The sequence below is a fragment of the Microbacterium sp. NPDC089695 genome, from assembly GCF_044749085.1.
In the GTDB taxonomy this organism is placed as follows: Bacteria; Actinomycetota; Actinomycetes; order Actinomycetales; family Microbacteriaceae; genus Microbacterium.
The window spans coordinates 1,904,874-1,961,056 of record NZ_JBIVHG010000001.1; the positions used below are offsets into that span (position 1 = coordinate 1,904,874).

Sequence of the window (56,183 nt, forward strand, 5' to 3'; positions counted from 1 at the left end):
GGGCGGGGAGCTCGAGCATGCTCGCGACGGCCGCCAGGCTCGCGGCATCCATCAGCTCCATGATCGCGGGCTGCGTGCCCGATGCGGTCACGGCGGCCGAGGCCGCGGCGGCGGTGCGCACGTCGGGGAACGTCGCCGTGATGGTGCAGGTCTCGCCCTCGACGAGGCGGCGGAGCTTGAGCGTGGCGCCGACGACGACGCCGAGCGTGCCCTCGGACCCGATCACGAGCGAGGTGAGGTCGAGTCCTGTGACGCCCTTGACGCTGCGGTGACCGAGGTGCAGGAGCCGGCCGTCGGACAGCACGAGATCCACGCCGAGCACCGCATCGCGCACGACGCCGTACTTGGCGCACAGCAGGCCCCCGGCGCCGGTGGCGATGTTGCCGCCCACCGTCGAGATCGCCCGGCTCGCGGGGTCGGGTGCCCACCAGAGTCCGTGTTCGGCCAGCGCGTCGTTGAGGTCAGCGTTCAGGATGCCGGGTTCGACGACCGCGAGGAGGTCGTCGGCACGGATCTCGTGGATCGCCGTCATGCGGCCGGTCGAGAGCACGATCTCGCCCTCTCCGCCGTTCGCGGCCCCCGCGAGGCCGGTGCCGGCCCCTCGCACGACGACCGGCGTGCGCGTCTCGGTCGCGATGCGCATGACCGTCTGCACGTGCGCGACGGTCTCGGCGTGCACGACCGCGATCGGTCGCCCTGGAGCGGCGTGACCCGACTTGTCGGCGCGCGCGAGTTCGAGCGTCTCGGGGCGGGTGTCGACGAGGTCGCCGAGATCGGTCGTCAGCCTGTCGAGGACGGTCATGCGATGCGCCGTCGACCGCTCACGACGCCCGTGCCGACCGCGACGATCGCGAACGCGACGCCGATGACCGGCTGGTCCATGAGCCACCACGTGATCGTGACGCTCACGTAGATCAGCAGTTCGACGACCGCGCGGAGGAAGGGATGCAGACGGAGCACGGGACGGGGCGACAGGAAGAGGGCCCACAGGAGGATCACGATCAGCGGCGCACCGACGCCCAGGACGATGTTCCAGGGCAACGGCCAGGTCGCGAAGCCCCACAGCGCCAGGGTGCCGACAGCGGTCACCAGGACGATCGAGCGGACGATGTCGAGGGCGGTGATGGTCGGGCGCTGCACGCCGGGTACGGGGGAGGGATCCTCGGGCATGGGATCCAGTCTATTCGCCGGAGCGCCCGGCTCCGCCCCGCAGGAGCGCGCCGACGCGGGGGGTCAGGGAACCGGAACGGCGGCCGGTTCGGCGGGCTCGGCGGTGTCGGCGGTGTCGGTCTCGGGGGCGGGCGGTACCACGGCCTCGGTGGCGGGCGCAGCCTCTTCCTCTGGGGCAGGCTCGGGCTCGGGTGCGGTCTCGGCGACCGGCGCGGCCTCCAGCACCGGATCGACCTCCGAGACGGGCTCGGGCGCAGGCTCCACCACCGGCTCGGTCGCGGGGTTCTCGGTCGCGGGAGCGTCGTCGCCGGCGAGGATGCAGAGAGGGCCGGGGTTGAAGTCGTGCAGGCCGCGAAGGGTCGTCGACGACGGGGCGCCGACCTGCTCTCCGGTGATGTAGAAGAACTCCACGGTCGCGTTGGCGCAGAGCTGCTGCAGGGTCGGCCGCAGCACGACCTCGCCGTAGCCGATCGGCGAGTCGAAACCGGGTGTCGAGAGCACGGTCGAGTCCGCGATACCGTTTCGGCCCGCGATGCGGGCGCCGACGGTCGACGCCGCGGCTCCGGACACGCGAACCGTGTACTCCGTCGAGATCAGGTCGCCGTTGCCGCCGATCACGAATCTCGCGGTCGTTGCTCCTGCTGCGGGAGTGCCCTCCGGGAGAACGGGCCCGGGGTCCGTGCCCGGGTCCGTGCCGGGATCTGTACCGGGATCGGTTCCGGGCTCGGTACCGGGATCCGTCGGACCGACCGGCGGAACGGGTGCGGCGGGAAGCGTGGTCGCGGGAACCGTCGTCGCGGGGGCCGTGTCTTCGGCGGGCTCCGGCGCGTCCGGCTCGTCGACGGGAGGAGTCACCGGGTCGGGCGCAGGCGTCAGGGTCGTGACGGGCTTGTCGGCCGCCATCGACTCGTCCGGCCCGACGTCCGAGCTGATCGACGACGAATCGCGGTCGCCCGCGCTGGGGAGCGAGGCCGCGGCGCCGGCTCCGGCCAGCCCGGGGATGACGCTCGCCGCGACGATCACACCGGCGACCACGATCGCGGCGGATCCGGCACCCACGAGTGCGCCGACGCCGCTGAACACGCCGCCGCTCGTCGCACCGGCCCCGGCGCCGCCTCCGGCCCCGCCGCCCGTCGCGGCGGATCCGGATGTCGCTGCCGACGCGCCGCCGACGACCACGGCGCCCTGCGTGATGCTCGACGGCATCGCAGCGAGGGCTGCGACGGGCGCACCGCCGCCCTGGAGGGCTGCGAGATAGCCGGTGGAGCCGGCGACGCCGAGCACGAGAGGGAGCAGCACGAGGGCGAGACGTCGCGAGACGTCCTTCGCCTCCGCGGCCACGATCATGCAGCGCGCGCACTCCCCGATGTGCGCTTCGAGTCGCGTGTTGTCGCGGGTGCTGAGATTGCCGCGGGAGTAGGCGCCGAAATGCTCGATGGCCCACTGGCAGTCGGAGCCCGGTTCGGCGCTGCGCAGGTGCGCCTGGATCCACGCCTCGCGCAGGCCTTCGCGCGCCCGGAACGCGAGCTGCGACACGGCGCCGGCCTTCATGCCGAGCAGGGCGCCCGTCTCGGCGGGCTTCATCTGCTCGATCTCGGTGTACCAGAGCACTTCCTGCCAGCGGGACGGCAGGCTGCGGAACGCCTGTGCCGTGAGGCTGCGATCGAGAGCCTCGTTCGCAGCCTGCTCGCTGCTGTCGGGGTCGGCGACAGTGTCGAGCTCGTCGATCGCGGTCTCGCGACGCGAACGCCCCCAGGCCGCCGCGGTGTTGCGGATGCTCGTGAACAGATAGGCGCGGAACGAGCCGTTCGGGCCGCCGCCCTTGATGATCGCCTGATAGATGCGCGTGTACGACTCCTGCACGAGGTCGTCGGGGTCGATCGACGAGGTGATGGACCGAGCGACCGACATCCCGGAGGGATAGTGCCGTCGCCAGAGCTCTCCGAAGGCCGTGGCATCGCCGGAGCGGGTCCGCAGAACGAGATCGGCGTCTGCGATCGCTTCGTCGTTCGAGGTGCTGTCGTGTCTCATGTCATCCATCTGTCATGGGAAGGCGGATGCGTCCCCACATGAAGAGACGCGTGAGACCGTCCCTCATCACGCGCCTCGACCATTCTCTCTCCGATCTCTCAGGGGCGCCACCCCGATCCGCAACTCCACCGAATCGAAATATCAGCGAGAAATCCCTGATCACAGGGATTCTTGCTCGCGTAGGTCGAGAATCTCGAAGATTTTCTGAGAACTCGCGTAATGGATCGGGCATGACGTCGTCTCATCCCATAGAGAAAGCCATGGGAGTCCACCGGGGGGCGGACGACCAGGCGCTGGTGCCGAGGGGCATGAGCACCGGTGAATGGCGGGTCGGGCACCTCGGGGGAGGAGTTCCCGGCCCGCCGGCTCTGAGCGGGGGGCATCGTGCGGGGGTCGCCATTCTGGGGAAAGGCGGCCCCCCACCCGACTGCGACGGACCGGAGAGGGCAGGGTCGAGCGCCGCGTGGGGTCAGCGGCGCTCGCCCTCCCACACCCGCGCGACGCGCAGGTCAGCATCCAGCAGCACGGCATCCGCGGCGAATCCGGGCGCCAGGCGTCCGAGACGGTCTCCTGCGCCGACCGCGACGGCCGGCGTCTCGGTGAGTGCTCGCACCGCCTCCGCCAGCGGCACGCCCGCCGCGACGGCCCGCTGCAGGGCGACGTCCTGCGTGAGGGTGGATCCGGCGATCGAGCCCGTGTCGTCGGCACGCGCGACGCCGTCGCGCACCGTGACGCTCACGGCGCCCAGGTCGTAGTGCCCGTCGGCGCTGCCCGCGGCGGCCATCGCGTCGGTGATCAGCGCCACGCGTCCCGGTGCGGAGTCGAACAGCATCTTCACGACGTGCGGATGCAGGTGCACGTCGTCGGCGATGCCCTCCAGCACCACGCGTCTGTCGGCCGCTGCGGCGAGAACCGGTCCGGGCGCGCGGTGGTGGATGCCGGGCATCGCGTTGAACGCATGCGTGAGGATCGACGCTCCCGCGTCGAAGGCGGCGACGGCCATCGCGGCGTCCGCATCGGTGTGCCCGACCGCCGCGGCGGCGCCGGCGTCGACGATCAGACGCACGGCCTCGAGGCCGTGGGCGAGCTCGGGGGCGATCGTGACCTGGCGCACGGTTCCGTCGCCCGCCTCGAGGAGGCGCGCGACGTCGGCCGGCTCGGGAGCGCGCAACAGGCTCGGCTCGTGCGCGCCGTGATGTCCGGGGTCGAGGAACGGCCCCTCGAGGTGCGAGCCGAGGATGTCGGCGTCCGATCGCATCAGTTCGGCGATCTCGGCGACGCGGCGTGCGAGATCGTCGAGGGGTGCGGTGACGAGCGACACCACGGCCCTGGTCGTGCCGTGCGCGCGGTGCAGAGCACGTGCTGCTCTGATGGCGTCGACCCCGTCGTCGAACGACGCTCCGGCCCCGCCGTGTCCGTGGATGTCGATGAAGCCCGGAGTCAGCAGCGCCCCCGGGCCGGCGCTTTCTACCGCGTCGACCACGAGGTCGGCGCGCTCCCAGGTGCGGCCGGTGCCGGTCGCGACGACCACGCCGTCCTGGGTGCGCATCCAGGCGTCGTCGGTCACGTGCCCGTCGTCGACCAGCCGTGCCGAGTGGATGACGAGCGAGCCGGATGCCGCGGAGTCGACGCTCACCGCGCAGCCCACGGGATCTCGGGAGCGGGGTGGAAGTTCACGCCGCGGGCGCGCCATCCGGGCGCCAGTGCGGCGAGGCGTTCGCGGAAGGACTCCCAGGAGCGACCCGGCGCGTCCTTCGGCGACCAGGCCACCTCGGCGAGGGCGCCGGCGCGGGGGAACACCAGGTTCTCGACATCCGCATAGGTGCGGGTGGTCTCGCTCCACAGGGGCGCCTCGACGCCGAGGATCGCCGCGGCGGGCACGTCGAGCACGGCGGTCGGCTCCCACGAGTACGCCCGCTGCACGTCGATCACCGCGGCCCACGTGAGGCCGAGCGGGAAGTCCGGCGTGTACTTCATGTCGAGGTAGGCGGCGTCGGCGGCCGACATGATGAGGGCTCCACCCCGCGCCACGAAGTGCTCCGCCTCCTCGGCGTGGGTGCCCTCCGGCGTCGTCTTGCCCCAGTACTGCCCGACCGTGCCCTCGGCGATGCCCGACGCTGATCCCATCTCGTGCCAGGCCACGGGGATCTTGCCGGCCTCGACCACGATCGCCGTCGCCTTCTCGGCGAACAGGTCGAAGTCGGCCTGCGGCGTGCCGAGCGATTCGTCGCCGCCGATGTGGATGTACGGGCCGGGGGTGATCTCCGCGAGCTCGCGGACCACGTCGCGCACGAAGTCGTAGGTGCGCTCCTCGTGGATGCGGACGCTCGAGTGACCGACCCCCCAGCCGAGGTACGGCTCGCCCTTGATCGGGAGCGGCTGGCCGAGCTCCTCCGCCTGGTGCACGAGACCGTCGTTCAGCACGGGCTCCTCCACGAGCTCGGGGTACGCGACGCCGATCGCGTGCGTGTGACCTGGGAGGTCGATCTCGGGGATCACGATCATGTGGTGCGCGGCCGCGTACGCGACGATCTCGCGGTAGTCGTCCTTCGTGTAGAAGCCGCCGCGGTCGCCGTCGGCGGCCGACGCCGAGGAGAGCTCGGTGAGCTTCGGCCACGCGTCGATGTGGATGCGCCAGCCCTGGTCGTCGCTCAGGTGCAGATGCAGGTGGTTGAACTTGAGAGCGCTGGTCTCGTCGATGAAGCGCTTCACCTCGGCGACGTCGAAGAAGTGGCGTGTGACGTCGAGCATGACCCCACGGCGCGGGAACCGCGGGGCGTCGGCGATCTCCACGTGCGGCAGGCTCCAGACGCCGTTCTCCTCGTGCAGGAGCTGCACGAGCGTCTGCACGCCGTAGAAGAGCCCGGCCTCGTCGCCGCCGATGATCTCGACGTGCTCGCCGACCGTGAGGCGGTATCCCTCGGCGGGAGCCGCGCCGGATTCCATGCGCAGGGCGATCGCGCCCGGTCCGGAGGCATCGGCGGTGGTCAGTCGGATGCCGGTGCGCTGCGCCACGGCATCCATCAGCTGCGCCGTCGCGGGGGAGTCGCCGACGACCCTCGTGCTCTCGGTGATCGGCAGCCGTCCCTCGCCGACGCTGGCGGAGGAGGGCAGGGGGACCAGGGGGAGGGAATGGGTAAAGACCATGAACAAAACCTATCCCGAGAGCCGGTCGGCACACCAGGGAAATCCCGCTATGCTCGAACCGTCGCGACTGGCGTCTGGGTGGACTACCACCGGGGAGCGACTGACCACGGAACTCGACCGCGCGCCTGGGCCGATAGAACACCCTTCTCATCCGTCGTCAGAGGAGCACGTCATGACCGATCGTTACTTCAACGCCCCGCTCGCCGAGGTCGATCCCGAGATCGCCCAGGTCCTCGACCGCGAGCTGGCCCGCCAGCAGACGTTCCTCGAGATGATCGCATCCGAGAACTTCGTGCCGGTCTCCGTCCTGCAGTCGCAGGGATCGGTGCTGACCAACAAGTACGCCGAGGGATACCCCGGCCGTCGCTACTACGGCGGCTGCGAAGAGGTCGACGTCGCCGAGGAGCTCGCGATCCAGCGGGCGAAGGACCTCTTCGGCGCCGAGTTCGCGAACGTCCAGCCGCATTCCGGCGCCTCCGCGAACGCCGCGGTGCTGCATGCGATCGCGCGCCCCGGCGACACGCTGCTCGGCCTCTCGCTCGACCAGGGCGGCCACCTGACGCACGGCATGAAGATCAACTTCTCCGGCCGTCTCTACGACATCGTCGCCTACGGCGTGAACCCCGAGACCTCGGTGATCGACATGGACGAGGTGCGTCGCCTCGCGATCGAGCACAAGCCCAAGGTCATCATCGCCGGCTGGTCGGCGTACCCCCGCACGCTCGACTTCGAGGCGTTCCGCGCGATCGCCGACGAGGTCGGCGCGCTGCTCTGGGTCGACATGGCGCACTTCGCCGGACTCGTCGCCGCGGGTCTGCACCCGAACCCCGTGCCGCACGCGCACGTCGTGTCGTCGACTGTGCACAAGACCATCGGCGGCCCCCGTTCGGGCTTCATCCTCACGAACGACGCCGACATCGCCAAGAAGATCAACACCGCGGTGTTCCCGGGACAGCAGGGCGGTCCGCTCATGCACGTGATCGCCGCCAAGGCGACCGCGTTCAAGCTCGCCGGCACGCCCGAGTTCGCCGAGCGCCAGGAGCGCGTGCTGCGGGGTGCGTCGATCCTCGCCGAGCGCCTCTCGCAGCAGGACGTGGAGGATGCCGGCATCGGCGTGCGCTCCGGTGGCACCGACGTGCACCTCGTGCTCGTCGACCTGCGCGACGCCGAGATCGACGGCAAGCAGGCCGAAGACCTCCTGCACGACATCCACATCACCGTGAACCGCAACGCGGTGCCGAACGACCCGCGCCCGCCGATGGTCACCTCGGGGCTGCGCATCGGCACCCCGGCGCTCGCGACCCGCGGCTTCGGCGACGCCGAGTTCACCGAGGTCGCCGATGTGATCGCGCTCGCTCTGATCCCCGGCGCCGACGTCGAGGCTCTGCGTGCCCGCGTGGACGCGCTCGCCGCCGCCTTCCCGCTCTACCCGGACCTGCAGCAGTGACCGCGGTCGTCCTCGACGGCAAGGCGGCCTCGGCCGAGATCAAGGCCGAGCTCACCGAGCGCGTCGCCGCACTGAAGGCGAAGGGCATCGTGCCCGGCATCGCCACGGTGCTGGTCGGCGCCGACCCGGCATCCCAGCTGTACGTGGGGATGAAGCACCGCCAGTCCGAGGCGATCGGGATGAACTCGATCCAGCGCGAGCTGCCGGCGGATGCCACGCAGGCCGACGTCGAGGCCCTGATCGACGAGCTCAACGCCGATGACGGCTGCCACGGCTACATCGTGCAGCTGCCGCTGCCGGCGCACATCGACACCGACGCGATCCTCGAGCGGATCGACCCCGCGAAGGATGCCGACGGCCTGCACCCGACCAACCTCGGCCGGCTCGTGCTCAACGTCAACGCGCCGATCCACACCCCGCTGCCGTGCACGCCGCGCGGTGTGATCGAGCTGCTGCTGCGCAATGACTACGACCTGAAGGGCAAGCACGTGGTCGTCGTCGGCCGCGGCGTGACGATCGGCCGTTCGATCGGGCTGCTGCTCACACGCCGCGACATCAACGCGACGGTCACGCTCACGCACACCGGCACGGTCGACATGCCCCGCTACCTGCGCGAAGCCGACGTGATCGTGGCCGCAGCGGGCGTCGCGCACCTCATCCGCGCCGAGGACGTCAAGCCCGGTGCGGCCGTGCTCGACGTGGGGGTGACGCGCGAGACCGATCCCGAGACGGGTAAGAACCGTGTCTTCGGCGATGTGCATCCCGATGTGGCCGAGGTCGCGGGCTGGGTGTCACCCAACCCCGGCGGCGTCGGACCCATGACGGTCGCGCTGCTCATGACGAACGTGGTCGAAGCGGCGGAGCGCCTGGCCTGACGGCGCGACGCGCGCGTCAGCCGAGCTCGTCGAACATGCGGCGCTGTTCGGGCGTCAGTCCGTCCTTCAACTCGTCCCGTGCCTCGGCGGTCGACCTCGTGTCGGTCGCCGGGGGCACAGGCGCGGCATCCGTGCGCATGCCCGACATGCGTCCCTGGGCGGTGTCGTAGATCTCACCGGCCTTCGCGCGGAGTCGGTCGTCGACCCGGTCGTAGATCACCCAGCCGAGCAGCAGGAACAGCGGCGGGAGCACGTAGCTCCAGAAGCCGGAGGCGCGCACCCCGCTGAGCCAGACCACGACGACCCAGATGATGAGCTCGACGAGGTAGACGAGCACGTACTGCACGACCTTCTCGCCGAGCTTCGTGCGGGAACCCGCGGACTTCGCGGCGGCCTTGCGGAACGCCCCGGTGAGCAGCGGCTTGAGGAACAGCGCGCCGAGGGTGAGGATGACCGAGGCCCACAGGGCGTTGAACCCGACCGAGACCCCGGGCGACAGCCAGCCGATCAGCAGCAGGACGACGACGTTGAACACGTAGAGCGCGGCGAACCGGACGATTCCGTTCTTCATGGCCCCAGACTCCCACACCCGCACCCGAGCCACGACCCCGATAGGGTCGGCTCATGCGGATCGTCGTCTCGGGCACCCATGCGAGCGGCAAGAGCACACTCATCTCGGACTTCGCGACGCGGCATCCCGAGTTCGCGGTGCTCTCGGATCCGTTCGAGCTCCTGGACGAATCGACGGATGCCGCGAGTGCGGCGTCTTTCGGCGCCCAGCTCGGGCTGTCCGCCGAGCGGCTTCGTGATCCGGGGCCGCCGAACATCGTCGCCGAGCGCGGTCCGGTGGACTTCCTCGCCTATCTTCTGGCGCTCGACGACCTCGGTCGCATCACGCTCGACGACGACGTCATCGAGCTCGCGTGCGCGCGCAGCAGGGAGGCGCTCGCCCGAGTGGACCTCCTCGTGGTGCTGCCCCTCACCGCGGCGATCTCGGTCGAGGACGACGAGGATCCGCGACTGCGGGCGGCGATGGACGCGCGCCTGCTCGAACTGATCGACGATCCGGATGCGGTCGGCGACCGCGTCGTGATCGCGGAGATCACGGGTGATCGATCATCCCGCCTCGCGACGCTCGAGACCCTCGTCTCCGCGCAGATCGCCTGACAGACGGGGCGCTCGGGCTAGCCCTGGGGCTGGCCCTGCAGGCTGCTCTCGATGTTCACGATGCGCGCCTGGTCGTCGAAGCGGAACGTGGCGGTGCCGCTCGCGTCGGCGACCGTCGCGCCCGAGAACGACTCGTCCGTCCAGGTGAGGTTCCATCCGGCGAGACGTGCGGCGTCCCACACCGACGTGCGGGCATCGGGGAGTGCGACCGTCGACAGCACGCGCGGGAGCACGATCGCGGCGTCGGCGACCGTGAGCGGCGGCAGCGGAAGATCGAGCAGGAAGACCGCGGACGTGCCGCCCCCGACCGGAGCCACGTAGTACGGTGCTCGTCCGGTGAGCTCGACCGCCACGGCGCCGACCGTGTGCGCGGCGGCAGCGATCCAGGCGTCGTCTCCCGCGGCATCCTCGGGGAACGGCAGCTCGGGCTCGCTCAGCTCGCGCACGCCGTGCTCGGCGCCGTAGTCGCGGAGCTGGCCGGCGATGCCGGCGGGGTCGCCCTGCGGGTGCGCCCAGGCCCACAGCAGCGAGCGGGGCCCCGGAGCGATCGTCGCGACGAGGTGCGTGCGCGCCTCGAGCCGACGGGCGGGATCAGCGTTCGACGTGAACACGAGCGTTCCCGCGGCCATGTCGGCGTCCCAGCGGTTGTCGCCGAGCGTCTCCAGCTCCCGCGCGAGGGAGTCCTGGCGCAGGGCGGTGAACAGTGCGGCACGGTCGGAGAGGGGCTGGAGCGCGGCGAAGGTCATGGTCACAGTCTCGCCCCGATTGCTATGAATCCGCCAACTCTCCGTGCCGTCGACCCAGCGCTTCGGCGGGGCGTCCCATGCGCCACACGCTCGGCACGAGCAGGGTGATCAGCGCGACGGCGGCGTACACGATGCCGGATGTCGTCAGCACGATCACGACATCGGCGTGCGTGACCAGCCATCCGAACACGAGCGTGCCGATGGGCAGCGCCACGTAGCTGCCGAGCATGTCGTAGCTGTAGACGCGGGAGAGCTTCTCGCCGGGGACGTTCTCCATCATCGCGACGTTCCATCCCGTGCTGAAGACCTCGGCGCCGGCGCCCGCGAGGAAGGCGCCGATCGCCAGCAGCACCACTGCGGGGTGCGTGCCGAGCACGGTCAGCGGGATGGCGAAGAGCGCCATGCCGAGCATCCCGTAGCGGAGGGGACGTGTCAGCGGCACCCACATCAGCACGAGCGTCATGAGCAGGATGCCGACGCCTTCGGCGCTGACCACCCAGCCCCACCCGGCGACGCCGAGGCGATCGTCGTTCTTCGCGATGTACGGTCCCACGACGCCCCACGCGCCGATGTGGATGGCGTTCATGATCATGAACGCCACGACGATGGTCCACAGCCACGTGCGGCTCGCGAACTCCCGCCAGCCGATCCGCAGGTCGTGGAACGGCGTGGTGCCGCCGCCGTGCGGCGGGGGAGGAAGGCGGACCATGGCGAGCACGGGGATCGCGACCGCGCAGGCAACGGCCTGCGCGACCATGACCCAGGCCGGACCCGCGGTCGCGACCACGATGCCGGCGATGATCGGCCCGCCGATCGTCGTGGCCGATCGCACGAACGACAGCATCGCGTTGGCCTGCTGCAGGTGCTCCGCGGTCGTGAGCTGGGGGATGATGCCCTGCATCGCGGGGAGGACGAAAGCGGTCGATGCGCCGTTGAGCACCGACAACAGGGCGAGCAGCGGGACCGTGGCGGTGCCGGTGAACAGCAGCGCGGCCATGGCGCCGATGCTGAGGATGTCGATCACGTAGCACGACTGGATGATGAGCGCGCGCGGCAGTCGGTCGGCGACGACGCCGCCGAACAGCAGGAACACGATGTTGCTGACCGTGAACGCGGCCAGCACGAACGAGAGCGACTGCGGGTCGTTGTCGATCTCGAGCACCGCGAACGCCAGTGCGATCGACGACATCGACCCCGTGATCATGGTGATCGCACGGGCGAGGAAGAACCAGCGGAACCCGCGGTCCTGCATCGCGGCGAGGGCGCGGATCATCGTGCGGCGTCACTCGTGTGCATCAGGCCATCCTGCCACCGCTCGGCGACACACCCTGTTCCGCTCAGTAGCTCGCGCGGGCTCCACCCTCGGATGCCGGGATGAAGCGCGCTGCGAGGGCCTCGGACGCCCGGGCGAGCAGCGCCACGTCGGCGCCGACCGCGACGAAGTCCGCGCCGCCGGCGATGTAGGCGTCCGCGGCGGCCGGGTCGAAGGCGTTCACGCCGACGGGCTTCCCTGCGGCGGTGACCGCCCGGAAGACCGTGTCGACCGCTGCCAGGACGTCGGGGTGCGTCTGCTGACCGAGCAGACCCATCGAGGCCGACAGGTCGGACGGGCCGACGAACACGGCATCCACACCGTCGACCGTCGCGATCTCGGCGGCAGCGGCGACGCCGGCTGCGGTCTCGATCTGCACCGTGAGGGAGGTGTGCGCGGCGGCGTCTCCGAGGTACCCGTCCACCCGGTTCCACCGGGCGCTCCGCGCGAGCGCGCTGCCCACCCCGCGTACGCCCTCGGGCGGATAGCGGGTGGCTGCGACGGCCGCGCGGGCCTCATCGGCCGACGACACCATCGGGACGATGATGTTCTGGGCGCCGAGGTCGAGCACCTGCTTGATCGCCACCGCGTCGTTCGCCGGAACTCGCACGACCGGGGTGATCGGGTACGCGGCGACGACCTGCAGCTGCACGAGCGTCGAGTCGAGCGTGTTCGCCGAGTGCTCCATGTCGATCAACAGCCAGTCGAGGCCGGAGCCGGCGGCGACCTCGGTGACGAGCGGGCTGCCCGAGCACGCCCATATGCCGATGAGCGCGCGATCGGCGCCCGCGAGCTGCTCGCGGAAGGACGGGGCTAGACGAAGCGGCATGTGACGGTTCCCATCGGTCCGTAGTCGCACAGCACCTCGTCGCCGCGCGACACCCACATCGGGCGTGTGAACGATCCTGCCAGGATGATCTCCCCGGCCTCCAGGCGCGCGCCGTGCTGGTGGAACTTGTTCGCGAGCCATGCGACGCCGGTCGCCGGGTGCCCGAGCACGCCCGCGGCGACCCCGGTCTCCTCGATCTCGCCGTTGCGCGACAGTACGCCGGGCACCCAGCGCAGGTCGATCTCGTCGGGTCGTCGCCGCTCGGCGCCGAGGATCATCGCACCGTAGGCCGCATTGTCGCTGATGGTGTCGACGATCGTGCGTCCCTCCAGCTCGATGTGCGAGTTCAGCACCTCGAGCGCGGGGACCGCGTAGTCGATCGCCGCGAGGGCGTCGTCGAGCGTGCAGTCGGGACCCTCGAGCGGCCGCGCGAGCACGAACGCGAGCTCGACCTCGATGCGCACGTTCGAGAAGTGGTCGTGCGGGATCTCGGACCCCGACTCGTACACGGTGTCGTCGAACATCACGCCGTAGTCGGGCTCGCTGATGCCGGTCGCCTGCTGCATCGCCTTCGACGTCAGTCCGATCTTCCGGCCGATCAGGTGACGCCCGGCGGCGATCTGCGCGTCGCGCCAGACGCCCTGGATCGCGTACGAGTCCTCGACCGTGGCATCCGGGTACCGCGCCGTGATGCGCGGGATCACGCCGTGCGTGCGGTCGGCCTCGGCCAGTTCGGCGGCGATGGCCGTGATGTCGTTCTGCGACAGCATCCGTGTTCTCCTTACAGCTGGTTGCCGAGCTTCTTCTCGCCGTCCTCGGCGCGCGTGTACGAGAACCCGTCGGCGCCGATCGTGACGGCCATCTCCGAGCTGTCGGTGCGGGCGACGACGGGCTGCGGGTTGCCGTCGAGGTCGAGCACGAGGGAGGCGTCGGTGTACCAGGAGGGGACGACGGGGTTGCCCCACCAGTCACGGCGCTGGTTGTCGTGCACGTCCCACGTGATGACGGGGTTGTCGGGGTCGCCGGTGTAGTAGTCCTGCGTGTAGACCTCGACGCGGTGCCCGTCGGGGTCGCGCAGGTAGAGGTAGAACGCGTTGCTCACGCCGTGTCGACCAGGCCCTCGCTCGATCGCGTCGGACCGGCGCAGGGCGCCGAGCTTGTCGCAGATCGCGAGGATGTTGTGCTTCTCGTGCGTCGCGAAGCACACGTGGTGCATGCGCGGACCGTCGCCGCCGGTCATGGCCGTGTCGTGCACGGTGGGCTTACGGCGCATCCAGGCGGCGTACACCGTGCCCTCGTCGTCCTGGATGTCCTCCGTGACGCGGAAGCCGAGGTCCTGCATGAACTTCACGGCTCGCGGCACGTCGGGCGTGACCTGGTTGAAGTGGTCGAGTCGCACGAGCTCGCCCGGGATGTGCAGGTCGTAGCGCCAGGACATCCGCTCGACGTGGTCGGCCTGGTGGAAGAACTCGATCGGGAACCCGAGCGGGTCGACCACGCGCACCGAGTCGCCCACGCCCTTCACGAAGCCGTTCGGCTCGCGGCGCACATCGCAGCCGAGCTCGGTGTAGAACTCCACGGCACGATCGAGGTCGGCGGGCTCGCGCACCCGGTACGAGAAGGCGGCGACGGCTGCGACCGGCCCCTTGCGGAGCACGAGGTTGTGGTGGATGAACTCCTCGGTGGAGCGGAGGTAGATCGCCTCGTCGTCCTCTTCGGTCACGTAGAGCCCCAGCACGTCGACGTAGAACACGCGCGAGGCGGCGAGGTCGGTGACGACGAGCTCCATGTAGGCGCAGCGCAGCACGTCGGGCGGGGTGCCCTGTGGCGTCGCGATGGGGTTCTCGGTGCGGATCGGCGCCTCCTGGCTCACGTAATAGCCTGCGGAGGTCAGCGTCATCTCATGGCGGTCGGTCATGTCAGCGTCCTTGCTGTGGTTCTCTGGTCAGTTCTTGCCGAAGGTCGGGTTGTGCGCGCCGCCGAGCGTGATGTGCACGCTCTGCTGGTCGGTGTAGAAGTCGATCGAGCGGTACCCGCCCTCGTGGCCCAGACCCGAGGCCTTGACGCCGCCGAACGGCGTGCGCAGGTCGCGCACGTTGTTGCTGTTGAGCCACACCATGCCCGCCTCGACCGCCTGAGCGAAGTTGTGCGCGCGCTTCAGGTCGTTGGTCCAGATGTACGCCGCGAGACCGTACTTCGTGTTGTTCGCGAGGGCCAGCGCCTCCTCGTCGGAGTCGAACGGCGTGATCGCGACGACCGGGCCGAAGATCTCCTCCTGGAAGATGCGCGCATCGGGGGAGACGTCGGCGAACACGGTGGGTGCGACGAAGTTGCCCTCGTCGAAGCCCTCCGGACGCCCGCCGCCCGCGACGAGGCGGCCCTCGGTCTTGCCGATCTCGACGTAGGACATGACCTTGTCGTAGTGCTCGGGGTGCACGAGGGCGCCCACCTCGGTCGCGGGGTCGTGCGGGTAGCCGACCTTGACGCGCCGCGCCTGCGCCGCGTAGCGCTCGACGAACTCCTCGTAGATCGACCGCTCGACGATGATGCGCGACCCTGCGGTGCAGCGCTCGCCGTTGAGGGAGAACACCCCGAAGATCGTCGCGTCGACCGCAGCCTCGAGATCGGCGTCGGCGAAGACCACGGCCGGGGACTTGCCGCCCAGCTCCATCGACAGTCCCTTGAGGAACGGTGCGGCGTTCCCGAAGATGATCTGCCCCGTGCGGCTCTCGCCGGTGAACGAGATGAGCGGGACGTCGGGATGCTTCACGAGCGCGTCACCCGCGTCCTCGCCGAGTCCGTTGACGAGGTTGAACACGCCCTGCGGGAGGCCTGCCTCCTCGAAGATGCCCGCCCAGAGGGATGCCGAGAGGGGCGTGAACTCCGCCGGCTTCAGCACGACCGTGTTGCCGGTTGCGAGCGCGGGGCCCAGCTTCCACGACTCGAGCATGAATGGGGTGTTCCACGGGGTGATGAGCCCCGCGACGCCGATCGGCTTGCGGTTGACGTAGTTCATCTGCTTGCCGGGCACCTTGAAGGCGTCGTCGGACTGCGCCACGATCAGGTCGGCGAAGAAGCGGAAGTTCTCCGCGGCGCGCCGGGCCTGTCCGAGCGCCTGTGTGATCGGCAGACCGGAGTCGTAGGACTCCAGCTCGGCGAGGCGGGCGTCGCGCGACTCGACGATGTCGGCGATGCGGTGCAGCACGCGCGAGCGCTCGCGCGGCAGCATGCGCGGCCACGGCCCCTCGTCGAACGCGCGCTTCGCTGCGGCGACCGCGAGCTCGATGTCGGCCTTCTTGCCGGCCGAGGCCGTCGTGTACGTCTTGTTCGTGACGGGGTCGAGCACGTCGAACGTGTCGCCGTCGACCGAGTCGACGAACGCGCCGTCGATGTAGTGCTGGATGTGGTCGGGCAGGTCTGCGGGGATGCGGGAATCGGTCATGAGAGCCCTCCGGTCGTGTGGGTACGGGTGTGCAGGGCGTCGAGGAAGGCATCCCTCGTGCGCCAGCGGTGATTGCGGGCGGCCAGCTCGATCTCGAGCGGGTCGGCCCCGATGCGGATGAGGTCGATGATCTGCGAGTGCTCCTCGACGGAGTGCTGCGCGCGCCCCGGCACCGACGCGAAGGTCGAGTCGCGGATGCCGGACAGACGCGACCAGCCACGATGGACGAGGTCGAGCAAGTGCGGGTTGGGGCACGGTTCGAACAGCACGGAGTGGAACTGCCGGTTGAGCTCGGTGAACGCATGCGCGTCGAGGTGGTCGAGCATCCGCGCCATGCGGTCGTTGATGCGCGTGGCTTCGTCGAGCGCGGCGTCGTCGAGCAGGGGAGCGGAGAGTGCGGTCGCGGAGCCCTCGACGATGCCGAGCGTCTGCATGGTGTGGGCGTACTCGCTCTCGTCGACGAGCGTCACGCGCGCGCCGACATTGCGCTCGAAGGTGACGAGGCCTTCGGCCTCGAGCCGGCGGATCGCCTCGCGCACCGGCACGACGCTCATCTGCAGGTCGTCGGCGATCGAGCCGAGCACGAGGCGGTAGCCGGGGCTGAAGATGTGACCCGTGATACGGGAGCGGATCCACTCGTAGGCCACCTCGGACTTGCTGGTGGCGGGGGCGCTCATGATCGGGCCTCGTAGCGGGCGCGCCATTCGGCGTTCATGGGGAAGAGGCCGTCGACGGGATGACCGGCGGCGACCTGCTCGGCCACCCAGGCGTCCTCGTCCTCCTGGGCGAGCGCTGCGTCGACGACTTCTTCCGCGAGGGCGGGCGGGATCACGATCACGCCGTCGCCGTCGCCCACCACGATGTCGCCGGGCTGCACCGTGGCGCCTCCGCATGCGATCGTGACGTCGACCTCCCAGGGCACGTGGCGGCGGCCGAGCACCGAGGGGTGGGCGCCCTGTGAGAACACAGGGAGGCCGATCGCGGCGACGGCGTCGAAGTCGCGCACGCCGCCGTCGGTCACGACGCCCGCGGCGCCGCGCACCTGGGCGCGCAGCGCCATGACGTCGCCGAGGGTGCCGCTGGTCGCGTCGCCCCTGGCCTCGATCACGATGACCTCGCCCTCCTCGACCGCGTCGAAGGCGCGCTTCTGGGCGTTGTAGCCGCCGCCGTGCGCGGCGAAGAGGTCTTCGCGGAACGGCACGAACCGCAGGGTCGTGGCCGTGCCGACGAGCTTGGCGCCGGGGACGTTCGCGGTGACGCCGTCGACGAAGCATCCGTGGTGTCCGCGCTTGCGCAGCTGCGCCGAGAGACCGGCGGTGGGCGCGGCGAGCAGCTTGGCGCGGAGCTCGGGGGAGAGGCCGGGGCGTTTCGTCTCGTCGATGGGCTCTTCGCTCGTCGAGCTGCCGGGATCCAGCCCTGCCTCCTCGCGCGAACCCCAGGCCTCGGTGCGCTGCAGGTCGTCGACGGCGGGGAGCGATCCGACTTCGGCGTCGAAGGCGACGTCGCCCTGCGTCACGGTGGTCACGAGGCGACCCGAGCTCGGCGCACCCGGGGCGTCCGGAGCGTCGACCTCGACCTCGACGACGTCGCCCGGCACGATGACCGACGACCCCGCTGGCGTGCCGGTGAGGATCACGTCGCCGGTCTCGAGCGTGAAGTGCTGCGAGAGGTCGGCGACGAGCTGCGCGAGCGGGAAGATGAGTCCGGCGGTCGTGTCGTCCTGACGCAGCGCGCCGTTGACCCAGGTGCGCACGCGGAGGGCCGCGGGGTCGATCGTGCGGGCGTCGATCAGCTCGGGGCCGAGCGGCGTGTACCCGTCGCCGCCCTTCGACCGCACGTTGGAGCCTTTGTCGTTCGCGCGAAGGTCGTAGAGGCCGAGGTCGTTGGATGCCGTGACGGCAGCGACGTGGTCCCAGGCCTGACTCAGCGCGACGCGCCGCGCGGGCGTGCCGATGATCAGCGCGATCTCGCCCTCGAAGGCGAGCAGCTCGGTGCCGGCGGGTCGCTCGACGGTTCCACCCGAGACGCCGACGGAACTCGCCGGCTTGAAGAAGTACGAGGGCGCCGCGGGTCGCCGTCCGCGCTGATCGGCACGTGAGGCGTAGCTCAGATGGATCGCGATGATCTTGCCGGGGCGGGTGATGGGTGCCGTCACGGGGCGCCTCCTCGCGCTCGTCTCGACGCCGTGTTGCGTCGTATCCGAAATCGTATATCATTGCGATCACCCCGGCAACCATGCCCCCTCCGCTTCTCCGGATCGCGCGCGGATGCCGTGACAACGCCGTCACCATCAAAGGAGATTCCCATGAGCGGGCAGCCACAGGCGGGGTTCACCCCCACCGGCACCATCGCCTCAGCGACCGACCGCCGTCGCGTCGTCTTCGCCACCGTCGTCGGCACCACGGTCGAGTGGTACGACTTCTTCATCTACGCCACGGCCGTGGGTCTCGTCTTCGGCCAGCTGTTCTTCGAACCGCTCGGCGCGAACAGCGCACTGATCGCGTTCGCCACGGTCGGGGTGAGCTTCCTGTTCCGCCCGCTCGGCGCCTTCCTCGCCGGCCACTACGGCGACAAGCTCGGCCGAAAGACCGTGCTGATGTGGACGCTGATCCTCATGGGCGCGGCGACTGCTCTCATCGGCATCCTTCCCACGTACCAGACCATCGGCCTCACGGCGCCCGTGCTGCTCGTGCTGCTCCGGATCATCCAGGGCATCTCGGCCGGCGGCGAATGGGGCGGTGCGGTGCTCATGGCCGTCGAGCACGCCCCGCGCACCAAGCGCGGCATCTTCGGCGCCTCGCCGCAGATCGGCGTGCCGCTCGGGCTGCTGCTCGCTTCCGGCGTCATGGCCCTCATGACGGCGATCGCTCCGGGCGACCAGTTCCTCGCGTGGGGATGGCGCGTCCCGTTCCTGCTCAGCGTCGTGCTGATCCTGGTCGGCTACTACGTGCGTCGTCGCGTCGAGGAGAGCCCCGTCTTCGCCGAGCTCGCCGAGCGCAAGGAGCGCGCACGGATGCCGATCGTGCAGCTGTTCAAGAAGCACCTGCTGCTCGTGATCATCGCGGCGTTCGTGTTCGCCGGCAACAACGCCGTCGGCTACATGACGACGGGCGGCTACATCCAGGGCTACGCGACGAACCCGGAGGGGCCGATCGGCCTCGAGCGCGGGCCCGTGCTCTGGGCGGTCGCCGGCTCCGCCGTCACCTGGCTGCTCACGACGCTGCTCGCCGGCTGGATCTCCGACCGCATCGGACGCCGCACGACGTACATCATCGGCTGGGTCATGCAGCTCGTCGGCGTGTTCACGCTCTTCCCGCTGGTCAACACGGGCGAGATCGGGCTGCTGTTCGCCGGCCTCGCGATCCTCACGATCGGCCTCGGCTTCACATACGGGCCGCAGGCGGCGCTCTACACGGAGCTCTTCCCCGCCAGCATCCGCTTCTCGGGCGTCTCGATCTCGTACGCGATCGGCGCGATCGCGGGCGGTGCGTTCGCCCCGACGATCGCGACCGCGATCGTGCAGGCGACCGGCTCGACCCAGGCCGTCACGTGGTACCTCGCCGGGATGACGGTGCTCGGCCTCGTCGCGACGTTGCTGTTGAAGGACCGCTCCGGCATCCCGCTCGGGCCCGACCACGAAGAGGAGCAGTCCGTGAGTCCGATCCACGGCCTCGCCCGCGCCTGAGCCCTCGCTGTGGGCAGGAGCAGTCCGTGAGTCCGATCCACGGCCTCGCCCGCGCCTGAGCCCGCACCGCCCTCGCCGTCTCCGATCGCGCGAGAATAGTCACATCCGGAAGGGATCGACGACGATGCAGTTCCACCACCACGGCTACGTGTCGGGAGACCCGCGGGTGCTCCCCGCGCAGGTCGCCGAACGCGAGGCCGACCTCCCCGGCCAGGTCGACGTGCTGATCGTGGGCTCGGGGCCCGCCGGCATGCTGCTGGCCGCCCAGATGTCGCAGTATCCGGGTGTGACGACGCGCATCATCGAAAAGCGCGACGGACGTCTCGTGCTCGGTCAGGCCGACGGCATCCAGCCGCGCAGCGTCGAGACCTTCCAGGCGTTCGGGTTCGCGGAGCGCATCATCGCCGAGGCGTACAACATCGGCTGGATGAACTTCTGGGGCCCGAACCCCGAGAAGCCCGACGAGATCATCCGCACGTCGCGCACGGCGGACTACGCGTACGACATCTGCGAGTTCCCGCATCTGATCGTGAACCAGGCGCGCGTGCTCGACTACTTCGCCGAGGCCGCGGCACACGGCCCTGCGAGGATCGAGCCCGACTACGGCGTCGAGTTCACCGGGTTGACCGTGCACGACGAGGGCGAATACCCGGTCGAGGTGGGCGTGCGGTACACGGCGGGGGAGCGCGCGGGCGAGGAGCGCACGATCCGCGCGAAGTACGTGGCCGGATGCGACGGCGCGCGCAGCGGTGTGCGGCAGGCGATCGGCCGCACCCACGTCGGGGCGAGTGCGGCGCACGCCTGGGGCGTCATGGACGTGCTCGTGAACACCGACTTCCCGGACTGGCGCACCAAGTGCGCGATCAACTCGGAGGCCGGGAACATCCTGCACATCCCGCGCGAGGGCGGATACCTCAGCCGCATGTACATCGACCTCGGCGAGGTCGCTGCCGACGACGACCACCGCGTGCGGCAGACGCCGATCGAGGAGGTCATCCGCAAGGCCAACGCGATCCTGCATCCGTACTCGATCGACGTGAAAGAGGTCGCGTGGCACAGCGTCTACGAGGTGGGGCACCGGGTCACCGACGGCTTCGACGACGTGGCCGACGACTCCGGCCGGATGCCGCGGGTGTTCCTCACCGGTGACGCGTGCCACACGCACAGCGCCAAGGCCGGACAGGGCATGAACGTCTCGATGCAGGACGGCTTCAACCTCGGTTGGAAGCTCGGGTCGGTGCTCACCGGCCGTGCGCCCGAGGCGCTGCTAGCGACCTACGGGGCCGAGCGGCGACCGGTCGCCCAGCAGCTCATCGACTTCGACCGCGAGTGGTCGACTCTCATGGCGCGCAAACCCTCCGAGATCACCGACCCGGGCGAGCTCGCGACCTACTACCTCGCGACCGCGGAGTTCCCCTCGGGGTTCATGACCCAGTACACGCCGTCGATGATCACGGGCACGGCCGAGCACCAGGGCCTCGCGGACGGGTTCCCGATCGGCAAGCGATTCAAGTCGGCCGAGGTCGTGCGGGTCGGCGACGGCAACGTCGTGCACCTGGGGCATCATGCGAAGGCCGACGGCCGGTGGCGTGTCTACGCGTTCGGAGATCGCGACGGGTCGGCGCTCGCCGCCTGGGCATCCGCGGCCGGGCCGGTGCTCGCGCGGTTCACGCCCATGGATGCCGACGAGGATGCCGTGTTCGACGTGAAGGCCGTGTATCAGCAGCCGTACGAGGAGCTCGAGGTCACCGCGGCCCCGGCGCTGTTCCAGCCGAAGACGGGTCCGCTGGGGCTCACCGACTGGGAGAAGGTGTACGCGGCAGGGCCCTCGAAGTGGACCGACGTCGACATCTTCGCGGCGCGGGAACTGTCGCGCGACGGGGTGGTCGTCGTCGTGCGGCCCGATCAGTACGTCGCGGCCGTGCTGCCGCTGGATGCCGTCGACGAGCTCGCGGAGTTCCTGAGCGGGGCGCTGCTGCCGGCATCCTGAATCCGGTGTCCTGAATCCAGCATCCTGATATACCGCGAACGGGTTCCCGCGATCCCTGGTGGGATGTCGGTGGCCCGGCGTACCGTGAGTCGCGTGCGGGCGCCGACGTCCGCCAGGAGGGTGTCACCATGTCCTGGAAGATCGAGCTCATCTTCGTGCCGGTGAGCGATGTCGACCGTTCGAAGGAGTTCTACACCAAGATCGGTTTCAGCCCCGATCACGATCAGACGCCGACCGAGGGGCTGCGGTTCGTGCAGATGACGCCTCCCGGCTCCGCGTGCTCGATCGCGTTCGGCACCGGACTCGACATCCCGCTCGAACCCGGTCAGCAGAAGACGATCCAGGTCGTGGTGCCGAACGCCGAAGAGGCGAAGGCGCAGCTGACCGCCCAGGGGGTGGAAGCCAGGGGAGTGGAAGACCTCGGCTGGGGTCGCTTCGTGTGGTTCGACGACCCCGACGGCAACACCTGGACGCTGCAGGAGCTCCCGGACTACAGCGCGCAGGCCTGAAGACCGGGCGCGACGTCCTGATCCGGTCAGGCGCTGCTCGTCACCGCTCCGCGAGGGCGAGCAGCGCCTCGGGCGCGCCGTTCGGGAAAAGGATCCGAGCGCCGGAGCGGATCTCGTCGATCGGCACCCAGCGGACGGGGCTTCCCTGATCGAGGATCTCGAGGACGGCGTCGAGCGGGACGGCGTCGAGAGCAGCGCACGTCACCGTGTAGACGTGGGCGATCTCGTGCCCCGGCTCGCCCTTGTACGTGAAGATGTTCTCGAAGACGCCGAGTGGCTCGGCGCTGTCGAGCTGAACCCCGAGCTCCTCCGTGTACTCGCGGTGCAGCGCCTCGACGGCGGTCTCTCCGAACTCGATGCCGCCGCCGATAGCGCGGAGGAAGTGGAGGTCGCGGGCCGGATCGTATCCCTCGAGAGCGAGCACGTGGCCCTGCTTCACGGGGAGGCCGACGGCGATGTTGCGGATGGCGGGCATTCCGGCAGACTACGCGATCGCCGGTGTCTACTCGATCCTGAATGCCCCGCCGGAGACCTCGATGCCGCCGGACTCGGGGATGGTGACGGTGAGGAGGCTCGGGCGGCGGACGTGCGCGCCCTGATGGATGCGGATGGTGCGCTCGGGATGTCCGAGATCGCGCAGGTACGCACCGACGGAGGCCGCGGCGGAGCCGGTCGCGGGATCCTCGGTGATCCTGCCGACGGGAAACAGGTTGCGCGCGTCGACGTCAGCGGGGCCGACGGCGTGCAACACGGTCACCGTGCCGAGCCACCCCTGCTCGCGCATGAGCGCGGCGACCTCGGCGGGAGCGAAGCGGAACTGGTCGAAGAGCTCCCGGTCGGCGATCGTCACGACGGGATGCCGGTTGCCGGCGAACGACTCCTTCGGCGGGTACCGGGAATCGAGATCCTCCCTGGTGACGCCGAGAAGTGCGAGCAGCCGGTCGAGCACGTCGTCGTCGACCGCGCGTACGTCGGGCTCGACGCTCGTGAACGACACCGTCGCAGTCCCGTTCGCTCCGATCGTCGGGCGCAGCGTCACCGGACCTGCGTTGGTGTCGAACATGACCTCGCCGGCACCGTCGCGCTCGGCGAGAGCGACGGCCGTCGCGACCGTCGCGTGACCGCAGAACGGCACCTCGGCCGCGGGCGACCAATAGCGCACCCGGTACCGCGCCACGGGTGCATCCATCGCCTGCCCCACGACGAACGCCGTCTCTGAGTAGCCGACCTCCGCGGCGATCTCCTGCATCCGCTGGTCGGTGAGCGCTCCGCCGTCGAGCACGACGCCCGCGGGATTGCCGCCCTCGGGCGTCGCGGCGAAGGCGCTGTAGCGCAGGATCTCGGGAGCGGCGGTCATGACGCGAGCCTAGCGAGCGCGCGGGCCGCCACTGCCGAGAAGTGGTCTCCCCGGTGGCCGTCCGGCTCCGCTCAGGAGTTCACGCGGATGATCTCCTGCTGATACGGCGCGATCACGTCGCCCGAGATGCGCAGGTCGAGGAGCAGGAAGCGGCGCGACGCAGCATCCTCCTTCGCCCAGGTGGCGACCCGGTCGAGGTCGGCGAGCGTGCGGACGACGACGCCCTCCGCGCCGACGGCCGCGCCGAATGCCGCGAAGTCGACCTCGGGGATGCGCATCGGCGCCTCCGCGAGACCCTTGAGGCCGTAGAGGTTGACCTCGGCGCCGTACGCCGCGTCGTTCCAGATCACCGCGATGCCGCGGCCGGCGGCGGCGCGCACGGCCGACTCGAGGTCGGCGATCGCCATGAGCCCGCCGCCGTCGCCGGAGGTGAGCACGACGGTCGACTCGCGGCGTGCGAGGGCGGCGCCCACGACGCTCGGCCAGCCCTGGCCGATCGACTGGAACGCGGTGCCGACCATCATCATGCGGTCGGGCGCAGCGACCGGCCAGTACATGTTCGCCCAGCCGATGAAGTGGCCGCCGTCCGAGACCACGACGCGGTCATCGGGGAGCAGTTCGCCCAGGCGGCGTGCCGCCGACCGGGGGTCCAGGCGTCCGTCCGGGGCGAGATCGTCACCGGGTGCGTACGCCCGTGCCGCCACCACGTCGACCGTCTCCCGCCAGGCGGAGGAGTCACCGCTTCGAGACCGCAGCCGGGTCACGATTCCCTCGGCTGCCACGCGGGCGTCCGCGCGCACGAAGCCGCCGACGTGCGGGTGGGTCGCCGCGGGGGCGATGTCGACCTGGAACACCCGGGTGCCGGGGGCGAAGAGTTCGCCGAAGCGCATCGTGAACTGGTTGAGCGACGCGCCGAAGACCACCGCGACGTCGGCGGTGCGCACCAGCTCCATGGCGCCGTCGGCGCCGAAGCCCCCGGTCACGCCGAGGTCGAACTCGGACGCGGGGAACACTCCGCGGCCGAGCGCCGAGGAGGCGGTGAGCGCGCCGGTGAGCTCCGCGAGCTCGCCGAGGGCGGCACCCGCGCTCGCGAGCCAGGCCCCACGGCCGGCGAGCAGGAATGGCCGCTCGGCCGCGCCGAGAGCGTCCGCGATCTCGTCGAGCATCCCCTCGGCGAAGTCTCCGCGCGGGGCGAGAGGGGCAGGGATGCGGGGCGCGGGCGCCTCGGCGACGGGACCGGCCTCGAGCGATGCGACGTCGTAGGGGATCGCCAGGACGACAGGCACACGATAGGTCAGGGCGTGCTCGATCGCGATCACGGTCGTCGCCGCGGCATCCGCGCGCCCGACCGTATAGGTGCGGGCGCCGACCGCGGAGGCCAGCGCGATCTGATCGACGTCCCACGGGCGTGGACCCGAGGTGGGTTCGTCGCCCACGACGAGCACGAGCGGCACATGCGCCTGCACGGCCTCGGCGAGCGCGGTCAGGGTGTTCGTGAACCCGGCGCCGTACGTCGATGTGCCCGCGGCGATGCGCCCCGAGGCGCGGAAGTGCGCGTCGGCGGCGACGACCGCGCCCTGCTCGTGACGCACGGCGGTGAACACGGCATCCGTCTGGGTCTCGATCGCGTCGAGGAAGTAGGCGTTGCCGTTGCCCATGACCCCGAAGACGGCATCGATGTGCTGGGCGAGGGTGAGGGCGACGTGCGCGGAGACAGAGGGCATGCGAGAGCCTTTCGAGACAGGGACGGAGAAGGAGTTCCGTATGTGTCTCGCCGCCGCGTCTACGCGGGGCTTCGTGCCTCTTTTTCAAGCACCGGCGCGCGTCGCCGCCGGACCTGACGATCTTATCGGCTGGAGACGGTGCACCGGTGCGGGAGAATGAACCGGTGACGGATGCATCGATCGAGCGCGAGACGCTCACCTGGGACGGCTTCGGTTCGGCGACGCGGGATCTCGCCCGCGCAATCCTCGACAGCGGGTTCGAACCCGAGGTGGTGGTGGCGATCGCCCGCGGCGGTCTGCTGCCGGCCGGCGCCATCGCGTACGGTCTGGGCGCGAAGAACTGCGGCGCGATCAACGTCGAGTTCTACACCGGCATCGGCACCGTGCTCGACGCCCCCGAGGTGCTGCCGCCCGAACTCGACATGGCCTACCTCGACGGGCGCCGCGTGCTTCTCGTCGACGACGTCGCCGACTCGGGGCGCACGCTCGCACTCGCGGTGCAGCTGCTGACCGACAAGGGCGCCGACGTGCGATCGGTCACGATCTACACCAAGCCCACGACGATCATCCAGCCGGACTACGCCTGGAAGGACACAGACCTCTGGATCGACTTCCCGTGGTCGTTCCAGGGAACCGTGCGCGAAGAGGATCTGGGGCTGCCGCCCACGGCCTGACCCGCGCCGGCAGGGTCACGCGCGCAGCAGAGCCCGCAGGGTCTGGATCGTGTCGGCCTCGGCCGGCGTCTTGTCGGGGCGATACGTCTTGACGCGGGCGAACCGCAGCGCGAGGCCGCCCGGGTAGCGTGGCGATCGCTGCACGCCGTCGATCGCGATCTCGACGACGAAGTGCGGTTCGAGGAAGACCGTGCCCTGTGTGCGTCGGGCCTCGAACGCGGGGAACTCCTGGGTCTGCCACCGCAGCAGCTCGTCGGTGAGGCCCTTGAACGTCTTGCCGACCATCACGAACGCGCCCGGGTCGCCGAACTCCCCGTCGGGATCGCGCGCGCCCAGGTGCAGGTTCGACAGCCAGCCCTGTCGTCGCCCCGATCCCCACTCGGCTCCCAGCACGACGAGGTCGTAGGTCAGCACGGGCTTGACCTTGATCCAGGCCTTGCCGCGACGACCTGCCGTGTAGGTCGAGTCGATGCCCTTGACCAGCACGCCCTCGTGGCCTGCGGCCAGTGCCTCACGCGACAGGAGCTCCGCGGCCTCCGGGTCGTCGGTCACCACCCCCGGCATCCGCCAGTCGGGGGCGACGCGCTCGAGCTCGGCCATCCGCACCGACAGCGGCTCGTCGATCAGGTCGCGACCGTCGACGTGCAGGACGTCGAAGAACCACGGCCGCAGGGCGAGGTCGCGGCTCACGTCGGCGCCGAAGCGCGACATGGTCTCCTGGAACGGACGGGGACCGCCGTCTTCGTCGAGGGCGAGGGTCTCGCCGTCGAGGATGACGTCGTGCACCGGGAGGCTGCGCACGATCTCGACGATCTCCGGCACGCGATGCGTGACGTCGGCGAGGCTGCGCGTGTAGACGCCGACCTCGTCGCCGCGGCGGTGCACCTGGATGCGCGCTCCGTCGAGCTTGTACTCGACAGAGGCGCGGCCGGTGGCCTCGAGTGCGGCCGAGGGCGAGGCGGCTGTGCCCGCGAGCATCGGCATGACCGGCCGGCCCACCGCGAGGCCGATCGCCTCGAGGTCGGCCTCGGGGCCGGTGAGCGCGACGACCGCGGTCTCGCCGAGGTCGCCCGACAGCATCGCAGCCCGGCGGACCGTGGCGACGGGGCGATCGGCGGCCTTCGCGATCGCGTCGAGCAGCACTCCGCCGAGCGCTCCCGTGCGCAGCTCACCGAGCATGGCGCGGGACAGGAAGTCCCATTCTTCGGCCGTCGAGCGCCGGGCGAGGTCGGTGAGGATGCCGGTGCGCGCGACCGCCGACCCCGACCCCGACGCGGAGACGAGGTCGTCGAACGAGGCGTCGACCTCGCGCAGCGCGAGCGCAGGATCGTCGGTGTGCGTGACCTCGAGCGCCGACAGGCCTCGCCATCCGACGCCCAATCGCCCCTGACGCGGACTCGCGAGCAGGAGCCCGACGAGAGCGGGGAGCTCTGCGGCGTCGGCCAGGGAGAGCAGGTGCGCGAGCGCGTCGATCTTCGCGAGGCGGGAGGAGGTGGACGACACCGTCTCGGTGGCGGCGACCACGTCAGCGAGCTTCATGCACGCAGTCTGGCACCGGGGTCGGACATCGTGCAGACCCTTGCGCGGCGATGTCCCCGCCCCATGCAAGACTGAGCGCATGCTCGTCGAGACCGTCGCCATGGGAGGACGCACGCTCGGCGAACCGCTCGCGATCGGTGGCGTCGACGGTGACCTCACACTCCGTGCGCTGTTGCGTGTCCTTGTCGCGCACGAGCTCGCGGCGTACTCGGCTCACCGTGAGAGGTCGGCGACTCTGCAGATCCTCACGCCGGCCGATCTCGTGCGCGGCGCCGAGACCGGACGCTACGGCAACGAGCCGCGCGAACTCCCCGCCGCACCATCACTCGACAACGCCCACGCCCGCGCGGTCGAGGCATTCGACGACCAGCTCTACTTCGCCGTGCTCGACGACGTCAGGATCACGGATCTCGACGCCACCCACGCGATCACGTCGCACTCGCGCCTCCGGCTCGTGCGTCTCGTCGCGCTCACCGGATAGGACCCCTGTGCTCACTGCCGACCAGGCCACCGAACAGCTGCGCTCGTACTGCTCATGCACGGAGGGGGTCAAGAGGCCCGTCAGCGTGAAGGGGCTCACCGCTCCCCGCCTCGCGCGCCGAATCGCCGACAACATGAACGACAAGAGCGGCACCCACGACGTGGCGGCGCGCGCGATCGTGCAGGCCACCTCGCGCAGTCTCGCCGATGAGTTCGACGCACTCGACCGCAGGGCGGCCGCGAAAGTGCTCACGGCACTGTGCCCGAAGGTCGGCGCCGAACTCGCCTTCTGGTGGGACTGGTCTCGGTCGCGTCCGTACCTGCACGGCTGGTGGGGTGCGCAGCCCTTCCGCTCCGTCGATCATGAGTTCACACGAGCCTCCCGGTGGGATCGTCTGCGGTCCCTCATCGAGCACTTCACCCACTACCCGCAGCCCATGGCGTGGCACGCCACCTGGCTCCTGCACCTCTCGGAGTACACGCGGCTCGGCGATGTCCTCGCCTCGGCGGTGGATGCCGGAGACACCGAGGTGCGCGGCATCCTCATCGAGTGCCTGACCGGTGCGCCCGCGATCGGCGGGCCGTCGGCGCACGCCTACGTCGCCCTGCTCGCCTCGGCGGATCCCGCGGCCTGGGACGTCGTCGTCGATCAGCTGCGCGACGCGGGACGCGCCGAGGGCCTGCGCACGACGATCCTCACCGCGCTCAGCCACGCTCATCCCGACGCGATCGCGCGGGTGCTCGGCGTCGTGGTCGACGAGGGGCTCGTCCGATTCTCGAGCACGGTCCGGATGGCATCGGGGATCGTCGATGAGGAGCTGACCGTCCGCGACGCGGGGGCCGTCGGCACGGCGCTCCAGACGATCGTCACGTACCTGCGCACACCGCCGTCCGCCGCGGATCTGCGCGCCCGCGGTCGGGTCGAGGCCTATCTCGGGCTGTGGACGCTGTCGGTGCGCGACATCGCCGGCGCGGTCGACGTCGCCACAGCGCTGCTGCGCGACGGCGAGGCCGGGCACCGTCTCGCCGCCGCGCGGATGCTGGTCAGGCTCTGGCATCCGTCGACCGCCGCGCCGCTCGCTCTCGCGCTCGACGACGACGACCTCGCGGTGTTCGCGGCGGCGCTGCAGGCGTGGCCCGTCAGCAACGGCACCGCGGCACGCGACCTCCCGCTGACGCCGGGGGCGGTGATCGCCCTCCGTCGTCGCCGTCGTGAGCTCACGGCGACACGGGAGATCGACACCGGCATCCTCACCCGGCATCCCGAGTCCGTGAAGGCCGCCGACATCGTCGACGTGATCAGCGTCTACGCGAACGACGACGAGGTCGATCTGTCGGACGCCTCGCCAGACGTGCGGCGGGCGACGGCGGGGCGGTATGCGAAAGACCCCGTGCTCCATCGCGCACCGCTCTTCGCGCTCCTGTTCGACTCCTCATGGCACGTGCGGGATGCCGCTCGGCGTGGTTTCGACGTCGACCGGATCACGACCGAGGAAGCGATCGAGCTCGAGAAAGCCCTCACCCGCAAGGCCCAGGACCTGCGTAAGATCGCGATCCGCCTGCTGCAGCTGCAGGACGCCGAGGGCGTCGCGGCCTCGGTCGAGCGTCTCCGCGCGGGAGCGGCAGCGCAGCGCCGGGCGGCAGAGGACATCGCCGAGGCTGCGGGACTCACAGAGACCCCCGCCGTAGCCGCGGATACGAGCGCGAGCCTCGATGATGAGAGCGTCGATGACGGTCCTTTCGCGGACCGCCCCGAGCTCCTCCGGTTCGGTGTCGAGGAGCGCACCCCGTCTGTCCGTCCGTCCGCCCCGGCGCAGTCGCGGTGGGACCAGTACCACCCCGGCGCACGGCGCATCTGGCTGTCGTTCGAGGCGTGGATGGCCGAGCACGCCGGCGTCGAGGTGCAGTCCACGAGCGGCGTCCAGCTGCTGGAGAACGTGTCCTCGCATCAGCTGCGCACGAGCGACGACGGCACGATCCCGCTGGCCGAGCTGGTCGACCCGTGGTGGGAGCGAGTCCGTGGTGAGCTCGTCGATGGCGGAGTCGAACTCGCGCTGCTCGACGTGCTCGGCGCCGGCCAGTACGGTATCGGCCTGCGCGTTCTCGGGGACATCGGCAGGGAGGGGAGCGACACGCAGTCGTCGCTGCGCTCGACGCTTCTCGGTCACCTCGCCCGGCGGGAGCGCCGCGCGTCTTGGGCCGAGCCCGTGATCGACCTCCTCGCGCTCGCCGCGGCCGAGCTTCCGATGAGCGATCTCCTCACGCCGCGTACCGTGAAGTTCTCCGAGGGCCTGAGACTCGCGGCCGACTGGGATCCACGGGAAAGGAGCGTATTCGACAGTTCTCTCGCGTATCTGGATCCGGCGACTCTCGACGACGAGCAGCTGCGCCGACTGTGGAGCATCCTCCGCTTCATCGATGAGCCCGAGGGAGCCGTCGACCAGTGGTCAGGACCGAAGGTCGAATGGGCCGATCCTTTCTACCGTGGCGAGACCGTGCTCTCCGTCGACCAGCCCTTCCGCTTCCGTCCGCCGCTCGCGATCGTCCGCGCGGCCTTCGAACGAGGGGTCGCCTCGCGCGCCGATCTCATCGACTGGGCGTTCACTCGTCCCGCGCTGCGCAACGAGCCGCACGGCACCGTGGACAACCCGCTGGCGGCGTTCAGCGCCCTCACCGATGCGGCGCCCGAGACTCAGGCCGTGGTCGAGGCCGTGCAGCGCACCGTGGTCGAGCTGGAGCTGCCTCGCGGCGATGTGGCGACCGCCTACACGACGATGGCGGCGACGCTGTCGCGCGCAACGGGTGCGCAGACCCTCGTCGCGACATTGCGCGCGCTCGGGCGTCGACCGATCATGCGCCGTTATGTGAACCTGCGCTGGAGCGACCGCGAGGCGTCGTTCGCTCACCTGTTGCGCGTTCATCATCCGGCTCCGGACGAGTCCGGTGAGACCCTCGCCGAAGCGCTCGCCGGGTCGAAGATCCCGGAGAGTCGCGTGATCGAGACGGCCGTCTACGCTCCGCAGTGGGCCGAGGTCGTCGAGCAGCACCTGGGCTGGACCGGATTCGCGTCCGCGGTGTGGTGGCTGCACGCGCACACCCAGCGCGACTCCTGGGAGCTCGGTCACACGATCAGGGATGAGCGTGCGCGGGAGATCGCGAAACGCACTCCGGTGTCGACGGACGATCGGGAGCGCGGCTGCGCGGATGCCGAGTGGTTCCATCGGATGCGGGCCGAGCTGGGCGACGAGCGTCTCGACCGCGTGCTCAAGGCCGCGAAGTATGCCTCCGTGTCGGGTGAGCACAAGCAGGCCGAGTTGTTCGCGCAGGCGCTGCGCGGTCATGTCGGGGAGGACGAGCTGCTGACCCGCATGCACGAGAAGCGGCATCAGGATGCCGTGCGCGCCTACGCACTGCTGCCTCTGCCCGAGGGGGACGCCGATGTTCTGCATCGGCGCTACGAGGTGCTGCGCGCCTTCGTCAGCACCGGGAAGGCGAACGGACCGCAGCGCCGCGCCGCCGAGACCACCGCAGTGCACACGGCGCTGGAGAATCTGGCGCGCAACGCGGGCTATCGCGATCCGCAGCGACTGATCTGGGCGATGGAGGCGCGCACGGCAGCCGACCTGGCCGAGGGCGCTGTGACCGCCGTCGACGGCGACCTGACTGTGAGTCTGTCGATCGATGACCTGGGGATGCCGGTCATCGCGGTCGATCGCGCCGGGAAGACCCTGGCGGCCGTGCCGGCGAAGAGTCGCAAGGTCGAGGCGATCGCCGCTCTCATCGCCCGCAGCAAGGAGCTGGGGAAGCAGGCGCAGCGGATGCGGGCCTCGCTCGAGGCGGCATGCGTGCTCGGCGACGTGTTCGAACCCGGGGAGATCGCGCTGCTGCGCGCGCACCCGCTTCTCGGACGGATGCTCGCCGACCTCGTGCTCGTCGACACGGAGGGTCGGGCGGGGTTCCTCGCGACCTCGGGCGACGAACTCGTGCGCGCCGACGGCACCCCGGTCGCGCCCGTCGGCGGACTGCGCATCGCGCATCCGGTCGATCTGCTCGCGAGCGGAGACTGGCCCGACCTGCAGCACGAGGTCATGACGCGCGGGCGGCCGCAGCCGTTCAAGCAGGTGTTCCGCGAGCTGTACGTGCCGACCGAGAACGAGCGCGGCGAGGGCGGGATCTCGTCGCGGCGCTACGTCGGACACCAGGTCGCTGCCCGTCGCGCCTCCGGGCTCTTCATCGCGCGCAACTGGGTGCGGGAGTACGGCAGGGGGTTCGAGCGCACGTTCCACAACGAGAAGATCCATGTGTTCTGCAACGTCGAGGAGGGCTGGGGGACCGCTGCCGAGGTCGAGGACGCCACGATCGACGACGTGCGCTTCGGAGTGGTGGGCTCCTGGCGGGCGATCCCGCTCGAGGAGGTGCCGCCGCGGGTGTACTCGGAGACCATGCGTGACCTCGACCTCGTGGTGTCGGTCGGTCACTCGAGCGGCGTCGATCCGCAGAGCTCGGAGTCGACCGTGGAGGTCAGGCGCCGGATCGTCGACGAGACATGCCTGATGCTCGGGATCGACAACGTCGAGGTCGACGGCCATCACGTACGCGTGAAGGGGGCGATCGGCACCTACTCGGTGCACTTGGGGTCGGGCATCGTGCACCGGATCCCCGGGAACACGCTGTTCATCATCCCGGTCGGGGCGCAGCATCGCGGGCGGATCTTCCTGCCGTTCGTCGACGATGACCCGCGCACGGCCGAGATCGTCTCGAAGGTCGTGATGCTCGCGGCCGACGACAAGATCAAGGACCCGACGATCCTGAGTCAGTTGGTGCGCTGAGCGACCGGACGCGGCCGATCCCGCGCTCGGAGCTCGTGGAACCCCGCGCTCAGCGCCCGCGGAACTCCGGACGGCGCTTCTGCTGGAACGCCGCGAAGCCCTCGCGGTAGTCGTCGGTGTCGCACAGCGCGGCCTGTGCGGCGTTCTCGGCCTCGACCGATTCCCACAGCGCCAGGCGTTCGTCACGGATGCGGGCGACGAGCTGCTTGCTCGCGAGGAACGCCGCGGTGGCTCCCCGTGCGGCGGCGGCCGCGGCATCCGCTGTCGCCTGCACGACCTCGTCTTCGGGGAGGACGCGCGAGAAGAGCCCGGCGGCCACGGCCTCCGCTCCGCTCATGAGCCGCCCGGTGTAGATGAGGTCGAGGGTGCGATGCGGTCCGAGTCGGTCGACGAAGTACGCGTGGCCCCCGGAATCGAGAGTCGCGCCGAGCGCCGCGAACGGGGACCCGATCTTCGCGGTCTCGGCGACGTACACGACGTCGGTGGCGATGAGCAGGCCGAGGCCGACACCGAGACAGGCGCCGTGGGCGACCGCGAACGTCGGCGCGGGGAAGCGCGCCATCCGCTGCAGCAACGGCGTCACGAGCCCGCCGAGGTACCCCATGACGTCGTCGTCACGGGGATCGACGCCGGAGATGTCGCGGCCGGCGCAGAAAGCGCGACCCTCGCCCCGCAGCACCAGTGCGCGCACTCCGGCGGCATCCGCCTCGTCGTAGGCGCGGCCGAGCTCGTGCAGCGCCTTCTCGTCGAGCGCGTTGAGCTTCGTCGGCGCGTTCAGCACGACGGTGGCGACGTCATCGGAGATCGTGAGATCAATCCTCGGGGGTCGTCGTGGGCGTCGGGGTCCGACGTGATGACTCGCGAGATCGATCATCGGGTGCTCCTCACACGTCGTAGTCGACCACGAGCCGGTCGCTGGTCGGATGGGACTGGCACGTGAGCACGTACCCGCGCTCGAGCTCGTCGGGTTCGAGCGCGTAGTTCTCGGTCATCGTGACACTGCCTTCGAGCACGCGGGCCCGGCACGTGCCGCACACGCCGCCCGCACACGCGAAGGGCGCATCGGGCCGCACGCGCAGTGCGGCGTTCAGCACCGACTCATGGGCGTCGACCGGGCTCTCGACCGTCGACGAGACTCCGTCGAGGTTCACCTCGATCCGCACGGTGCGTTCGCCGGCCCGTACCTGGACCGGTCGTGCGGCGCGCACCGGCTCGTCGCCGGTCGTGAACAGTTCGAACCGGATGTGCTCGCGCGCGACGCCGACGTCGGCGAGCACCTCCCGGCACAGGTCGACGAGCGCGAGGGGTCCGCACAGGAACCACTCGTCGACATCGGCGGGATCGATCAGCATCCGCAGTATCGTGCGCAGCTTCTCCTCGTCGAGTCGGCCCGAGAGCACAGGCGCCGTACGCTGCTCGCGCGACAGCACATGGTGCAGCGTGAGCCGGGTGGGGTAGCGGTCCTTGAGATCGGCGAGGTCTTCGAGGAACATCACGTCGGGCGTCGAGCGGTTCGTGTACAGCAGCGTGAATCGTGCGGTGTCGGAGCGGGAGAGCACGGTGTGTGCGAGCGCCATCAGCGGGGTGATCCCCGAGCCAGCGGCGATGCCGACGACGTGGCGGCGGTCGAGATCGGGCAGCGCCGAGGTGAACGTGCCCTGGGGGCTCATGACGTCGATCTCGAACCCGGGCTGCAATCCGGTCTGCGCCCAGGTCGAGAACAGTCCGCCCTCATCGCGTTTGACGGCCACGCTCAGACGCGTGTCACGCCCGTCGGTGCGCTTCTCGGGAGCGCGGCACAGCGAGTACGAGCGCCGCACCTCGGCGCCGTCGAGAGTGGTGCGCAGCGCGACGTACTGGCCGGGGAGGTGGTCGTAGTCGTCGGCGAGGGAGGCGGGCACGGTGAACGTCACCTCGACCGCGTGGTCGGTGAGCGGCCTGACGCTCTCGACCGCGAGGGTGTGGAAGCGGGCGCGGGCCATCAGATCGTTCTCCCGTGCATCAGATCGCCTTGAAGTGGTCGAAGGGTTCGAGGCAGGCACGGCACTCGTACAGCGCCTTGCACGAGGTCGAGCCGAAGCGCGACACCTCGCGGGTGTCGAGCGAGCCGCACTGCGGGCAGCGGACGCTGAGCGCGAGCCGGATCGGCCCCGTGCCGACGGCCGCACGGCCGCTCGGCGGAGCGATGCCGTAGCGCTCGAGCTTCTGCTTTCCGGCATCCGACATCCAGTCCGTGGTCCAGGCCGGGGAGAGCACGAGCGACACCTCGACGGGGGCGTACCCGGCGGCGGTCAGCGCGAGCACGACGTCGTCGCGGATCGTCTCCATCGCGGGGCATCCGCTGTAGGTCGGGGTGATGTCGACGTGCACCGCGGAGCCCTCGACGCGCACCGCGCGGAGCACACCGAGATCCTCGATCGTGAGCACGGGGACCTCGGGGTCGGGCACAGCTGCGGCGATGCGCCAGGCGGCGCCGGTCGCGGACTCCTGCGGCGGGCGGACGGTCACCACGTCGCCCCCGGATGCCGTCGCGCGAGCACCTGCATCTCGGCGAGGAGGTGGCCGAACGGCGTCGCGTGAGCGCCGTGACGCCCGCCCGCCGAAGATGCGGCGACGGCGGGGCGATCGAGGTCCGCCTCTGCGAGGACCGCGTCGATCACGGCGTCGAATCCCGGGCGCAACGACGACGGTCGCACCGCGGCGTCGCCCAGGCGGTCGATCAGCGCGTCGTCGCGGAACAGCTCGTCGACGTAGGGCCACACGTCTCCGAGCGCGCGGATCATGCGACGCCGCGACTCCTCCGTTCCCCCGCCGAGGCGCAGGACCCACTGCACGGCGTGGTCGCGGTGGTAGTCGACCTCTTTGCGGGACTTCTCGGCGATGGCCGCGAGGGTCTCATCGCTGCTCGCGCGCAGCGCCGTGTACAGCTCGAGCATGTACGTCGATACGAGCAGCTGTCGTGCGATGGTCTGCGCGAAGTCGCCGTTCGGCTGCTCCACCAGCCAGGAGCTGCGGAACTCGGGCTCGTCGCGGAAGAACGCGAGGTCGTCTTCGCTGCGGCCGTCGTACGAGCCGGCGTAGCGGAGGAACGAACGCGCATGACCGAGCAGATCGAGTGCGATGTTGCCGAGCGCGACGTCCTCTTCGAGCTCGGGCGCGCGGGCGATCCACTCGCCGAGCTGCTGAGAGAGGATGAGAGCGTCGTCGCCGAGCCACAGCGCGTACTCGGCGATGTCGGCGGATGCCGCGACGGCCGAGCCGCCGGCGAGCTCGGCGCTCAGCGAGAGCTCGTCGACCGAGACGTCTCCATGGATGTCCTCGTGTCCGCTCACAGGTGCGGCACCCCTTCGGAGGCCGTGTAGTACACGGCGTGACGGTAGTTCTTGCCCGCGGGGCTCTCGAAGTAGGCGCCCTTCGCGTCGGGGTCGCTCGTCGTGATCGCGTCGGCCGGAACGGCCCAGATCGACACGCCTTCGCCGCGCCGCGTGTACAGGTCGCGTCCGTTGCGGATCGCCATGTCGGCATCCGGGGCGTGCAGCGAACCGACGTGCACGTGACTGAGCCCGCGGTTCGCGCGCACGAAGATCTCCCACAGGGGCCACGGTTCGCGCTCGTCGGCGCCGGGCGTGGCCATCACGCCACCGCCTTCTCGCCGATGCGCTGCTTGCGCGCGTACTCGGCCGCGGCCTCGCGCACCCAGGCGCCCTCCTCGTGGGCGGTGCGACGACGCTCGAGCCGCTCGGCGTTGCACGGACCGTTGCCGCGGAGCACCTCGAAGAACTCGTCCCAGTCGATCTGGCCGATGTCGTACTGCCCGGTGTCGTCGTTCCAGCGGAGGTCGGGATCGGGCAGCGTGACGCCGAGGATCTCGGCCTGCGGCACGAGCATCGAGACGAAGCGCTGACGGAGATCGTCGTTGGAGAAGCGCTTGATCTTCCACGCCATGGACTGCGCCGAGTTGGGGGACTGGTCGTCGGGTGGCCCGAACATCGCCAGGCTCGGCCAGTACCACCTGTTCACGGCATCCTGCGCCATCGCCTGCTGCTCCTCGGTGCCCTGCATGAGCGTGAGCAGGATCTCGAAGCCCTGGCGCTGGTGGAACGACTCCTCCTTGCACACCCGCACCATCGCGCGCCCGTAGGGGCCGTAGGAGGCGCGGCACAGCGGCACCTGGTTGCAGATCGCGGCGCCGTCGACGAGCCAGCCGATCGCGCCCATGTCGGCCCAGGTCGGGGTGGGGTAGTTGAAGATCGAGGAGTACTTGGCCTTGCCCGTGATGAGCTGGTCCATCATCTCGTCGCGCGTGATGCCGAGGGTCTGCGCAGCGGAGTAGAGGTAGAGGCCGTGGCCCGCCTCGTCCTGCACCTTGGCCATGAGGATGGCCTTGCGCTTGAGGCTCGGCGCGCGCGTGATCCAGTTGCCCTCGGGCTGCATGCCGATGATCTCCGAGTGCGCGTGCTGCGAGATCTGGCGGATCAGCGTCTTGCGGTACGCGTCCGGCATCCAATCGCGGGGTTCGATGCGCTGCTCGTTCGCGATGAGTTCGTCGAACAGCCGCTCCTCCTCGGTGGGGGCGGCTCCGGCGAGAGACAGGTCTGCGGGGCTGGTCATCGTCGACTCCTCTGCGTACGACCAGACTTTACTGACCGGTCGTTAGGTAATTCTGACACGGAGGGATGCGGTGCGCAACACGACCCTGCGCCGAGGCCGTCAGCGGGTGCGCGCGAGCAGGGCGAGGAGAGCCCGACCGTACGCCTCCGACGGATCGGGATGCTCGAAGCGGAGGCTCTCGTCGGAGATGCCGATCTCGACCACGAAGGCGTCGGCCACGCGCCTGAGCGACCGGAAGGTTCCGCGCAGGAGATCGCGCAACTGATCCTCGCGGGGGAGCCACACGGCGTCGGCGAGCGTCACGGCGTCGAGGGCCCATTCGGTGGTGCCGTTGAACGCGAGGTCCGTGCCTGAGGGGGTCTGCCGCGCCTCGATCGTCATGGCACTCACCGTGAAGACATCGGCCTCGGCCTCCAGCTCGATCTCCTCGGGGAGGTCGAGCTGGAACCGGTCGCCCTCGGCGGGATGCCAGCGCAGCCCGGAATCACGCAGGGCGGTGGCGAGCTCGCGGGTGATCATCGTTCCACGCTACCTGTGGATCGTCGGGGGTCGGATGTCGGCGGTCTCGGGCAGAGTGGAGACATGACCGCCACCCGCGACGCCGCCCTCTCCGCCCTCCGCGAGCTGGTCGGGCGGCCGGACGCCGACTTCCACGACGGGCAGTACGAGGCGATCGAGGCGCTGGTCGAGCAGCGCCGTCGCGCGCTGGTCGTGCAGCGCACCGGATGGGGCAAGTCGGCGGTCTACTTCGTCGCGACGCTGCTGCTCCGGCGCCAGGGGGCGGGGCCGACGGTGCTGGTGTCGCCGCTGCTCGCCCTCATGCGCGATCAGATCGCGGCCGCCGAACGCGCGGGTGTGCGCGCCGTCGCGATCAACTCGACGAACGCGCACGAGTGGAGCGAGGTGCTCGAGCGGCTCGACCGCGACGAGGTCGACGTGCTGCTCGTCTCGCCCGAGCGCCTCAACAACCCGTCCTTCCGCGAAGAGAGGCTGCCGACCCTCGTTCGGCGCATCGGCATGCTCGTGGTCGACGAGGCGCACTGCATCAGCGACTGGGGCCACGACTTCCGGCCCGACTATCGTCGCCTGCGCGACCTCATCGCCGAGATGCCGGCCGATGTGCCCGTGCTCGCCACCACCGCCACGGCCAACAGCCGGGTCGTCGCCGACGTCGCCGAGCAGCTGGGTGCCAGTGGTAGTGCCAGCGCGGGCACCGGCACGGGCCCTTCCGGCCCTGCCGGCGCGCCCGAGGTGCTCACGATCCGCGGTCCGCTCGCCCGCACGTCGTTGCGCCTCGGCGTGCTGCGTCTGCGCGACTCGGCCAGCAGGCTCGCGTGGCTGCTGAGCCACCTCGACGACCTCCCCGGCTCCGGCATCATCTACACGCTGACGGTGTCGGCGGCCGTCGACACCGCGCGCCTGCTGCGCGAGCACGGCCAGGACGTGCGGGCGTACACGGGCCAGACGGATGCCGACGAGCGCGAGGAATCGGAGGGGATGCTCAAGCGGAACGAGGTCAAGGCGCTCGTCGCGACCAGCGCACTGGGGATGGGTTTCGACAAGCCCGATCTCGGCTTCGTCGTGCACCTCGGGGCGCCCTCGTCTCCCGTCGCCTACTACCAGCAGGTGGGCCGCGCCGGACGAGCGAGTGAGAACGCCGATGTGCTGCTGCTGCCCGGCGTCGAAGACCGCGACATCTGGCACTACTTCGCGACCGCGTCGATGCCCGATCGGGAGCGCGCCGAGCGGGTGATCGCGGCGCTCGGCGATGCGCCGATCTCGACCCCGGCGCTCGAGGCCATGGTCGACATCCGCCGCACACCGCTCGAGCTGCTGCTCAAGGTGCTCGACGTCGACGGTGCCGTGCGACGCGTGCAGGGCGGTTGGGTCGTGACCGGCGAGCCCTGGACGTACGACGCAGAGCGCTATGACCGCATCGCGGCCGAGAGGCGTGCCGAGCAGCAGCACATGCTCGACTACGAGCAGACCGACGGATGCCGGATGGCGTTCCTGCAGCGCACGCTCGACGACGACACGGCAGCACCGTGCGGGCGGTGCGACAACTGCGCGGGGGTGTGGTTCCCTGCTGAGGTCGGCGCCGCGGCCAGCGCGCAGGCGGGAGCGGCCCTCGACCGGGTCGGCGTGCCGATCGAGCCGCGTCGGGCCTGGCCCACGGGTGCTGATCGACTCGACGTGCCGGTCAAGGGACGCATCCCGGCCGAAGAGCAGGCGATCGAGGGTCGCGCGCTCGCCCGGCTGACCGACCTGGGGTGGGGCGGGACCCTCCGGAGTGTCTTCGCCGCCGGCGCGGCAGACGGCCCGGTCACTCCCGAGGTGCTCGCCGCCTGTGTGCGCGTGCTCGCGGGCTGGGGCTGGGAGGAACGCCCGGTCGCGGTGGTCGCGATGCCGTCGAGGTCGCGTCCCCTGCTCGTCGACTCCCTCGCGCGCGGACTGTCGGAGGTCGGACGCCTCCCGTACCTCGGCGCGCTCGAGCCGGTGAACGGCGGCCCCACGGGACAGCCGGGAGGCAACAGCGTGTTCCGGCTGGCGGGTCTCTGGAACCGGCTCAGCGCCGACGGCCTCGACGTGCCCACCGGTCCCGTGCTGCTCGTCGACGACCTCGCCGACAGCCGCTGGTCGCTCACGATCGCGGCGCGCACGCTCCGTCGCTCCGGCGCGACCGCCGTGCTGCCGTTCGCCCTCGCGCTCCGCGGCTGATCAGGGCCGCAGCTCACGCGCCTCGAAGCCTCGCCACCGCTGCGAAGAGTCGCGGGATGTCGTTCCTCGCCGTCGACATGACGATGGCGTGCGTCGTGTCGAAGTAGCGGTGTGCGAGATAGTCGCGCATGCGCGTGATCTCGTTCCAGGGGATCTCGGGTTCGCGGGCGAGCAGCGCGGCGTCGAGACCCTTCGCGGCCTCGCCGATCTCGATGAGTCGGGCACGGATCGCATCGAACACGATGGTGTCATCTCGGTCCGCGCGCTGGTCGTACTCGTGGATCGCCGCGCAGGCAACAGCGATGTCTCGGAGGCGCTCGGCCGCGCGTCGGCTCACAGGGTCACGCCGTCGCGCTCGATCGCAGATCGTACCTCGGGGGACAGCCCCTCGTTCGGTACCAGATCGACGGGGCGACCGAGGATCCTCTCAGCCTCGCTGCGCATCTGGAGCAGATCGAACAGCCCCACCGAGGATGCGACGTCGACGACGAGGTCGACGTCGCTCGAGGGGGAGTCCTCGCGGCGAGCGACGCTCCCGAACACCCGGATCCGACTCACGCCGAGAGGGGCCAGCGCACGTCGGAGCGCACTCGCTCGTGCGATGACGTGCTCGAGGACCTGCTGCTCCGCGTGCGAGCGCGGGGCGACCTCGATCACAAAACCGGTCGCGGACAGCAGCCGGTCGACAGCGGTGAACGAGGGCTCGCGGCGTCCGCTCTCGTATTCGCTGATGACGCTCTGCGTGATGCCGGAGAGTCGGGCGAGAGCGGTCTGCGTCAGCCCGCTCTTGAGGCGGGCGTCCTTGATCACTTTCGCTGCGCGGCTCACTCAGACAGGTTATCGCGCATTCGCGATATATGGGAGGTCCCGCCTCAGCGGAGGTCGTACACGCGCTGGTACTTCCCCTCACTGCGGGGCAGCGTGCCTGGCTCCTCGACGCGGACGTCGACGCTGGTGCCGATGTGCACCTTGATCCGTTGACGCAGCACTGCCGCGGCCGCATCGCACTCGTCGAGGCTCAGTGACGGATGACGTTCGATGCGCACGGTCAGCGTGTCCATCTGCGCGACGTGATGCAGCTCGAGCACGAAGTGCGGCGTGAGGGTCTCGATGCCCATCACCAGTTCCTCGATCTGCGTGGGGAACAGGTTCACACCGCGGAGGATGATCATGTCGTCGTTGCGACCCGTGATCTTCTCGATGCGCCGCAGTGCGGGATACGCGGTGCCGGGCAGCAGCCGTGTGAGATCGCGGGTGCGGTAGCGGATCACCGGGAAGGCCTCCTTGGTGAGCGAGGTGAAGACGAGCTCGCCGAGCTCGCCGTCCGGCATCCGCTCGCCCGTGTCGCCGTCGATGATCTCGGGAAGGAAGTGGTCTTCCCAGACGTGCGGGCCGTCCTTCGTCAGCGCACTCTCGCTCGCGACCCCCGGACCCATGACCTCGCTGAGCCCGTAGATGTCGACCGCGTCGATCCCGAGGCGACGCTCGATCTCGAGGCGCATCTCGTTCGTCCAGGGCTCGGCCCCGAGCACCGCGACGCGCAGCGAGGTCGATGCCGGGTCGATGCCCGCGGACTCCATGGCGTCCGCGATCGTCAGCAGATAGCTCGGGGTGCAGAGGATCGCATCCGGGCGGAAGTCCTGGATGAGCTGCACCTGCCGCGCGGTCTGGCCGCCCGACACCGGGATGACGGTCGCCCCGAGTCGTTCGATCCCGGCATGCGCCCCGAGCCCGCCCGTGAACAGGCCGTAGCCGTAGGCGTTGTGCACCTTCATGCCGGCACGGATGCCGGCGGCGTGCAGGGAGCGCGCCACGAGATCGCCCCAACGGTCGAGGTCGCCTGCGGTGTAGCCGACGACGGTCGGGCGCCCGGTCGTGCCCGACGACGCGTGCACGCGCCGCACCTGCTCCATGGGCACGGCGAACATGCCGAACGGGTAGCTCTCGCGGAGGTCGGCCTTGGTCGTGAACGGCAGGCGCTGCACGTCGTCGAGCGTGCGGATGTCGTCGGGATGCACGCCGTGCGCATCGAGCTTGCGACGGTAGAGGTCGACGTTCTCGTAGGCATGGCGCACGGTCTGCTGCAGGCGTGACAGCTGGAGGGCGGCGAGCGCCTCCGGGGAGTGCAGTTCGATCTCGCTGCCGATCTCCGCGATGTGCTCGGTCATGGTCGACTCCTTCGTCGAGGGGGCTGGCCCCGGGGGTTCACTGCGGGTTCAGCGGGTCACTGCGGGCGGGGCGGATGCTCCTGCGTGCGGTTCGTCGTGATCGACCGCCCCCGGAACTCCGCCACGACGTCACCGGACTCGTCGGTGACGCTCACGTCGTACACGCCCGTGCGTCCGCTGACGACGCGACGGACGGCGCTCGCCGTGAGGCGCGCGCCTGACGTGGTCGACTTCACGAAGGTGATGTCGGCGCCGCCGGCGACCGTGACGCGTTCGTCTTCGTTGCACGCGATCGCGAAGGCGGTGTCCGCCAGGGTGAACACCAGGCCTCCGTGGGTGATCGCGAACCCGTTGAGCATGTCGTCGCGCACCGTCATCGAGACCACGGCGTGGCCCGGTTCGTCGACCTCGACCGTCATCCCGAGCATGGCCGACGCCCGATCGCGCTGCATCATGGCCCTCATGCGGTCACCATCTCCGACTGTGCCACCGGCAGCTTGCTGACGAGCGTGAGCACGTCGTAGGTCGCGACGATCTCGTCGGCCTGGTTGCGGATGACGGCGTCCCAGCGCACCTCGCCGCACTCGTCGGTCTCGCGCGGGGTGATCTGCTTGGCCGTGAGCTCGACCCTGATCGTGTCGCCGGGGGACACGGGCGTCACGAACCGCAGGTTCTCGAGGCCGTAGTTCGCGAGCACGGGGCCGGGCTCGGGGTCGACGAACAGCCCGGCCGCCCAGGAGACGAGCAGATACCCGTGCGCGACGCGACCGGGGAAGAACGGGTTCGCGGCGGCGGACTCCTCGTCCATGTGCGCGTAGAACGTGTCGCCCGTGAAGTGCGCGAAGGTCTCGATGTCGTCGAGCGTCACCTCTCGTGACGCCGAGACGACCTGGTCGCCGATGCGCAGTTCGGCGAGCGACTTGCGGAACGGATGCCGTCCGCCGCTGTGCGCTGCGGCACCGGCGTGCCAGACCCCGGTGAGCGCCGTGAGCATCTCGGGGGAACCCTGCACAGCGGTGCGCTGCATGTGGTGGAGCACGGCGCGGATGCCGCCGAGCTCCTCGCCGCCGCCCGCGCGACCGGGACCGCCGTGCACGAGGTTCGGCAGCGGCGAGCCGTGGCCGGTCGAGGAGCGGGCGTCGTCGCGGTCGAGCAGCAGCATGCGTCCGTTGAACGGCGCGATGCGCGTGGCCAGCTCGACGGCCTGGGCGGGGTCGTGGGTCGCGATGCTCGTGACGAGCGAGCCGCCGCCGCGGGCGACGAGCGCCGCGGCCTCCGCGGTGGTGTCGTAGGTGAGCAGCGACGACACCGGGCCGAACGCCTCGATCTCGTGCGCGGCATCGGCCTGCGGGTCGTCGAAGCGCAGCAGCAGGGGCGTGACGAACGCGCCGTCGGGCGCGTGTCCGGTCGAGCCGTCCGCGCGTCGCACCTCGGGATCGTCGGTCGAGCCGACGACGACGCGGCCCCCGGCATCCTCGAGCTCACGAACCCGGCGCTGCACCTCGTCGCGCTGTGCGGTCGAGGCGAGCGGCCCCATCGTCACACCCTCGGCGCGGGGGTCGCCGAGCACGGTCTTGTCGGCGATCCTCGCGCGCACGGCGTCGATCACGGCATCCGCCGACCCCGTCGGCACGATCGCGCGTCTGATGGCGGTGCACTTCTGGCCGGCCTTGGTGGTCATCTCGGTGACGAGCTGGCGCACGTAGGCGTCGAACTCCGGCGTCCCCGCGACGGCGTCGGTGCCGAGCACCGAGGCGTTGATCGAGTCGGTCTCACCCGTGAACCGCACGCCGCCCGTCTGCACGGCCGGATGCGCGCGCAGGCTCTCGGCGGTCGAGGCGCTGCCGGTGAATCCGACGAGGTCGCCGAGGCGCAGGTTCTCGAACAGGTCGGGCACGCTGCCGCTGACGAGCTGCAGGGATCCCTCCGGGAGCAGATCGGACTCGACGAGGATCCGCACCATCGCCTCGGCGAGGTACCCGGTCGGGGTCGCGGGCTTCACGACGGTCGGCATTCCGGCGAGGAACGCGGGAGCGAACTTCTCCAGCGACCCCCACACCGGGAAGTTGAACGCGTTGATCTGCACCGCGACGCCTGGGAGCGTCGTGTACACGTGCCGACCGAGGAACGACCCGTCCTTCGAGAGCGGCTCGACCGGACCGTCGACGTGCACGCGGCTGTTGGGCAGCTCCCGTCGCCCCTTGCCCGAGTAGGAGAAGAGCACGCCGATGCCGCCGTCGATGTCCACCCACGAGTCGGTCTTCGTCGCGCCGGTGCGCGCAGACAGGGCGTAGAGCTCGTCCTTGCGCGCCGTGAGCGCGAGAGCGAACTGCTTCAGCAGCACGGCACGCTGGTGGAAGGTGAGCGCGGCGAGACTCGCGTGCCCGGTGGTGCGCGCGTACTCGAGCGCTCCGGCCAGGTCGAGTCCCTCGGTCGACACGCGCGTGACGACCTCGCCGGTCGACGCGTCGCGCACCTCGACCGCTCGGCCCTCGGCGCTCGGCGTCCACCAGGCGCCCTCCACATAGCTCGGCAGCACGTCGCTCATGTCTCCTCGTTCCATACGTAGAATCCCTCGCCGCTCTTGCGACCCAGCTTCCCCTCGGCGACCATCGTGCGCAGCAGTGCCGGTGGGGCGAAACGCTCGCCGTAGGCCCGCTCCAGCTCCTCCGCGATGCCCAGCCGCACGTCGAGGCCGACGATGTCGGTCGTGCGCAGCGGACCCGCCGGATGCCGGTACCCGAGCTCCATCGCCGCGTCGATGTCCGCGGCGCTGGCGACGCCCTCCTCGAGCATCCGGATGGCCTCGAGGCCCAGCATCACGCCCAACCGCGACGACGCGAACCCGGGGGAGTCGCGCACGACGATCGGTGTCTTGCCGAGTCCGCGGATCCACCGTCGGGCGTCGTCGACGACCGACGGCTCGGTGCGCGGACCGTGCACGATCTCGACCAGGGTCGAGGCGGGCACGGGATTGAAGAAGTGCAGGCCGAGGAAGCGGCCGGGGTCGCGGCGTTCGGCGGCGAGGTCGTCGATCGAGATCGACGACGTGTTGCTCGCGAGCACGGTGCCCGGTCGCATGGCCCGTTCGGCGCGGGCGAGGGCTTCGTGCTTGAGGGCGCGGTCTTCCGGCACGGCCTCGATCACGAGGTCGCAGTCGGCGAAGACGGCGACGTCGCTTCCCGTCGCGTACCGCAACATGAGGTCGTTCTCGTCGAGCGAGGGGTCGCGCTGCACCGAGCGGCGGATGCTGTCGCGGATGCGCTGCGCTGCGGCATCCGCCGATGCGTCGTCCCTTTCGACGACGCGCACGGCCGAGCCCGAGATCAGGAACGCGTGCGCGATCCCGGCCCCCATGCGTCCGCCGCCGAGCACGCCGACCCGAGCGGGAACCCCGCTCTCCGGAACTCCGCGATTCGTCACACCGTGCGCGGGAACCCGGCTCATCGGGCGGTCCTCTCCAGGAACGCCGTCATCCGGCGGTGCTTCTCGGGCGACTCGAACAGCTCGGCCTGCAGATCGCGCTCGATCTGCGGATGCCGGTCGCGCGGCGCTCGCAGCGCGGTCTTGGTGTGTCGCGTCGCGATCGGGTCGTTCGCGGCGATCCGGTCGGCGATGCCGTGCGCGGCGGCGAGCAGGTCGTCGGCGGGGTGCACGGCGGACACGAGTCCCCACCGCAGCGCCTCCTCGGCATCGAGCGTGCGTCCGGTGAGCAGCAGCTCGCTCGCGCGCGCCTCGCCGACGATCTCGGGCAGACGCCAGGTGGCGCCGGCCGCGGCGATGATGCCGAGGCCGGTCTCGGGGTTGCCGATCCGCAGCGACGGGCTGCCGATGCGGATGTCGGCCGCGTAGGCGAGTTCCGCCCCACCGCCCAGGGCGTAGCCGTCGACGGCCGCGATCACGGGCATCGGAAGCTCGCGGATGCGGATGAACGCGGTCGCGTTGATCGCGAGACGTGCGTCGGATGCGGTGCGTTCGCGCAGCTGGGCGATGTCGGCCCCGGCCGCGAACACGCCTCCGGCTCCTGTGAGGATGAGCGTGCGCGGGGCGTCCTCCAGCACGGCGCTGAGCTCGTGCAGGGCGTCGATCATGTCCTGGTCGATCGCGTTGCGCTTCTCGGGCCGGTCGAGCGTCGCGACCACGCGATCGGCGTGCTCCTCGATGCGCAGTGTCATGACAGCCGCTCCACGATCATCGCCGTCCCCTGGCCCACCCCGACGCACATCGTGGCCAGCCCGTAGCGGGCACCCTCGCGTTCGAGCCTGCCGAGCAGCGTCACGACCAGTCGCGAGCCGCTCGATCCGAGCGGATGTCCGAGCGCGATCGCGCCACCGTCGGCGTTGACGACCGCGGGGTCGAGTCCGAGCCGGCGGATGCAGGCGAGCGACTGCGAGGCGAAGGCCTCATTCAGCTCGACCGCTCCCAGGTCGGAGGCCTCGAGGCCCGCCTTGGCGAGTGCCTTCTGCGTCGCCGGCACCGGGCCGAGGCCCATGATCTCGGGGGCCAGCGCGGCGGTGGCGGTGGCGACGATGCGGGCACGAGGCCGTAGCCCGTGCCGCTCCACGGCGTCGGCGCTCGCGACCACGATGGCCGAGGCGCCGTCGTTCAGCGAGCTCGCGTTGCCGGCCGTGACGACCGAGCCGCCGGCGACGACCGGACGCAGCGCGGCGAGGGCGTCGGCGGTCGTCTCGCGACGGGGTCCCTCGTCCGTGTCGACGAGTCCACGTCCGGTGTCGACCGCGACGATCTCGTCGGCGAAGCGTCCGGCGTCGATCGCGGCGATCGCGCGTCGGTGGCTCTCGAGGGCGAACGCGTCGGCATCCTCCCTGGTGATGCCGTCGACGCGGGCGACCTCTTCGGCGGTCTCGGGCATCGTGAAGGTGGCCTTGTCGCGCGCGCTCAGGCGCGGGTTCGTGAAGCGCCAGCCGATCGAGGTGTCGAATGCGGCGCCGGGCTTCGCCCATGCCCGCTCGGGCTTGGCCTGCACCCAGGGTGCGCGGGTCATGGATTCCACTCCGCCGGCGACCACGAGGTCGGCGTCGCCCGCGCGCACGGCGCTGCCGGCGATCGCGATGGCCGACATTCCGGAGGCGCACAGGCGATTCACCGTGATCCCCGGCACGGAGTCGGGGAGTCCGGCGAGCAGCACGGCCATGCGCGCCACGTTGCGGTTGTCCTCGCCGGCCTGGTTCGCGGCACCGAGCACGACCTCGTCGATCGCGGCGGCGTCGATGCCCGAGCGACGCACGGTCTCGCCCACCACGAGGGCGGCGAGGTCGTCGGGGCGGATGCCGGCGAGAGCGCCGCCGTAGCGACCGACGGGTGTGCGGACGCCGTCCGCGAGATAGGCCTCGGACATCGTCATCCTCTCGTGCGCCCACGCTGGCGATAATTTCAGAACGATCGGTCAGGAATACGATCTCAGATCGTCGGAGGATTGGCAACTCGCACTCGATGACAGACTGTGACCATGGCAGAGCACGACGGCACCACGACCGCACCGCGGCGCGGGCGCCCCGGATACGACCGCGACCAGGTGCTGGCCGTCGCCGTCCGGGTCTTCAACGAGCAGGGCTACGACGCGACCAGTGTCGCCGACCTCACCTCGACGCTCGGCCTCACCAAGTCGGCGCTGTACCACCACTTCGAGTCGAAGTCCGCGATCCTCGAGCTCGCGCTGAACGACGCCCTCGACGCGCTCGAGGCGGTGGTCGACGAGGCGACCGCGCGGCATCCGCTCGCCTCCGACCGGCTCCGCGCGATCGTCCGCGGAGCGGTGCACGTGCTCACGGCCAAGCTCCCGTCCGTGACGCTGCTGCTGCGGGTGCGCGGCAACGGAGCGGTCGAGACGGCGGCGCTCCTGCGCCGACGCGCCTTCGATCAGCGCGTCACGGCCATCGTCGCGGAGGCGCAGCAGGAAGGTCTCATCCGCGACGACGTCGACGCGGCCGTCGCGACCCGTCTGATCTTCGGCATGATCAACTCGGTCGTGGAGTGGTACCGGCCGGGAGGAGCGGTCGATCCCGCTGAGCTCGGCGAGGACATCCTCCGGGTGAGCCTGGACGGCCTGCAGTCCCGGTCGCAGTAGTTCGGCCTGCAGAACCGGCGCGCATCAGCTCAGCCTGCAGTCCCGCTGATCCCCGGGTTTGGGCTAGTCGTCGATGGGCGCATCAGCTCAGCCTGCAGTCCCGCTGACCTCCCACTCCCTGCTAGTCCTCGATGGGCGCGACGCGCGGCGGCCAGCTGGTCGCGCCGAGCTCGCGTGAGATGTTGCGCGCCGTCTCGCGCAGGGCGTTCAGCACCGCGTCGGATGCAGGCGCCTGCGACGTCGGGAGCACGACGGCGACCGCCGCGACGATGTCGTTCGACGCGTCGGCGACAGGGGCCGCGATCGACGACTCGCCGAGCACGGCTTCGTCGACCTCCGAGGCGATGCCGCGTTCGGCGATGACGGGCAGGTCGAGAGTGAGGCGGGCGATGTCGGTGACGGTGTCGCCCGTGAGGCTGCGCAGCGGACGCTCGAAGACGGTGCGCTGGAAGCCGAGGTCGTGGGCGAGCAGCACCTTGCCCATCGCCGAGGCGTGAGCGGGGATCGCGACTCCGGTCTCCAGCATCTGCTGACCGTCGTCGGGGCGGAGATCGTGGTGGATCACGAGCACCTCGTGGAAGTGCGGGGCGCCGAGCCTGACCGACAGGCCCGTGCGGCGGGCGAGGTCCTGCGTCCAGCGCATCGCGCGAGCGCGCACGTCGAGCGTGTCGAGGTAGACGTTGCTGAGGCGCAGGAGCGTCGGGCCGAGCATGTACCTCTGGCCGCCGCGCTCTTTGGCGACGAGCCCGTGCTCGCGCAGCGACTTCACGATGCCGTGCACCGTGGACGGAGGCAGGCCGAGCGCCTGGGCGAGATCGGTGATGCCGAGATGACGAGCGCCCTGCAGCAGCTCGAGCACCTTCGCGGCACGATCGATGGCCTGGATCACCGCTGTTCCTCCTCGTCGAGACGTCCTTGACAACCGGACTGAGTCCGAGCATATTCGACATTGACGAATATCTTTCGCATTCAGGACGGCGAATCGATTGTCGCCGCCGCCGAGATCAAGGGAGATCGCACGATGAAGAAGCTCATCAACAACCCCGCGGATGTGCTGGTCGAGTCGCTGCGAGGCGTCGCCCTCGCGCATCCCGATCTCTCCGTGGACCTCGAGAACCACGTGATCACCCGTGCGACGCCGAAGGCGCAGGGCAAGGTCGCGGTGGTCTCGGGCGGCGGGTCGGGACACGAGCCCCTGCACGGCGGATTCGTCGGCACCGGGATGCTCGACGCCGCCGTCGCAGGCGAGGTCTTCACCTCGCCGACGCCCGACCGGGTGCAGGTCGCCACGAAGGCCGTCGACCGCGGCGCCGGCGTGCTGCACATCGTCAAGAACTACACCGGAGACGTGCTGAACTTCGAGATGGCCGCCGAGCTCGCCTCGATGGAGGGCATCGAGGTCGGCACGGTGGTCGTCGACGACGACGTCGCCGTGCAGGACTCGCTCTACACGGCCGGTCGTCGCGGGGTCGGTCTCACGGTGCTGCTGGAGAAGCTCGTCGGCGCGGCCGCCGAGGAGGGCCGCGACCTGGCATCCGTCGTCGAGCTCGCGACGCGCATCAACGGTCAGGGCCGCTCGATGGGCATGGCACTGACGAGCTGCACCGTGCCGGCCGCCGGCAAGCCGACGTTCGACCTCCCTGACGACCAGATGGAGATCGGCATCGGCATCCACGGCGAGCCCGGCCGGCACCGGGAGCCGCTCGCCCCGGCATCCGAGATCGCGCGTCAACTGGTCGACCCGATCATCGCCGATCTCGACGCCTCGGGTCCCGCGATCGTGATGCTGAACGGCATGGGCGCCTCGCCGCTTATCGAGCTGTACCTCATGTACGGCGAGGTGGTTCCGCTGCTCGAGAAGGCCGGGGTGCAGGTGGCCCGCAACCTGGTCGGCAACTACATCACCTCGCTCGACATGGCCGGCTGCTCGCTCACGGTGCTGAAGGCCGACGACGAGCTGCTGCGCCTGTGGGACGCCCCGGTGAACACGCCGGGTCTGCGGTGGGGTGCATGATGGCGGGTGTCGACACCGCCACCCTGTCGGACTGGATCCACCGCTTCCGCGATGCGGTCGTCGAGAACAAGGACCGGCTCACCGAGCTCGACTCCGCGATCGGCGACGCCGACCACGGCTCGAACATGGCCAGGGGCATGGATGCGGTGGTCGCGAAGCTCGACGCGGGTGTTCCCGCCACGGTCGACGAGCTGCTCAAGTCCGTCGGGATGACCCTGGTCAGCTCGGTCGGCGGCGCGAGCGGTCCGCTCTACGGCACGTTCTTCCTGCGCATGGGAATGGATGCGGGTGCGGTCGCGTCGCTCGACGACGCCGCTCTCGCGAAGGCGCTGCGCGCCGGACTCGACGGCATCGTCGCGCGCGGCAAAGCCGAAGCGGGGGACAAGACGATGTTCGATGCGATGTCTCCCGCGGTCGATGCCCTCGACGTCGGCGTCGCCCGCGGAGCCGATCTCGCCGCAGCGACGGCCGCCGCCGCGACGGCAGCTGCCGCCGGACGCGACGCCACCGTGCCGCTCGTCGCGCGCAAGGGGCGGGCGAGCTATCTCGGGGAGCGCAGCGCCGGACACCTCGATCCGGGCGCCGCATCCACCGCGCTGCTCTTCGATGCGCTCGCCGCCGCGGTGGCGGACGCGACCTGATGATCGGCGTCGTCGCCGTCTCCCACAGCGCACGTCTGGGGGAGGCGGCCCTCGAACTCGCCCGTCAGATGGTGCAGGGGAGCGGAGCGCGCGTGGTCGTCGCGGCCGGGGCGGGAACGGATGCCGAGGGGCAGCCGATCCTCGGCACCGACGCCGTCGCCGTGTCGGCGGCGATCGACGAGCTCGCCGCCGACTGCGACGGCGTTCTCGTGCTGATGGATCTCGGTTCGGCGGTGCTCAGCGCCGAGCTCGCACTCGAGCTGCGGGCGAGCGACGTGCCGGTGCGCCTTGCCCCCGCGCCGTTCGTGGAGGGTCTGCTCGCGGCCGTCGTGGCCGCTGCGGCCGGCGCCGATCTCGACACGGTGGCAGCGGAGTCGGTCGCGGCGCTCGGCGCGAAGACCGGCCAGCTCGGTGATGCGGACGCGCCCGACCCAGCCGGGGTCGAAGCGGACGATGCCGCCGTCGAGACCGGGCTCAGTGCCACCGTCGTGGTGCGCAATCCGCTCGGCATCCACGCGCGTCCGGCCGCGCTGATCGCAGAAGCCTCCTCAGGTGCCGCTGTGCGCCTCCGACGTCTTCCCGACGGCCCGGAGGCCGGCGGCTCGAGTCTGTCGCGACTGCTCGTGCTGGGTGCGCGTCAGGGCGACGAGGTCGGGCTGACCGTGAGCGGCGACGACGCGGAGGCGGTGCTCGCCCGGCTCGTCGCGCTGTTCCACGACGGCTTCGGCGAAGGAGTGGGCGCGGGTGACCTCGGCACGAACGCCGCGGAGGTGCAGCCGTCGACGGATTCCACGGGTGTCGCCGCGCCCGCGTCTCCGCTGGGTCCGGGAGCCGTCGTACGCGGTCGCGGGGTGAGCCCGGGTCGCGTCGCGGCGGCGGTCGTGCACCTCGCCCCGCCGCTCGACGAACCCGACGCCGCGGTCGTCGTCCCGGTCGATGACCGCGCCGCCGAGGTGTCCGCGATCGAATGGGCGGCCGTCGCGGTCGCCGACCAGTTGCGATCGCGTGCGGCCCTGGCCTCGGGAGGCGCGAGGGACATCCTCGACGCGTCGCGGCTGCTCGCGTCCGATCCCGAACTCGTCGCGGACGCGACGGAGCTGGTGCGAGCGCGAGGAAGGAGCGCCGCCCGTGCCATCTGGGAGGCCGCGTCGGCGCACGAGCGTGCGATCGCCGCGCTCGGCGGTCGGATGGCCGAGCGGGCGGCCGACATCCGCGACGTCCGTGAACGGATCATCGCGGAGATCCTGCAGGTGGACCTGCCCGGCATCCCGGAGCGGGAGCAGCCGTTCGTTCTCGTGGCGGCTGATCTCTCTCCCGCGGACACGGCCGCACTCGACGGCGGGAACTGCGTCGGCATCGTGACCGAGGGCGGTGGGCCGACCTCGCATACGGCGATCATCGCCCGCTCTCTCGGCCTGCCCGCCGTCGTCGCGGCGACCGGGGCGCTCCGGATCGACGTGGAGTCGACCGTGCTCGTCGACGGCGACCGCGGCACCGTGCTCGTGGAGCCGGACGACGCCGTGGTCGCCGGGGCGGCGGCGGATGCCGTCGTCGTCCCCTTCGACGGGAGCGGACGACTCGCCGACGGTTCCGAGCTCCCGCTGCTCGCGAACGTCGGGGGAGAGGCGGATGCCGTCGCCGCCGCGCGCGCGGGCGCGGAAGGCGTCGGGCTCTTCCGCACCGAGTTCTGCTTCCTGGATCGCGTGGATGCGCCGAGCGTCGACGAGCAGGTCGATGCGTACCGCCGTGTACTGGCGCCGTTCGCCGGGAAGCGGGTCGTCGTGCGGACGCTCGACGCCGGGAGCGACAAGCCCCTGCCGTTCGCGAATTCCGATCATGAGGACAACCCCGCGCTCGGGGTGCGCGGTCTGCGGGTCGCGCATCGCCACCCGGAGCTGCTCGATGATCAGCTCACGGCCTTGGCTCGGGCGGCCCGCGAGGAGTCCGCCGCGGTCGGGGTGATGGCGCCGATGGTCGCGACCGTCGATGAGGCGCGTGAGTTCGCCGATCGTGCGCGGACGGCCGGGCTCGACTCGGTCGGCATCATGATCGAGACACCCGCGGCCGCACTTCTCGCCTCCGTGCTGTTCGAGGTCGTCGACTTCGTGAGCATCGGGACGAACGATCTCGCCCAGTACACGCTCGCCGCCGACCGGCTCGTCGCCGAGCTCGGCGACCTGAACGATCCGTGGCAGCCCGCGGTGCTCCGGCTGATCGCCGCGGTGGGTGCGGCCGGGAGGTCGGCCGACAAACCCGTCGGCGTGTGCGGCGAGGCGGCCGCGGACCCGCTGCTCGCACCGGTTCTCGTCGGACTCGGCGTCACGTCGCTGTCGATGACCCCGCGGGCACTGGGGCGTGTGGCCGCATCGCTCCGGGCGGTGTCGATCGAGCAGTGCAGCGCTGCTGGAGAGGCAGCTGCCGCAGCGGCGACGGCCGCCGACGCGCGCGAGGCGTCGGCTCGTATCCTGCGCCGCTGACGGAGATATGCCGTTATCGGCATGGGATTCGTATCGATCTCGCATCGTCGGGGTCGGCGCGCTCCGGCATCCCGCCCGTGAACCCTAGGCTTCCGGCAGGGGGCGTCGATCGTCGACGCGCAGCATCGGAGGGAAGCCGGATGAACCGCAGACACGCGCGCCGCCAGGGGATGATCGCCCTGGCGCTCACGGGGGCGATGATCGCTCTCGCCGGATGTGCTCCGGAGCCGGATGTGCAGCCGACCCCGACGCCGACGGACTCTGCGGTGGTGCCGTACGACGGTCCGGTCGTGTTCGTGGGCGACGAGCTCGAATCGTTCCTCCTCACGCCTGCGGAGGTGGCGGAGGCAATTCCGGAGGCGACCGGTGTCATGAACGCCTCCGCGGTGCTCGAGCAGGTCTCCGACGGCGGCGGCACGGCCGCCGTCCCGGCGATCTGCGATGCGCTCTTCGCCGAGCAGTCTCTCGGCAGCGTCGGAGCACGGGTGACCCGCTGGATGACCCCGTCCGATCCCGAGTACGGCCAGGGCCGTGTGGAGGTGCTGCAGTTCGCAGACGAGCAGCAGGCGCGCGATCGCATGGACCAACTGCTGCAGGCCGCCGCCGACTGCGGGCAGTTCACGAAAGAGGCGCCGGTCACGTTCGACGCCGAGATCCTCGACGAGGTCGACGGCGTGCGGGCGTTCGCCGGAACCCTGCTCGACATCGACGGCGGATACGACTGGCGTGTGTTCCAGGCGTATGCCGCCGTGGGCAACGTCGTCGTGATGCTGAATCAGCCCTTCACGGGAGACCGGACGTACGACGCGCAGGCCGCAGCGTCGCTGTTGCAGCAGCGGGCGGGCGACGCGCGCGATGCCCTCGTCGCCGACCTCACCGAGAACCCGCCGGTTCCGGAGGAACAGCCGGTCACAGATGCCGCGCAGCCGTGGAGCGAGTGGGCGATCGGCGTCGACGGCGTCGGCCCCGTGCTCCTCGGCGATGCCGTCGACGTCGCAGTCGCAGCGGCGGGCGGCACGGCGACTCCGCCGACGTTCGACCGCGGGCCGTGGATCGTCGAGAACCCGGAGGCGACGGCCTCGATGCTCATCCAGCAGGCGGAGGATGCGGAGACGGTCTGGTACGTCACGGTCGGCACGCGGCGCGGCGAGTCGGCGGAGACGCCGCAGGACGGCGCCGCACTGCCGGCGCTCGGGGATGTCCGCGTGGGCATGCCGGTGTCGGAGGCGTTCGCAGCGCTGCCCGGTGGCACGATCGTCGACGTCGCGTCATCCGGAGAGGACTACTACGCCGTCACGACGCGCGAGGGTCGTCTCTTCCGCTTCGACACCGAGGGCGACGCGGCCGACGGCACCGCGATCATCATCGGCATCACCGTCGAGGATGCCACGCAGCGCGCGTCGCTCCGCTTCGGCTGACGGGGACACACGAAGGGTGGCGTCGCCCTCACAGGTCGACGCCACCCGGTTCCCGCTCAGAGCGAGAGGTCGACGTTCTTCGTCTCCTTCACCAGCGAGACGCCGATGAGCGAGATCACCGCGGCTATCGCGATGTAGAGGCCGATCGTCCACGACGCCTGGAACTGGTTCAGCAGCGACTCGGCGATCATCGGCGCGAAGGCCCCGCCGAGGATGGCCCCGAGCGCGTATCCGATCGAGACGCCGGAGTAGCGCACGTTCGCGGGGAACATCTCGGCGTAGAGCGCAGCCTGCGGGCCGTAGGAGAGTCCGAGGGCGAACGTCATCACGAACAGCGCGACGAAGTACCAGACGATGTTCGCGGTGTCGATCAGGAACCACATCGGGATCGCCCAGACCGCGAGGGCGACGTAGCCGATCTGGAACGTGCGGATGCGCCCGAGCCTGTCGGACAGGTGGCCGCCCCAGAGCGTGAAGATCAGCCAGCCGAAGGAGGCGAGGGTCGTCGCGAGCAGCACGGGCGGACGGTCCATGCCGAGGGCCGTGACCGCGTAGGTCGCGAAGAACGCGATGAGCAGGTAGCCCGCGGCGTTGTTGGCGATGAAGATGATCGCGGTGAGCACGACCTGCTTGGTGTGCGCGCGGAACAACTGGCCGAGGGGAGCCGAGGCCTCCTGACGGCGGCGACGCAGCTCTTCGAAGATCGGGCTCTCGTCGACCGCGCGGCGGATCACGTAGCCGACCGCGATGAGGACGATCGACAGCAGGAACGGGATGCGCCAGCCCCACTCGAGGAACGCCTCGGGCGACATCGAGCTCGTGAGCGCCCACAGCGTGAAGGTCGCGAGGATCATGCCGACGGGGACGCCGATCTGCGGGAACGCGCCGAAGAGACCTCGTCGGGTGTTCGGCGCGTGCTCGACGGCCATCAGCGCCGCGCCTCCCCATTCCCCTCCGGCGGAGAACCCCTGGAGGATGCGCAGGACGATCAGCAGGATCGGCGCGGCGACGCCGATCGCGGCGTAGGTCGGGAGCAGGCCGATCAGCGAGGTCGAGAGACCCATCATGATCAGCGTGAACACCAGCATCTTCTTG

General features: G+C 70.6%; 50 protein-coding genes and 1 riboswitch (2 of these 51 cut by a window edge). Of the genes, 15 read left to right on the forward strand and 35 right to left on the reverse strand.

The genetic code is table 11. The features are described from left to right. The 5 genes from ACIPYT_RS09180 to ACIPYT_RS09200 form a co-directional block, all read right to left on the reverse strand. Positions 1-802, reverse strand: the 5' portion of a protein-coding gene (locus tag ACIPYT_RS09180) for an FAD-binding oxidoreductase (protein ID WP_401072813.1). Its footprint begins 563 nt before the window's first position; the window shows 802 of its 1,365 coding nt (coding positions 1-802); its start codon is at positions 800-802; its stop codon lies beyond the left edge, outside the window. Continuing rightward, positions 799-1,170, reverse strand: coding sequence for a YrdB family protein (locus tag ACIPYT_RS09185; RefSeq protein ID WP_401072815.1), 372 nt, complete (start codon positions 1,168-1,170; stop codon positions 799-801). Before ACIPYT_RS09185 ends, ACIPYT_RS09180 begins: the two co-directional genes overlap by 4 nt. A gap of 63 nt (positions 1,171-1,233) precedes the next feature. Next, complete coding sequence (locus ACIPYT_RS09190) at positions 1,234-3,201, reverse strand: sigma-70 family RNA polymerase sigma factor (protein WP_401072817.1); 1,968 nt, start codon at positions 3,199-3,201, stop codon at positions 1,234-1,236. Positions 3,202-3,670: 469 nt separating this feature from the next. Further along, positions 3,671-4,837, reverse strand: coding sequence for an N-acetylglucosamine-6-phosphate deacetylase (gene nagA / locus ACIPYT_RS09195; protein ID WP_401072819.1), 1,167 nt, complete (start codon positions 4,835-4,837; stop codon positions 3,671-3,673). After that, entirely contained in the window at positions 4,834-6,348 is a 1,515-nt protein-coding gene (locus ACIPYT_RS09200; RefSeq protein WP_401072821.1) for a beta-N-acetylhexosaminidase, read from the reverse strand. Before ACIPYT_RS09200 ends, nagA begins: the two co-directional genes overlap by 4 nt. 53 nt (positions 6,349-6,401) lie before the next feature. After that, positions 6,402-6,486: riboswitch (ZMP/ZTP riboswitch) on the forward strand. Between the two features lie 34 nt (positions 6,487-6,520). Between ACIPYT_RS09200 and glyA the strand changes: the two genes are divergently transcribed. Together glyA and ACIPYT_RS09210 are read left to right on the forward strand one after the other, a co-directional pair. Beyond that, a complete protein-coding gene (gene glyA, locus ACIPYT_RS09205) occupies positions 6,521-7,795 on the forward strand; it encodes a serine hydroxymethyltransferase (protein WP_401072823.1) in 1,275 nt (424 codons plus the stop codon). After that, positions 7,792-8,670: a bifunctional methylenetetrahydrofolate dehydrogenase/methenyltetrahydrofolate cyclohydrolase gene (locus ACIPYT_RS09210; RefSeq protein WP_401072825.1), complete on the forward strand. Its 879-nt coding sequence runs from the start codon at positions 7,792-7,794 to the stop codon at positions 8,668-8,670. The genes glyA and ACIPYT_RS09210 overlap by 4 nt, the downstream gene beginning before the upstream one ends. Positions 8,671-8,686: 16 nt before the next feature. On the opposite strand, the gene ACIPYT_RS09215 is transcribed toward ACIPYT_RS09210, so the two are convergent. Then, entirely contained in the window at positions 8,687-9,241 is a 555-nt protein-coding gene (locus tag ACIPYT_RS09215) for a hypothetical protein (protein WP_401072827.1), read from the reverse strand. A gap of 53 nt (positions 9,242-9,294) precedes the next feature. On the opposite strand from ACIPYT_RS09215, the gene ACIPYT_RS09220 reads away from it, so the two are divergent. After that, positions 9,295-9,837 carry a hypothetical protein gene (locus tag ACIPYT_RS09220; protein WP_401072829.1) on the forward strand — a complete coding sequence of 181 codons (543 nt, stop codon included), beginning with the start codon at positions 9,295-9,297 and terminating at the stop codon, positions 9,835-9,837. Between the two features lie 17 nt (positions 9,838-9,854). On the opposite strand, the gene ACIPYT_RS09225 is transcribed toward ACIPYT_RS09220, so the two are convergent. The 8 genes from ACIPYT_RS09225 to ACIPYT_RS09260 all read right to left on the reverse strand — a co-directional run bounded on the left by ACIPYT_RS09225 (position 9,855) and on the right by ACIPYT_RS09260 (position 18,321). After that, entirely contained in the window at positions 9,855-10,583 is a 729-nt protein-coding gene (locus ACIPYT_RS09225; RefSeq protein WP_401072831.1) for a DUF6882 domain-containing protein, read from the reverse strand. A gap of 22 nt (positions 10,584-10,605) precedes the next feature. Continuing rightward, on the reverse strand, positions 10,606-11,856 hold the full coding sequence (locus tag ACIPYT_RS09230) for an MFS transporter (protein WP_401072833.1): 1,251 nt from the start codon (positions 11,854-11,856) through the stop codon (positions 10,606-10,608). A gap of 64 nt (positions 11,857-11,920) precedes the next feature. Beyond that, the gene (locus ACIPYT_RS09235; RefSeq protein ID WP_401072835.1) at positions 11,921-12,724 is read right to left on the reverse strand and encodes an HpcH/HpaI aldolase/citrate lyase family protein; all 804 of its coding nucleotides are present in this window, start codon (positions 12,722-12,724) and stop codon (positions 11,921-11,923) included. Next, positions 12,709-13,494, reverse strand: coding sequence for a 2-keto-4-pentenoate hydratase (locus tag ACIPYT_RS09240; protein WP_401072837.1), 786 nt, complete (start codon positions 13,492-13,494; stop codon positions 12,709-12,711). Before ACIPYT_RS09240 ends, ACIPYT_RS09235 begins: the two co-directional genes overlap by 16 nt. An 11-nt stretch (positions 13,495-13,505) precedes the next feature. Further along, the gene (hpaD, locus tag ACIPYT_RS09245) at positions 13,506-14,642 is read right to left on the reverse strand and encodes a 3,4-dihydroxyphenylacetate 2,3-dioxygenase (RefSeq protein ID WP_401072839.1); all 1,137 of its coding nucleotides are present in this window, start codon (positions 14,640-14,642) and stop codon (positions 13,506-13,508) included. Positions 14,643-14,669: 27 nt separating this feature from the next. Continuing rightward, positions 14,670-16,166: a 5-carboxymethyl-2-hydroxymuconate semialdehyde dehydrogenase gene (gene hpaE, locus ACIPYT_RS09250; protein WP_401072841.1), complete on the reverse strand. Its 1,497-nt coding sequence runs from the start codon at positions 16,164-16,166 to the stop codon at positions 14,670-14,672. Continuing rightward, a complete protein-coding gene (locus ACIPYT_RS09255; RefSeq protein ID WP_401072843.1) occupies positions 16,163-16,843 on the reverse strand; it encodes a GntR family transcriptional regulator in 681 nt (226 codons plus the stop codon). Before ACIPYT_RS09255 ends, hpaE begins: the two co-directional genes overlap by 4 nt. Next, entirely contained in the window at positions 16,840-18,321 is a 1,482-nt protein-coding gene (locus tag ACIPYT_RS09260; protein WP_401072845.1) for a fumarylacetoacetate hydrolase family protein, read from the reverse strand. Before ACIPYT_RS09260 ends, ACIPYT_RS09255 begins: the two co-directional genes overlap by 4 nt. 150 nt (positions 18,322-18,471) lie before the next feature. Between ACIPYT_RS09260 and ACIPYT_RS09265 the strand changes: the two genes are divergently transcribed. The 3 genes from ACIPYT_RS09265 to ACIPYT_RS09275 all read left to right on the forward strand — a co-directional run bounded on the left by ACIPYT_RS09265 (position 18,472) and on the right by ACIPYT_RS09275 (position 22,350). Continuing rightward, entirely contained in the window at positions 18,472-19,851 is a 1,380-nt protein-coding gene (locus ACIPYT_RS09265; protein ID WP_401072847.1) for an MFS transporter, read from the forward strand. A gap of 124 nt (positions 19,852-19,975) precedes the next feature. Further along, positions 19,976-21,841: an FAD-dependent monooxygenase gene (locus tag ACIPYT_RS09270; RefSeq protein ID WP_401072849.1), complete on the forward strand. Its 1,866-nt coding sequence runs from the start codon at positions 19,976-19,978 to the stop codon at positions 21,839-21,841. A gap of 128 nt (positions 21,842-21,969) precedes the next feature. Beyond that, complete coding sequence (locus ACIPYT_RS09275; RefSeq protein ID WP_401072851.1) at positions 21,970-22,350, forward strand: VOC family protein; 381 nt, start codon at positions 21,970-21,972, stop codon at positions 22,348-22,350. Between the two features lie 40 nt (positions 22,351-22,390). Here ACIPYT_RS09275 and ACIPYT_RS09280 read toward each other — a convergent pair whose 3' ends face one another. The 3 genes from ACIPYT_RS09280 to ACIPYT_RS09290 all read right to left on the reverse strand — a co-directional run bounded on the left by ACIPYT_RS09280 (position 22,391) and on the right by ACIPYT_RS09290 (position 25,431). Continuing rightward, entirely contained in the window at positions 22,391-22,825 is a 435-nt protein-coding gene (locus tag ACIPYT_RS09280; RefSeq protein WP_401072853.1) for an NUDIX domain-containing protein, read from the reverse strand. A 27-nt stretch (positions 22,826-22,852) separates the two neighbouring features. Beyond that, positions 22,853-23,707, reverse strand: coding sequence for a PhzF family phenazine biosynthesis protein (locus ACIPYT_RS09285; RefSeq protein ID WP_401072855.1), 855 nt, complete (start codon positions 23,705-23,707; stop codon positions 22,853-22,855). 71 nt (positions 23,708-23,778) lie between these two features. After that, positions 23,779-25,431, reverse strand: a complete 1,653-nt coding sequence (locus tag ACIPYT_RS09290) for a thiamine pyrophosphate-binding protein (protein WP_401072857.1) — start codon at positions 25,429-25,431, stop codon at positions 23,779-23,781. A gap of 164 nt (positions 25,432-25,595) precedes the next feature. Between ACIPYT_RS09290 and ACIPYT_RS09295 the strand changes: the two genes are divergently transcribed. After that, the gene (locus ACIPYT_RS09295) at positions 25,596-26,105 is read left to right on the forward strand and encodes a phosphoribosyltransferase (RefSeq protein ID WP_401072859.1); all 510 of its coding nucleotides are present in this window, start codon (positions 25,596-25,598) and stop codon (positions 26,103-26,105) included. Between the two features lie 15 nt (positions 26,106-26,120). Here the strand turns inward: ACIPYT_RS09295 and ACIPYT_RS09300 are convergent, their stop codons facing one another. After that, the gene (locus ACIPYT_RS09300) at positions 26,121-27,644 is read right to left on the reverse strand and encodes an ATP-dependent DNA ligase (protein ID WP_401072861.1); all 1,524 of its coding nucleotides are present in this window, start codon (positions 27,642-27,644) and stop codon (positions 26,121-26,123) included. 79 nt (positions 27,645-27,723) lie between these two features. On the opposite strand from ACIPYT_RS09300, the gene ACIPYT_RS09305 reads away from it, so the two are divergent. Both ACIPYT_RS09305 and ACIPYT_RS09310 read left to right on the forward strand, forming a co-directional pair. After that, positions 27,724-28,125 (forward strand): hypothetical protein, encoded by a 402-nt coding sequence (locus tag ACIPYT_RS09305; protein WP_401072863.1) that lies wholly within the window; start codon positions 27,724-27,726, stop codon positions 28,123-28,125. Between the two features lie 7 nt (positions 28,126-28,132). After that, complete coding sequence (locus ACIPYT_RS09310) at positions 28,133-32,953, forward strand: DUF5724 domain-containing protein (protein ID WP_401072865.1); 4,821 nt, start codon at positions 28,133-28,135, stop codon at positions 32,951-32,953. A gap of 49 nt (positions 32,954-33,002) precedes the next feature. Here ACIPYT_RS09310 and ACIPYT_RS09315 read toward each other — a convergent pair whose 3' ends face one another. The 7 genes from ACIPYT_RS09315 to ACIPYT_RS09345 form a co-directional block, all read right to left on the reverse strand. Then, positions 33,003-33,827 carry an enoyl-CoA hydratase/isomerase family protein gene (locus ACIPYT_RS09315; RefSeq protein WP_401072867.1) on the reverse strand — a complete coding sequence of 275 codons (825 nt, stop codon included), beginning with the start codon at positions 33,825-33,827 and terminating at the stop codon, positions 33,003-33,005. Between the two features lie 10 nt (positions 33,828-33,837). Beyond that, on the reverse strand, positions 33,838-34,935 hold the full coding sequence (paaE, locus tag ACIPYT_RS09320) for a 1,2-phenylacetyl-CoA epoxidase subunit PaaE (RefSeq protein ID WP_401072869.1): 1,098 nt from the start codon (positions 34,933-34,935) through the stop codon (positions 33,838-33,840). 19 nt (positions 34,936-34,954) lie between these two features. Then, positions 34,955-35,461, reverse strand: a complete 507-nt coding sequence (gene paaD, locus ACIPYT_RS09325; RefSeq protein ID WP_401072871.1) for a 1,2-phenylacetyl-CoA epoxidase subunit PaaD — start codon at positions 35,459-35,461, stop codon at positions 34,955-34,957. Beyond that, complete coding sequence (gene paaC / locus ACIPYT_RS09330) at positions 35,458-36,285, reverse strand: 1,2-phenylacetyl-CoA epoxidase subunit PaaC (protein ID WP_401072873.1); 828 nt, start codon at positions 36,283-36,285, stop codon at positions 35,458-35,460. Before paaC ends, paaD begins: the two co-directional genes overlap by 4 nt. Beyond that, entirely contained in the window at positions 36,282-36,587 is a 306-nt protein-coding gene (gene paaB, locus ACIPYT_RS09335; RefSeq protein WP_401072875.1) for a 1,2-phenylacetyl-CoA epoxidase subunit PaaB, read from the reverse strand. Before paaB ends, paaC begins: the two co-directional genes overlap by 4 nt. Continuing rightward, the gene (gene paaA, locus ACIPYT_RS09340) at positions 36,587-37,564 is read right to left on the reverse strand and encodes a 1,2-phenylacetyl-CoA epoxidase subunit PaaA (RefSeq protein ID WP_401072877.1); all 978 of its coding nucleotides are present in this window, start codon (positions 37,562-37,564) and stop codon (positions 36,587-36,589) included. The genes paaB and paaA overlap by 1 nt, the downstream gene beginning before the upstream one ends. Before the next feature lie 99 nt (positions 37,565-37,663). Then, positions 37,664-38,083 carry a pilus assembly protein CpaE gene (locus ACIPYT_RS09345; RefSeq protein WP_401072879.1) on the reverse strand — a complete coding sequence of 140 codons (420 nt, stop codon included), beginning with the start codon at positions 38,081-38,083 and terminating at the stop codon, positions 37,664-37,666. A gap of 63 nt (positions 38,084-38,146) precedes the next feature. Here ACIPYT_RS09345 and ACIPYT_RS09350 point away from each other — a divergent pair, with 63 nt between their 5' ends. Beyond that, positions 38,147-40,282: a DEAD/DEAH box helicase gene (locus ACIPYT_RS09350; RefSeq protein WP_401072881.1), complete on the forward strand. Its 2,136-nt coding sequence runs from the start codon at positions 38,147-38,149 to the stop codon at positions 40,280-40,282. 13 nt (positions 40,283-40,295) lie between these two features. Here ACIPYT_RS09350 and ACIPYT_RS09355 read toward each other — a convergent pair whose 3' ends face one another. Genes ACIPYT_RS09355 through ACIPYT_RS09390 form a run of 8 tightly spaced genes read right to left on the reverse strand, consistent with a single transcriptional unit; the run spans position 40,296 to position 47,809 of the window. Further along, positions 40,296-40,619: a DUF86 domain-containing protein gene (locus tag ACIPYT_RS09355; RefSeq protein WP_401072883.1), complete on the reverse strand. Its 324-nt coding sequence runs from the start codon at positions 40,617-40,619 to the stop codon at positions 40,296-40,298. Beyond that, the gene (locus ACIPYT_RS09360; RefSeq protein ID WP_401072885.1) at positions 40,616-41,110 is read right to left on the reverse strand and encodes a helix-turn-helix domain-containing protein; all 495 of its coding nucleotides are present in this window, start codon (positions 41,108-41,110) and stop codon (positions 40,616-40,618) included. The genes ACIPYT_RS09355 and ACIPYT_RS09360 overlap by 4 nt, the downstream gene beginning before the upstream one ends. A gap of 44 nt (positions 41,111-41,154) precedes the next feature. Next, complete coding sequence (gene paaK, locus ACIPYT_RS09365) at positions 41,155-42,450, reverse strand: phenylacetate--CoA ligase PaaK (RefSeq protein WP_401072887.1); 1,296 nt, start codon at positions 42,448-42,450, stop codon at positions 41,155-41,157. Between the two features lie 56 nt (positions 42,451-42,506). After that, complete coding sequence (paaI, locus tag ACIPYT_RS09370) at positions 42,507-42,914, reverse strand: hydroxyphenylacetyl-CoA thioesterase PaaI (RefSeq protein ID WP_401072889.1); 408 nt, start codon at positions 42,912-42,914, stop codon at positions 42,507-42,509. After that, positions 42,911-44,998 carry a phenylacetic acid degradation bifunctional protein PaaZ gene (gene paaZ, locus ACIPYT_RS09375; protein WP_401072891.1) on the reverse strand — a complete coding sequence of 696 codons (2,088 nt, stop codon included), beginning with the start codon at positions 44,996-44,998 and terminating at the stop codon, positions 42,911-42,913. The genes paaI and paaZ overlap by 4 nt, the downstream gene beginning before the upstream one ends. After that, the gene (locus ACIPYT_RS09380) at positions 44,995-45,897 is read right to left on the reverse strand and encodes a 3-hydroxyacyl-CoA dehydrogenase family protein (RefSeq protein WP_401072893.1); all 903 of its coding nucleotides are present in this window, start codon (positions 45,895-45,897) and stop codon (positions 44,995-44,997) included. Before ACIPYT_RS09380 ends, paaZ begins: the two co-directional genes overlap by 4 nt. Then, positions 45,894-46,625, reverse strand: a complete 732-nt coding sequence (locus tag ACIPYT_RS09385; protein WP_401072895.1) for an enoyl-CoA hydratase/isomerase family protein — start codon at positions 46,623-46,625, stop codon at positions 45,894-45,896. Before ACIPYT_RS09385 ends, ACIPYT_RS09380 begins: the two co-directional genes overlap by 4 nt. Then, positions 46,622-47,809: a thiolase family protein gene (locus tag ACIPYT_RS09390; RefSeq protein WP_401072897.1), complete on the reverse strand. Its 1,188-nt coding sequence runs from the start codon at positions 47,807-47,809 to the stop codon at positions 46,622-46,624. The genes ACIPYT_RS09385 and ACIPYT_RS09390 overlap by 4 nt, the downstream gene beginning before the upstream one ends. A 111-nt stretch (positions 47,810-47,920) precedes the next feature. Here ACIPYT_RS09390 and ACIPYT_RS09395 point away from each other — a divergent pair, with 111 nt between their 5' ends. Continuing rightward, positions 47,921-48,538, forward strand: coding sequence for a TetR/AcrR family transcriptional regulator (locus ACIPYT_RS09395; RefSeq protein ID WP_401072899.1), 618 nt, complete (start codon positions 47,921-47,923; stop codon positions 48,536-48,538). A gap of 121 nt (positions 48,539-48,659) precedes the next feature. Here ACIPYT_RS09395 and ACIPYT_RS09400 read toward each other — a convergent pair whose 3' ends face one another. Continuing rightward, positions 48,660-49,427, reverse strand: coding sequence for an IclR family transcriptional regulator (locus tag ACIPYT_RS09400; protein WP_401072901.1), 768 nt, complete (start codon positions 49,425-49,427; stop codon positions 48,660-48,662). A 132-nt stretch (positions 49,428-49,559) separates the two neighbouring features. Here ACIPYT_RS09400 and dhaK point away from each other — a divergent pair, with 132 nt between their 5' ends. From dhaK to ACIPYT_RS09420, 4 genes are all read left to right on the forward strand, one after another. Beyond that, positions 49,560-50,552 (forward strand): dihydroxyacetone kinase subunit DhaK, encoded by a 993-nt coding sequence (gene dhaK, locus ACIPYT_RS09405; protein WP_401072903.1) that lies wholly within the window; start codon positions 49,560-49,562, stop codon positions 50,550-50,552. Then, the gene (gene dhaL / locus ACIPYT_RS09410; RefSeq protein WP_401072905.1) at positions 50,549-51,193 is read left to right on the forward strand and encodes a dihydroxyacetone kinase subunit DhaL; all 645 of its coding nucleotides are present in this window, start codon (positions 50,549-50,551) and stop codon (positions 51,191-51,193) included. The genes dhaK and dhaL overlap by 4 nt, the downstream gene beginning before the upstream one ends. Further along, positions 51,193-53,670, forward strand: a complete 2,478-nt coding sequence (gene ptsP / locus ACIPYT_RS09415; protein ID WP_401072907.1) for a phosphoenolpyruvate--protein phosphotransferase — start codon at positions 51,193-51,195, stop codon at positions 53,668-53,670. The genes dhaL and ptsP overlap by 1 nt, the downstream gene beginning before the upstream one ends. Positions 53,671-53,810: 140 nt before the next feature. After that, positions 53,811-55,088 carry a hypothetical protein gene (locus ACIPYT_RS09420; RefSeq protein ID WP_401072909.1) on the forward strand — a complete coding sequence of 426 codons (1,278 nt, stop codon included), beginning with the start codon at positions 53,811-53,813 and terminating at the stop codon, positions 55,086-55,088. Between the two features lie 56 nt (positions 55,089-55,144). Here the strand turns inward: ACIPYT_RS09420 and ACIPYT_RS09425 are convergent, their stop codons facing one another. Then, on the reverse strand, positions 55,145-56,183 hold the 3' portion of the coding sequence (locus ACIPYT_RS09425; protein ID WP_401072910.1) for an MFS transporter. 275 nt of this gene lie beyond the right edge of the window; only the last 1,039 of its 1,314 coding nucleotides appear in the window; its start codon lies beyond the right edge, outside the window; the stop codon is at positions 55,145-55,147.

What these genes read in the sequence shown, in the direction of transcription:
- ACIPYT_RS09185 (WP_401072815.1), bottom strand. Translation starts at nt 1,170, where the DNA reads ATGCCCGAGGATCCCTCCCCCGTACCCGGCGTGCAGCGCCCGACCATC.
- ACIPYT_RS09190 (WP_401072817.1), bottom strand. Translation starts at nt 3,201, where the DNA reads ATGAGACACGACAGCACCTCGAACGACGAAGCGATCGCAGACGCCGAT.
- ACIPYT_RS09200 (WP_401072821.1), bottom strand. Translation starts at nt 6,348, where the DNA reads ATGGTCTTTACCCATTCCCTCCCCCTGGTCCCCCTGCCCTCCTCCGCC.
- glyA (WP_401072823.1), top strand. Translation starts at nt 6,521, where the DNA reads ATGACCGATCGTTACTTCAACGCCCCGCTCGCCGAGGTCGATCCCGAG.
- ACIPYT_RS09215 (WP_401072827.1), bottom strand. Translation starts at nt 9,241, where the DNA reads ATGAAGAACGGAATCGTCCGGTTCGCCGCGCTCTACGTGTTCAACGTC.
- ACIPYT_RS09220 (WP_401072829.1), top strand. Translation starts at nt 9,295, where the DNA reads ATGCGGATCGTCGTCTCGGGCACCCATGCGAGCGGCAAGAGCACACTC.
- ACIPYT_RS09225 (WP_401072831.1), bottom strand. Translation starts at nt 10,583, where the DNA reads ATGACCTTCGCCGCGCTCCAGCCCCTCTCCGACCGTGCCGCACTGTTC.
- ACIPYT_RS09230 (WP_401072833.1), bottom strand. Translation starts at nt 11,856, where the DNA reads ATGATCCGCGCCCTCGCCGCGATGCAGGACCGCGGGTTCCGCTGGTTC.
- ACIPYT_RS09235 (WP_401072835.1), bottom strand. Translation starts at nt 12,724, where the DNA reads ATGCCGCTTCGTCTAGCCCCGTCCTTCCGCGAGCAGCTCGCGGGCGCC.
- ACIPYT_RS09240 (WP_401072837.1), bottom strand. Translation starts at nt 13,494, where the DNA reads ATGCTGTCGCAGAACGACATCACGGCCATCGCCGCCGAACTGGCCGAG.
- hpaD (WP_401072839.1), bottom strand. Translation starts at nt 14,642, where the DNA reads ATGACCGACCGCCATGAGATGACGCTGACCTCCGCAGGCTATTACGTG.
- hpaE (WP_401072841.1), bottom strand. Translation starts at nt 16,166, where the DNA reads ATGACCGATTCCCGCATCCCCGCAGACCTGCCCGACCACATCCAGCAC.
- ACIPYT_RS09255 (WP_401072843.1), bottom strand. Translation starts at nt 16,843, where the DNA reads ATGAGCGCCCCCGCCACCAGCAAGTCCGAGGTGGCCTACGAGTGGATC.
- ACIPYT_RS09265 (WP_401072847.1), top strand. Translation starts at nt 18,472, where the DNA reads ATGAGCGGGCAGCCACAGGCGGGGTTCACCCCCACCGGCACCATCGCC.
- ACIPYT_RS09270 (WP_401072849.1), top strand. Translation starts at nt 19,976, where the DNA reads ATGCAGTTCCACCACCACGGCTACGTGTCGGGAGACCCGCGGGTGCTC.
- ACIPYT_RS09275 (WP_401072851.1), top strand. Translation starts at nt 21,970, where the DNA reads ATGTCCTGGAAGATCGAGCTCATCTTCGTGCCGGTGAGCGATGTCGAC.
- ACIPYT_RS09280 (WP_401072853.1), bottom strand. Translation starts at nt 22,825, where the DNA reads ATGCCCGCCATCCGCAACATCGCCGTCGGCCTCCCCGTGAAGCAGGGC.
- ACIPYT_RS09285 (WP_401072855.1), bottom strand. Translation starts at nt 23,707, where the DNA reads ATGACCGCCGCTCCCGAGATCCTGCGCTACAGCGCCTTCGCCGCGACG.
- ACIPYT_RS09290 (WP_401072857.1), bottom strand. Translation starts at nt 25,431, where the DNA reads ATGCCCTCTGTCTCCGCGCACGTCGCCCTCACCCTCGCCCAGCACATC.
- ACIPYT_RS09300 (WP_401072861.1), bottom strand. Translation starts at nt 27,644, where the DNA reads ATGAAGCTCGCTGACGTGGTCGCCGCCACCGAGACGGTGTCGTCCACC.
- ACIPYT_RS09305 (WP_401072863.1), top strand. Translation starts at nt 27,724, where the DNA reads ATGCTCGTCGAGACCGTCGCCATGGGAGGACGCACGCTCGGCGAACCG.
- ACIPYT_RS09315 (WP_401072867.1), bottom strand. Translation starts at nt 33,827, where the DNA reads ATGATCGATCTCGCGAGTCATCACGTCGGACCCCGACGCCCACGACGA.
- paaE (WP_401072869.1), bottom strand. Translation starts at nt 34,935, where the DNA reads ATGGCCCGCGCCCGCTTCCACACCCTCGCGGTCGAGAGCGTCAGGCCG.
- paaB (WP_401072875.1), bottom strand. Translation starts at nt 36,587, where the DNA reads ATGGCCACGCCCGGCGCCGACGAGCGCGAACCGTGGCCCCTGTGGGAG.
- paaA (WP_401072877.1), bottom strand. Translation starts at nt 37,564, where the DNA reads ATGACCAGCCCCGCAGACCTGTCTCTCGCCGGAGCCGCCCCCACCGAG.
- ACIPYT_RS09345 (WP_401072879.1), bottom strand. Translation starts at nt 38,083, where the DNA reads ATGATCACCCGCGAGCTCGCCACCGCCCTGCGTGATTCCGGGCTGCGC.
- ACIPYT_RS09350 (WP_401072881.1), top strand. Translation starts at nt 38,147, where the DNA reads ATGACCGCCACCCGCGACGCCGCCCTCTCCGCCCTCCGCGAGCTGGTC.
- paaK (WP_401072887.1), bottom strand. Translation starts at nt 42,450, where the DNA reads ATGACCGAGCACATCGCGGAGATCGGCAGCGAGATCGAACTGCACTCC.
- paaI (WP_401072889.1), bottom strand. Translation starts at nt 42,914, where the DNA reads ATGAGGGCCATGATGCAGCGCGATCGGGCGTCGGCCATGCTCGGGATG.
- paaZ (WP_401072891.1), bottom strand. Translation starts at nt 44,998, where the DNA reads ATGAGCGACGTGCTGCCGAGCTATGTGGAGGGCGCCTGGTGGACGCCG.
- ACIPYT_RS09380 (WP_401072893.1), bottom strand. Translation starts at nt 45,897, where the DNA reads ATGAGCCGGGTTCCCGCGCACGGTGTGACGAATCGCGGAGTTCCGGAG.
- ACIPYT_RS09385 (WP_401072895.1), bottom strand. Translation starts at nt 46,625, where the DNA reads ATGACACTGCGCATCGAGGAGCACGCCGATCGCGTGGTCGCGACGCTC.
- ACIPYT_RS09390 (WP_401072897.1), bottom strand. Translation starts at nt 47,809, where the DNA reads ATGTCCGAGGCCTATCTCGCGGACGGCGTCCGCACACCCGTCGGTCGC.
- ACIPYT_RS09395 (WP_401072899.1), top strand. Translation starts at nt 47,921, where the DNA reads ATGGCAGAGCACGACGGCACCACGACCGCACCGCGGCGCGGGCGCCCC.
- dhaK (WP_401072903.1), top strand. Translation starts at nt 49,560, where the DNA reads ATGAAGAAGCTCATCAACAACCCCGCGGATGTGCTGGTCGAGTCGCTG.
- dhaL (WP_401072905.1), top strand. Translation starts at nt 50,549, where the DNA reads ATGATGGCGGGTGTCGACACCGCCACCCTGTCGGACTGGATCCACCGC.
- ptsP (WP_401072907.1), top strand. Translation starts at nt 51,193, where the DNA reads ATGATCGGCGTCGTCGCCGTCTCCCACAGCGCACGTCTGGGGGAGGCG.
- ACIPYT_RS09420 (WP_401072909.1), top strand. Translation starts at nt 53,811, where the DNA reads ATGAACCGCAGACACGCGCGCCGCCAGGGGATGATCGCCCTGGCGCTC.